This is a genomic window from Pontibacterium granulatum, from assembly GCF_029961155.1.
GTDB classification, from domain to species: Bacteria; Pseudomonadota; Gammaproteobacteria; order Pseudomonadales; family Balneatricaceae; genus Pontibacterium; species Pontibacterium granulatum.
In genome coordinates this window covers 173,014-230,684 of sequence record NZ_JASBRH010000006.1, presented here as the reverse complement: position 1 = coordinate 230,684, position 57,671 = coordinate 173,014, and the positions used below count along the sequence as shown (strand labels likewise).

Here is a 57,671-nt window from a genome sequence, read left to right as displayed (position 1 = left end):
TACCCGCCTCTCGTAATGAGACTTCTGCTCCAGCCGGAACCTTCTGATCATAAAGAAATCCTTTGCTTCATTACACCGACATACCAACCAGTTCCAATGGCTGTCTGTTGCATTACGAGATTAAAACCTAGCTAGCAGTAATAGACGATTACTACATGAACTCAACCCTGAAGGTCATCATCGACCAGCGGTGATTTAAATAAATAAGTGCGACTGCTGATTAGTGGTACGCTTCCGCTCGCCAAAGTAAAAGACGTGTCACCATAAGTTATCAGCAGTTGACCGAGGGGAAACGATACCAGATATCGGCTTTCCTTGCGCAGGGAGGTTCGGCGACAGCGATTGCCAGAGCAGCTGAGGTTCTTCGTTCGACAATCTACCGGGAGTTGAAATGCAACAGTAGCCAAGGAGCGTACGATCCCGGACAAGGATGTTCGCCAGGCAGAAAAACAGTTAAATCTGAAGCCTCGCAAATGCCTCGGGTTCAGGCAGCCCGAAATCGTGTTGAAAGAACAGATTCAGGCTGCATAGGCAGATGTATCACTTCGGAGTTGAATTCGCGTTACGGTAAATGCTCGTCACCGTGTTCGCAGTAGTGATTCATGAGCAACCACTTTACAGTACCTAAAACCCAACTTTGGATACTCATTACGGCCCGTAAATACAAAACAGTTGGTTTTGACCAGTTACAGGCACTGATCTATGCCAGCTACATCATCAAGGGGGTTATCCTGGAGAATCCAGAAATCGGGGGCAGAGTAACAATTCACTGGCGCTAGATTCGTGCTTTTGCTGAAAGCAACGATAATGTCCACTCTGTGCCGATAAGCGACCGTCCTGGTCGCTTATCGTTAACGGACATCAGTTTGTCCACTAACTTAACAACTATATTGTTTACTTAACTACTTTATTGTCTGCTTAAAGACTTTATTGTTTTGTTAACAACTTTATTGTTTGAGCACAGCCTGCTTGATAGCAGGCCTTTGAAAAGAGTTTATGCAGTGCGTTCGAACATCAGGTCCCAGACCCCATGCCCCAGACGCTCGCCGCGTTTCTGGAACTTGGTCACCGGGCGCCATTCCGGCTGCGGTGAGTACTGACCGTCACCGGCCACGTTCTGGTAGCCTTCTGCCGCGCTCATCACTTCCATCATGTGCTCGGCGTAGTTTTCCCAGTCAGTTGCCATGTGGAACACACCGCCTACTTTCAGCTTCTTACGCAGCGCCTGAGCGAATTCAGGCTGCACGATACGGCGTTTGTGGTGCTTTTTCTTGTGCCATGGATCCGGGAAGAACAGCTGCAGCGTGTCGAGGCTGCCATCCGGGATACACTGCGCCAATACTTCTACGGCATCGTCACAGTACACACGGATGTTCTCCAGACCTTCCAGCTTGGCGTTGTTGAGCAAACGGCCTACACCCGGACGGTGTACTTCGATACCGATGTAGTTCTTCTCTGGCTGATCCTTGGCCATGGAGATCAGGGAATCGCCCATACCAAAACCGATCTCCAGCACCACCGGTGCTTCACGACCAAAGACTTCGGCGGTATCGATCATGCCGTTTTCCAGCTCCAGGCCCATCAGCGGCCAGGCTTCATCGAAGCCGCGCTGCTGACCTTCGGTCATTCGACCGGCACGCAGCACAAAGCTACGTACCTTACGCATGTATTTCTTCTCTTCGCCTGCTTCAGATTCAGGCTGCTGTGGGATCTGTTCTTCGCTCATAGCTCTCGCTGCAGAAACGCAAAACCCGGTGACCAGCACCGGGCTCAGGCGTGTAACTCAGTTAATTACTTGATCAGGCCGTCCATCGGGGAGGAGGCACTGGCGTATTTCTTACGTGGCATGCGGCCAGCCAGGTAAGCTTCACGGCCCGCTTCGATCGCTTTACGCATCGCGGATGCCATCATGATCGGGTCTTTCGCCGCTGCGATTGCGGTGTTCATTAGTACACCTTCACAGCCCATCTCCATGGCGATGGCAGCATCAGACGCTGTACCTACACCCGCATCGACCAGTACCGGCACCTTGGCGCTTTCCATAATGATGTTGATATTGTGTGGGTTCAGGATGCCCAGACCGGAACCGATCAGGGAGCCCAGTGGCATCACCGCCACACAGCCCATGTCTTCCAGCTGTGCTGCGACAATCGGGTCGTCGTTGCAGTACACCATCACGTCAAAGCCGTCCTTCACCAGGGTTTCGGTCGCTTTGATGGTTTCCACCATGTTCGGGTACAGGGTCTTCTGGTCACCCAGTACTTCCAGCTTCACCAGGTTGTGACCGTCCAGCAGTTCACGCGCCAGGCGGCAGGTACGTACCGCGTCATCTGCGGTGTAGCAGCCAGCGGTGTTTGGCAGGATGGTGTATTTGTCCGGGGAAATGACGTCCAGCAGGTTAGGCTCGTCCGCATTCTGACCGATGTTGGTACGGCGTACCGCCACGGTTACGATCTCAGCGCCGCTGGCTGCGATTGCATCACGGGTTTCATCCAGGTCTTTGTACTTACCGGTACCGACCAGCAGACGGGAGTTGTAGCGCTTACCGGCAATTACCAAGGCGTCGTTTGCTTGCTCAGACATTCTTTTGTTCCCAGGTTTATCGTTATCGTATGGCTGATGAATCTACGGATGGTGGGTATGGCAGGCTCAACCACCACCAATCGCGTTGACGATTTCCACCGTGTCATTTTCCGCCAGCTGTGTGGTCGGATGCTCACTGCGAGGGATGATCTCCATGTTCAGCTCGATGGCGATACGCTTGCCGCTCAGGCCCAGCTGCTCCACCAAATCGGTCAGGGATGCGCCGTCGCGCACATCCAGAGAGTCACCGTTCAGATTAATCTGCATCGTTCAGTTTCCCGCTCAGTTGTATGGCTGAATAGGCCAGTGCGGCCCAGCCAACCAGAAATGCCAAGCCACCTATCGGCGTAACAGCACCCAACCAATGGGTACCGCTCAGTGCCAACAAATACAGGCTGCCAGAGAAGAGCACAATACCGAGGGCAAAACACCAGCCCGCCACATTTAGCGCACGGACAGGTTCACGCAACCCCAAGACCGCCACCACCAGCAACGCCAAGGTATGGTAGAACTGGTACTGCACGCCGGTTTGGTACACATCCATCAGGTAGGGTGCCAGGTAACCTTTCAGGCCGTGGGTACCAAATGCCCCAAGTGCTACGGCGATCAAACCGCTCAGGGCGGCCATCAGCAGAAAGATGGATGCGGGCATGGTCTGTCTCTGATACTCGTGAAGCGGGATTATAGCGTAAAGGGCAGCCGGTCGTCTTGACCTGCACACGTTCCACAGCCCGTATCGCAGACAAAAAAGAGCCGCAGTTTAGCGGCTCTTATGTGGTCGGTTGATGGTCACGGCAGCCCTTAGGCTTCCAGTGCCAATCGAATCTTCTTCATGGCGTTTTTCTCAAGCTGACGGATACGTTCCGCCGAGACCTGATACTTCGCGGCCAGTTCGTGCAGGGTGGCTTTCTCTTCGCGCAACCAACGCTGGATCAGGATGTCCTGGCTGCGCTCGTCCAGCTGCTGCATGGCGGTCATCAGCTGTTGTTCGGTTTCCTGCTTCCAGTTGGCATCTTCAACCTGGCTGGCCGGATCGGCACTCATATCTTCCAGGTAGTTCGCAGGGGCGTAGAAAGGGGTCTCGTCGTCATCCGCCACCGGCGCATCAAATGCGGTGTCGTTGGCAGCCAGACGGCCTTCCATTTCACGAACGGTTTTGGCTTCCACACCCAGATCATCCGCGACGGCTTTAACCTCGTCGTTGGTCATCCAGGTCAGGCCCTTTTTCATGGAACGCAGGTTGAAGAACAACTTACGTTGAGCCTTGGTGGTGGCTACTTTTACGATACGCCAGTTACGCAGGATAAACTCGTGCATTTCGGCCTTGATCCAATGCACTGCAAAGGAAACCAGACGTACACCCATGGTCGGATCGAAGCGACGGACCGCTTTCATCAGACCCACGTTACCCTCCTGGATCAGGTCACCCAACGGCAGACCGTAACCGGAATAGGACTTTGCTACGTGAACCACAAATCGCAGATGTGACATAACGAGCTGACGTGCAGATGCGACATCTTCCTCGTAGTAGAGACGCTCTGCCAGCTTACGCTCCTCATCTGCACTCAGTACAGGGATTGCACTTACGGATTGCACGTAGGCATCCAGATTGCGACCCGGAGAGAGGTTTTCAACGATTTGTAAGCTTGTGCCCAACTTTTTGACCTCGTATCTAATGACGAAAAAAGTGAATCCGTCACTGTGACCTGCTTGGCAGGATTTAGTTCCAACTCCGCTGAGGTTGGCACCTCAGTGAACAGTGTAAATTAGCGGGGAAAGATGAAGATTTCAAGACAGGAACGGCATCCTTTCGCCCGATTTGCGTCGTTTTCAGGGAAATCAGCGTTCAAATGGTGCAACAATGGCCCGAAACTAAAGGTTGGGGCCATAGACATATAAGCTTTGCGTGTTTAGCGGGGCTCTACTTCACGCAGGTGACGACCGACCGCCAGCCAGGCACCGGCCAGCCCCAACAGAGTACTGACCAGAATCAGCAGCAACGAGCCCAACCAACCCAGCCCCTGAATCTCAAACTGGCTTTCGTACAACTCAGCCAACTGCTCCACCGGTGGTTCCAGCAACATCAGGCTCACCTGCACCAAGACCCAGGCGATTACTCCACCCAGCAAACCAAACCAGGCACCGGTGTAGAGGAACGGACGACGCACCCACGCATTGGTTGCGCCCACCAACTTAGCCACGATGATCTCGTCACGGCGGTTTTCGATCAGTAGGCGGATGGTGTTACCTACCACCATCAACACGGCCAGGGCCAGCAAGACCCCAAACACGATCACACCACGCTCGGACACGGCGACAATCGCCGTCAGGCGCTGTACCCAGGCCATATCCAGCACCGCCTCTTCCACCTCCGGCAGCTCAGCGAGTTGCTCCCGCAGCAACGGCAAGGTGGTGGCATCTTTGCCTCTTGGCAGCACCACAATCACGCTGGGTAGCGGGTTATCCGACAGGTACTGTAGCACATCATCCAGGCCGGTGGTGCGACGAAACTCCAGCAGGCCTTGCTCTTTACTGATCAGCTCTACGGCGGAGAGATCATCGCGCAGCAACAGTTGCCGACTGACCTGTTCGGCCTTGGCTTCGGTGACGCTGGTATGCAGGTAAAGAGAGATACGCGGCTCAGTGCCCCAGCCTTCGCTCAAGCCATGCAGGTTTTTCAGTCCCGCCAGCAACGCCCCCGGCAACGCCAGTGCTATCGCCAGTACGGCGAGGGTCATCAGGGTCGATAGCGGGGACGCCCAAAGGCGGTGATAGGCATTGGCCGCTACATCCGCATGGTTGCGAATCCAGCTGCGGCGCGCATCGGCAAACTTGATCCGATGGCGCTCCGCCCCCTTCTGAGGAGCGGCCGTCTGGGGTGCAGCCTTCGGCTGCGACTGAGCTTGTTTACCCTGACGGGTTGGCTTGGTCGTTGGCTGCTGACGCACCGCGCCACGACGACGCTCTTCCACTCGATTAGGCACCGGCCACCAGCCTCCCACGTTTCAGGGTCAGGATACGGTTGCGCATGCGCGAGATCAGGTTGAGATCGTGACTCGCGATCAGCACGGTGGTGCCGTGACGGTTGAATTCCATGAACAGGCGCATGATCTCTTCCGACAATGCCGGGTCGAGGTTACCGGTCGGCTCGTCCGCCAGCAGCAGTTGCGGCTTATTGACGATTGCACGGGCGATCCCCACACGCTGCTGTTCACCGGTGGACAGCATGACCGGATTCATCTTCTCTTTGGAGAGCAATCCCACCTTGTCCAGCGCCGCGCGCACACGACGGGCCGCATCTTCCGGCGAGTAACCGGAGATATCCAACGGCAGGGCGATATTGTCAAACACGGTGCGATCAAAGAGCAACTGGTGATTCTGGAACACCACGCCGATCTTACGGCGCAGGTACGGGATCTCACCGCCTTTCATCCGGGACAGATCCTGATCACCCACAAACACGTTGCCCTGGGTCGGGCGCTCCATCAGCATGATCAGCTTCAACAGGGTACTTTTCCCCGCACCCGAGTGGCCGGTCAGAAACGCCATCTCCCCGCGCGTGAGGTCGAAACTGATATCACTCAGGGCATCTTGCCCGGTGGCAAAGCGTTTACTGACTCGATCGAAGCGGATCATCCGTTGTCTACTCTTTGTTACTCTTCGAAGAGGGCGTCGACAAACTCGTCGGAGTTAAATGGACGCAGATCGTCGATCTGCTCGCCCACGCCGATAAAGCGGATCGGCAACTCCATCTGCTTGGCGATCGCGAAGATCACACCGCCTTTGGCGGTACCGTCCAATTTGGTGAGGGTGATACCGGATACGCCCACGGCTTCTTTAAAGGTTTTCGCCTGGCTCAGTGCGTTCTGACCGGTACCCGCATCCAGTACCAGCATCACTTCGTGTGGGGCGTCTGGCGATAGTTTCTTCATCACACGCACGACTTTTGCCAGCTCGTCCATCAGGTGGTCTTTGTTCTGCAGACGACCGGCGGTATCGGCGATCAGGACATCAACGTTTTTCGCCTGTGCAGACTGCACCGCATCGTAGATCACGGATGCGGAATCGGCACCGGTGTGCTGTGCGACAACCGGCACGTCGTTACGCTCACCCCAGACCTGCAACTGCTCAACCGCTGCCGCACGGAAGGTATCACCCGCTGCCAGCATGACAGACTTACCTTCTGCCTGGAATTTCTTCGCCAGCTTACCGATGGTGGTGGTTTTACCTACACCGTTCACACCCACCATCAGGATCACGTACGGCCCCTCTTTGGCTTCTACCTTCAGCGGCTCATCTACTTCGTGCAGCAGCGCAGCCAGCTCCTCTTTCAGGGCAACCTGCAGCGCCTGGGCATCACCCAACTGCTTACGCTCAACCTTGTCGGTCAGGCGTTCGATAATCTCGGTGGTCGCTTCCACACCCACGTCGGCCATCAGCAACAGCGTTTCGATCTCTTCCAGCAGATCGTCGTCAATCTCTTTAGCACCCAGGAACAGGTTACCCAGCTGCTTGGTCAGGTTCGCCTTGGTGCGGGTCAGTCCCGCCTTGATGCGGGCGAAGAAACGGCCTTTTTTCTCAGGTTCCGGCTCAGCTGCCAAAATGAGCGCTGGCGCTGCGACAACCGGCTCTGGCTGTGGCTCAGGTTCCGGCTCTCGTACGGGCTCAACCGGCTCGACGACAACGTCAGGTTCTACAACCGCTTCCGGCTGTTCGCGGGTAGGTTCTTCGGCAACCACCTCTTCTACCGGCGCTTCTTCAGCGGGTTCAGGTACGGTTTCTGCTGCAGGCTCTGGTTCTGCTGCTGGCCCTTGTTCTGCTGAAGGCTCTTTTTCTGCTAGAGGCTCTTCTTTCGCGACCGGTTCTTCTACCGACGGTTTCGCTTCAACCTCGGCTTCAGCAACCGCCGTTTCTTCGGTCGATACAACCTTTTCTTTCGCTTCGTCGCCGCCGCCAAACAGCGATTTCAGTTTCTTAAACATCAGTATTCCTCAATACAGCACGCACCCCGCTTGGGATTTCCCAACCGGCAGTACCCTGCTGCAAAACAAGCGCATAAATAAAAAATCAGTTTCCGGCGTCTGACGAGGGTCTGAGATGCTAGAATCCGGCGCATACGCCCGGCGTGCTTCGATCAGACCAGCTCACTATAACGCTGACTCGTTGCAGATCATGAGTCATTTTGAATTACCGCCCGGTATCTTATCATAGAGCGCCAATATCCATACAAAGGAAAGGACTGTCGCGACTTATGTCTGAACCCTACAAGCCGCTGTTTAATCGTACCTACCTGAAAATCATCATGTGGGTATCGGCGATCACCATCCTGTACCTGGCTACGCTGGATTCTCGGGAGCCGGATTATCTGGAGCTGAACCGTGCAGAGAACCTGCCGGTGTACTGGGTTGAGCACAACGCCGACACCACCAACCTGAGCGTACTGCTCCCCACCGGCAGCGCGATCAGCAACAGCGAAAAACAACTGCAGACGCTGCTGGCCCAGATACTTGAAAGCCAGCTTGGGGCCCAAGTCCTGCCCAATTCCGTGCGTTACAGCCTGCGTCAGGCACAGGACCACCTGAACCTCGAGTTCAACCTCACAGCCGTGGATCAGCAGCCTGACTGGCAGTCATTGTTCGCCAATCTGCAGCAACCGATCGAACCGGTATTGTGGCAACCGGTGCTGGAAAAGCTGAAAGCCCGCGACTATCTGCAATCCCATAAAACCGATCAGCAGCTGCTGAACAGTTTTTTCAGCCGCCTGACCGGTGGCGACCAGCAAGACCCGCTGATGCAATTGAATAACCGCTATCAGGGAATGCTCAACAACGCCCGTTTCTTTGTATCCGGGAACGAAGCTGAAGAGTTGGCAGAACAGCTCGCTGAACATCCACCGCGCCTGGTACCGTCATCACTGAGTGCACGTCAGCTAAGTAGCCACCCTCAAGTACAGATCCTGCCTGCCACCAACGACAGTCGCTTCCACCTTTTACTGGGTTCTGCCATCCCACCGCGCACCAGCGATCAGTTTGCCGTACATAAGCTGGCCGCTCACCTGTTGCAGGATGCGCTGGCACAAACTAACGAGCGCCTGAGCTTCGATTACCGTCAGCTTTGGTCATCCCTGCAGGATGGTGGTTACAGTGCGCTGCTTCTGCATTCAGATCAGCCCCTGGATAACCTACTGACTGCGCTGCGCAACCGCCTCACACCTGAACTGGCCGAGAGAAGCCGCAATCAGGTAATTGAAAACTGGCAGGAGCGTATGACTGACGAACAAAACCAGCTGACAGCCCTGCAACAGGTGGCACTCTATCAGCTGCCGCTCGATACGCTGGCCAACTACAGTGAACAGCTGCGTGTTGTCAGCAGCGATCAGATTGTGATGCTGGCCAGTGCGAGCCTGGACCGGGATAATCAGATCCTGATCACCATCGACAACCGACCATCCGCTAACTAAGCAGAGATTCAGAACTTCAATGGGAAGACGCAATCCACCCCGCAGAAACCAATCCCCTACCGAAAAACCATCACAGTTGCGCATCATCGGCGGTGAGTGGCGCGGTCGTAAGATCCCGTTCACCCCGCTACCGGGGCTGCGTCCAACGCCTGACCGGGTACGCGAAACCCTGTTCAACTGGTTGCAGCCGTATCTTGCTGGCGCCCATTGCCTGGACCTGTTTAGTGGTAGCGGCGCATTGGGTTTTGAAGCACTGTCACGGGGTGCTGAAACGGTTACCTTTATCGACCAGGAACCATCAGTAGTGCGTCAGTTGCGCGACAACCTGCAGTTGCTGCGCTGTAACCGTGCCGAGGTGATTCAGGATTCGGTGCTGAGCTGGTTGGAACGCCGTATCGCCGATGAAGAGCAGCGCTACGACATCATCTTTATGGACCCGCCGTTCCGCAAAGACCTGGCGGCACCGTGCTGTGAACTGCTGGAGCAACGCGGCATGCTTGCCGCAGAAGCGGTGATCTATGTAGAAACCGAATCCGACCTGACCGGCTCAGTAGTCCCTGCCAACTGGCAGCAACACCGCCAGAAGGAAGCAGGGCAGGTACGTTATCAGCTGTTTATTCGTGAAGCGTTGCTGTGACACTATTCTACGTTCTTCAATTAGAAGAGAGCATGGGTATGAGAGTCAGACTCTCATACCCTGAAGGTAGGTATCGATCACCTGCTCCGCCTGTTTTTTGCCCTTGCACAGCGCAGGCGTCGTCAGTGAAGTATTGATCAGGCTAAAGATCAGGATCAGCAGGTTATCGACAACCAGATCCTGCTTGCCCGTTTTGGTTGGAATCAGCTTTTGCTTACGGGCTTTCTTGATGAGTTTGCCCAGGGAATCACGCCAGCGGTTTCGCTCCTCGCTCAGCTGCGGAGCGATATGTTCCAGTTCAGGGCATGCACCGCCCATCTGCATATAAAACACCTGCCAACGTTGGGTATAAGTTGCCTTACCCACCACCAGCTTGAACCACTCAAGCAAAAAGTCCCTCAGCGCAACCAAAGCATCCTGTCGTGCGGCCTGCAATTGATCGAGAAAGATCCCTTCCAGCGGCAAAGCGCGCTCCTCGTAGAGTGTTTCCACCAGATCGGTGCGGTTCTTAAAATGCCAGTACAACGCGCCATGGGTTACCTCGGCACCTGCAGCGATCGACTTCAAGCTGGTCTGACTAATCCCCTGCCGGCTGAACATCTCAAGCGCCGTATCCAATAAGGCTTGTTTCGTTTGTTCCGCTTGCTCTTTGGTGCGTCTGGCCACGTTACCTCCTGTCTGTGTTGCCGCCATTATGCTAACGCAAAATGACGACATTCCCTGTTACAAACAGATTAAGGTTAACATTTTGTGACTCATTTGTTACTGCACGGGCAGCGCATCATCCAGATAGAAACGCCCCTCCAGGGATTTAAGCTCTTGTGCCGTGATGCCTTCAGGTAAGGTAAAGCGCGCCTGGAATCGACTGCCCGCACGCACCTCTCCGTCCACATGGGCAACCGCTCGCAGTACTTTTTCGCCTTTTTGGATCAGCAAGCCGATGACCACCTGCGTCAAACGCGGACCGTCGCTGTAGCGCCACTGGGTATCCAGTGTTTTGGCGTCCGGTGCGCTGCTTTGTTCCAGCTTCAGGCGCGTCTCAATCGCTTTTACAAAGTTTGCGTGAGCCTGCTGCCGGCGCGCTTCCTGCTTGGCTTGTTCATGCTGAACATAGGCACCAAACGCAGTACCCAACAACGCCTGTAGACCTCCACCCTCACCTGCCTGGGCGGATTCGCCCTGCTGCCAGAGCACGTTGTTTTTGAGAAGACTGGCGTACTGTGGGTTGCGCTCGCCCGGCGCATAATACGGTTTCACCGCCTGACCTACTTTTGCAGTTTCTGCCTGACGTTCAGCGTTTACCGGGTGGTCATGCGCAAACAACGCACGAGCATTGCCCTGCAGTGTGTACTGCCGCGCCCAGATGCGGCTGGCAGCCAGGGGATCAAATCCTGCCAGCGCACTGTACAGAATGCCGATACGGTCCGCTTCACGCTCGCTTTCATGGGTAAACGCCGCCTGATACGCCCCTTTGCGCGCGGACTTCGAGCCAGCAATTGCACTTACCTGCGCATGGCTCTGTCGTTCAAAGACATGGTTGGCCACTGTATGCGCGATCTCATGACCGATGACCGCAGCCAGTTCGTCATCGTTTTTCAGCTGCTCCATGAGCCCCAGATGTACCACGATATACGTACCGCCGGTGGTAAAGGCGTTAAAGCTGTCACGGTCGATCAGCACCGGCTGCCAGCGCTCATTGCTCAGGTGACTGACTGTATGGATGCGGTCGAACACACGCACCAGGCGGTAGTACTGCGGCCTGTTCAGCGCAGCATCAACTTTGCGCCCCTCTTTTTTCTCTTTTGCCAGTATCTGCTCAACGTACTGATTGCCCTTGGCAATCTGCTCGGCACGTCCTGCAAAGCTGAGGCTGCGCTGGCCAGTCACGCGGTCCTCCTCGCTGACCACATCTGCCACCTGGTATAAACCTTTGTCTATCTGCTGCAAGGTCTGACAGCCACTCAGCGCCCACAGCGCTGCTAAAGCCAGCAGAAACCTTTTCATCCATTGCATCTGAATACCCCTACGTTATATATACAAATTGCATAAAAAACGATTTTTTTATTCCTGATTCAAATCAAATCATTCCATTATAGTATTTGTACGCCACTTGCAATTCCGCTACTATGCCGCGAATGCAATATTGCTAATATTTGATCGGAAGCTTACCCCTGCGGGTCCAGTATGAATATCGCCGTATATCCAGGAACCTTTGATCCTATCACTAACGGTCATTCCGACCTGGTGGAGCGCGCCGCCAAGCTTTTTGACAAGGTCGTCGTAGCCATCGCGGAAAGCCCTAAAAAGCAGCCTATGCTGCCGTTGGAGCTACGTATTTCACTGGTCCATGATGTAGTGGGTCACCTGGACAATGTCGAGGTTGCGGGTTTTGACTGTCTGCTCGCAGATCTTGTCAAAGACCACAATGCAAACATTATACTGCGTGGCTTGCGGGCGGTATCCGATTTCGAATACGAGTTCCAGCTGGCCAATATGAACCGACAGCTGGCACCTCAGGCAGAGAGTATTTTTCTGACTCCCGCGGAGCACTTGTCGTTCATTTCATCGACCCTGATCCGTGAAATAGCCTCGTTGGGCGGCGATGTTAACAAATTCGTCCATCCTTCGGTGGCTTTAGCCCTGAAAGAGCATCTGGGCAATAAATAATATATTTTATTCAGTGAGGTAGCCGTCATGGCATTGATCATTACCGATGAATGCATCAACTGTGATGTATGCGAACCGGAGTGCCCGAATGAGGCGATCACTCCTGGGGATGAGATTTACGAGATTGACCCTGCAAAATGTACTGAGTGTGTAGGTCACTACGATACTCCGCAGTGTGTAGAGGTTTGCCCGGTTGACTGTATTCCTAAAGATCCGGATCACGAAGAGACCCAGGATCAGCTGATGGAAAAATACAAGCAGCTGACTGGCGCCTAAGCTTCTGATTTCTATAAAAAAGCAGGCTATATGCCTGCTTTTTTATTGTCTAGAATACGATACCCTGATCAACTGTAAGGTTGAAAATTTGCTATAGCTCAGCAAAATGTTTTGTTTTAGGATTCTAAGACGTTTTTCTTAGAGAAAACTCCCCGCTGTCGCTCAAATTATCCTAGACTATCAGGAGTTTTTTGGTTCATCGGTTATGGAAAGAAACATGTCAGAAGTGGCTGTCGCCCCTGCGACGTCTGAAGCGCAGAAAGCAATACTGATTTCAGACACAGAGACACTTGCCCAGCAGTTAGCTGCACTGCTGCCTGACGCCAGTGAAATGGATACCCATGCGTTCTCTGATGGCGCGCCATCAGCCGAGACGATCAAGAACAACCTGGTTCTGGTCGACTGCAGTGCGGCAGACTGGGCAAACACCCTGAAACTCTTAGAAGAGCTGCAGTCCGCAGCTGAAGACACAACCGTAGCGTTACTGAATGTCGCTGAAGAGCAAGACCTGCAGGACGCGCTCAAATGGCCTGTGCTGAGCGGTGTCTTTACCGAAGATATGGGTGAAGAACTGTTGGAAAAAGGCCTGAGCGAACTGCTGGAAGGCCGTTACTGGTTCTCTCGCAGCCAAATGAACGAGATGGCCAGTTTCCGTAAAGCGCCGCGCTCCGCCTCCAAGCTGACCGAAGCGCTCAGCCCCCGCGAGCTGGAAGTACTGGACCTGACGTCCCAGGGTAAGAGCAACGCCGACATCGCTAAGACGCTGTTCCTGAGCCAGCACACGGTAAAAACCCACCTGTACAACCTGTACAAAAAGATCGGTGTGGTTAACCGAACCCAGGCGGTTCACTGGTACCAGGAAAACAACTAAGTTTTCTCCGAACATAAGAAAAGCCCGCAACAGATGACTGCCGCGGGCTTTTTTGTGTCTTTAGGTTCGGCGATTGGCTGGACTTACTGTTCCAGCCAGTAGATCACCCGGTCATTACCGCGGTAGCGACCAAAGATCGCGGTGGCGGATGGATTATCGTCGTGGGAGCCATCACCGTCCCAGTCAAACCGTAACCAATCGGGTACCGCATAGATATTGGTTATAGTTCCGGTATTACCCGCACCCGGTGCACTGTAAGTGAGATTAGCTTCACCTGAGGCGAGCGCGCTACCGATGGCCAGGTTGGTAGTACCGGAACCGATATCCACGTTTGTCACCACACCTTGTGCCAGCGCTGACTCGCCTTCCACCTGCAATACGATATTGCTTGTTGCAAACGGTGTGCAGCTATCATCAGCACTGGTCACGAAGTTGCTGCCATCAAAGTACTGAACAAATACCGGCTGATTCAGGGATGCGGTTTCAGGGCCGTAGGTATTCTGGATCTGCATACGACCGAAGCGGATCTCAGTATCACCCGCATCCGCATGGTCATTGCTTCCATCACCTGAATAGTCGATATTGAAGCTGTTCAGCTGAGCATCGCCGTCGTCTGGCGCAATGGCCACAATTACATTACTGTACGGGCCGTCCACCCCAGCACCACGCCCAAGCGATAAGTTAAGCGTTACTGTCCCCTGCCCCAAATCGGTTTCCCCCACGGCAGGCCAACTGAATGTAGTACTATCGACATTTTGTTGGCTACTCAGATCAGACAGAGTACCGCCAGATGGGTTATCCACAAGCACTAGTCCTAGTTCTGACTGCTGATCCAGCTTGGCAAATCCACCCGTATAGTTTTTGGTTTGCCCACCCGCGCTATTCTGTGCAGTAAGCTTGAATGTCGTCTGGAAATTTTCCCCCATATAGGAGAAATCCGACGCTGAACAACTGAGATCCGCTCGATTTGTGAGAACCACGTCGCTCAATACAAATCGGTCCGGATAGAAACGCCCGATTGCAGCACTGGTCGCATCAGGAATGGTATCAGCACCGAAATACGCGGGAGGCTGTGCCGTTATCGTAAACACCCCCACTTCGCTGACCGTCTGGGTATTGATCGTTGCTTCACCGTTCGAGGTGATACTGACGACAGGCACACCAAGATCACCCGTTTCACCTCCAGAAGGCGCAACAACACTGTGGGACAGTGGAATATCCTCTAACTTAAAGTTTGGTGTGGTGCCGTTATCGCAGTAATCCGCCGGACTGCTTTCTCCCGCCTGCCATTGGCGACCCGAAACTTTCAGTGCAAAATTTGCTCCTGCTGCAACAAACGCACTGCACGTGCTGTCTCCAGTTGCACAGGCCGCATTGGCATCCGTCGCTTCCACGCAGAGTCCTGCTGGTGCAACCGTAAATGCATTGCTACTGCCGGCAATACTTGCTTTAGTCGTTGCCCCTGTTACCGCTAATTCAGCTGCGGCGTGCACTTTGATCTGGCCCGCATCACTGTAATTCAGGTTCAACGTCGCCTGGCCACTTGAGTTAAACGATACAGGTACAGTTGTATAACCTTCTGCGGTGCTATCCACTGCTACACCGGCAACGGTCAGCGCATCCTGTGCCCGCGCACATGACGACGGGTCTTCACAACTGTATGCAAAAGTGACATCGACGTTGGCTGCAGGATTCGGCTGCAGTACAACACAACGACCGGTATCAGCATCGGTCTGGATCGCGCTTAAGGTGACGGCCACCCCGTCTTGACCTGAAATTTGTGCTGCGATGGTACTGAAACGAAACGCTGCATCAACGAATACGACAGATGGGTCTAACGACGCAGATTCCGATACGGGACCATCCGTCACATTGATATTGATGGTTTCCGGATTTGTATTCATCAATCCAAGAACCACCGAAGTTTCTGAGCCATCAAAGGTGTAGCGGCTTTCAGACAGCGAGCCATTGCCGGTTTTTAGCGACCAGCCATCCACAGGATTATCTGTTGAAAGCGTAATGGCAGTGCCGCTATCTGGCGTGACAGTATTGCCGGATGAGTCATACGCTGTGATCGTTACCTCAGCAGCTTCACAGGTCAGTGCCGGTGTTGTCACCGAGATTCCGTAGTGATCCACCGTGGAACCCACAGCACATTCACGATCGGAACCGTCCCAGTTTTTCTCATTGTTCTGGTTGCTGTAGATCGAGGCGATTCGGGCATCCGACAGGGTTTTGTCAAAGATCAGCAGCTCATCAAAATCACCGTTTGCTGAACGACCTGTGCCGGAGCCTGAGGTATAGGAGCTGCGGTTGTCACCGAGGTAAAAACTGAAGATATCGCCCAAGGTACCGGAAGTACTGCGCTCCACCACTTTTGAGCCATTCACGTAGGCCTTCATGACGTTGGTGGTATTGTCCATGCTCGCCGCAATATGCACCCAAGTCCCTGCTACAAACCCGAAAGAGGATGAACTTTTCTGGCGATAATCGCTGTCAGAGGTATTCTCAAAGCCAAACTCAACCTTACTGTCGCTCTCTTTAGCCAGGTAGTAGAAAATTTGGGAATCGGTTGCAGACGCGTCCATCAAAAGGCGAGTCAGGCCATCGTTCCAGGCATCGGTTGGCCGATACCAGAAGCTGACCGTGTGCTGACTTCCCAGGTCATTCAGGTCGACACCACTGTCGATCGCAAAAATATCGCTACTACTATTGTTATCACCTATATGACCTGCACGGCAGATCTTGCCATCCGCGATATTGGTTACGTTGCCTGAGGAGTTACTGCCGTTGACGATATCAACAATAGAGCCATGATTACCATTGCCACTGGTGTCCTTAATCTCGCCTTCTGCGCCACTCCAGTTGGTTTCATCGAAACGCAGGTCGACCCAAGGCTCAAGTGTTTCCGGCTCACAGACCTGCGCTTCTCGGCTACTGCCATCCGAGTTATTCCCAGCCTGTTCATTGCTATAGATTGCACTGATATCACTCGCACTCAGCGTACGATTATAGATTTTCAGCTCATCCATCAGGCCTTCAAAGGATTGTGAAGAGGAAAAACCACCACCATACGCATCCTGTTCCTGCCCCAGGACAAAAGCACTCTGGGGCACTGACAACGCACCACTTCCCAGATCGTCATCACACTCCTGCAGGGAGCCGTCCAGATAGAGGCAACCACGGGCTCCCTGACGGGTAAGCACCACGTGATGCCAAGTGCCATCGGTCATGCTACTGCTGCTATCCAGATTGACATCGTCGTCCTTAACCTGAAAGCGGATACGATGTTTGTTGACTAGGTAAATCTCCAACTCATCGTCGTCGGTATTGGACCCCAATGCTTGCAGGATCTCCTGCTGGCCTTTATTAACAGATGTTTTTATCCACAAGGCGACAGAAAAGTCGTTAAGCCCATCGGCAAGATTACGCGGCAAGCTTACCCAATCACCGGTTCCGTCTGCACTCAGATCCAGGGCCTTACCGATCACGCCATTGTCTGCAGTAGCTACCCCCATTGCAGCAGCGTTATAGCTTCCCGTTTCGTCCCTGAGCGTTGACTCAACGGTACACTCATCAAAGCGATATTCCGCAATGGGTTCCGCTACAACCACCATGTCTCCGCTGCAGATCTCGCCAAAGGCCGTGTTTGCCACCCCTGTTACGCTGTAGGTCACCGTTGATCCAGAGGATTTCAGTTTGACATCTTTGCCGCTCACTGCACCGACAACATCGCTTCCATGGCCGAGTTCGACATCTTTCAGGCTGTAGACAAAAGCCTTTACGTCATCGGTGTTCTTAAATTTGATGTCTCCTCTGGCAAGAATTAGCAGTTGCTCGGGATTACCATTGCTGTTTATCGTGCCTCGTCCTTCGGACTCAAATTTGTCATCGATAAACATACGTACTACGCCTGAAGCTGGCAGCTGTATATCGGAGTCCCACTGTATCTTCACATCATCGGTAACGTAGTAATCACCTGCTTCCATGATCAGTGTTGCCTGACCTTTCAGCTCAATATCCTTGTAGGTGCCCGGTGAAATCGTGCGGGTTTGCTTGTAATCAACATCAAAATCACTGCCGCCGCTGGAAATAAAACCACTAAAATCGATTTCCGGAGATGGACTGAAACTTGCGGTACACGTGGTGTCCACACAACTCACACCACCGGACTCATCCTTGATTTTGGCAGCATCAATTACGTTATCCGGGCTGTTGATAACCCTAGAGTTCCATTCAAACTTTACTTCTCCGCTATTACTGTGGCTTTGCACGCCATCCGGCCAGATTGCGGCACAACCCGTGGCGGCCGGTGGAGGAGGGGGAGGAGTGACAGGGCCTCCTCCGCAGAGGTCGCCAAAAGAGGCACTGGATAAAGCGGATGGCAAATAGGTTACTTTGGAGGACGAACTTTTTAATTCGACATTTTTACCGCTGACAGCACCGTTAACCTCGGCACGGTTGTGCAGACGTACGGTGTTTTTTGCATACACAAATCCAGTAACCGTCGTATTGCTGTGCAGCTCTATTTCATTGCGGCTGTAGATAATGATCCGGGAGGCATCCCCACCTGGATTAATATCGGCACCTGATTCCAACCGCCCTTTACCCTTCATAAGAATACGCACCACACCACTACCATTGATACGCAGTTGCGAATCGCTTCTCAGGTAAAGCGCCCCCCTTAAGCGGTAATCACCCGGCGTAAACGTTGCTACAGCACCGGAATCGAGACGAATATCGTCATAATTGCCTGGCAGTAAGGTACGGGATTGATTGTAACCAATAACAACATCGTTGTTATTGTTGGGAAAGGTGTTGTAATCCATCGACTCTGCGGCAGAGCCGGTATATCCACACGAAGTAGTGTTACAGCTGGAACCACCGGAACTATCATCCAACCGTTTGGTTTCGATGATATTATCGGGGCTGTCAATGACCTTGGCACCCCATTCAAAGAGTACCCGACCACTGTTGCTGTTGGTCTGAACGCCGTCAGGAAAAACCGCGCTACACGTTGGCGTGGCAGCATAGACTCCGTTGAGGCTGAACACCCAAAGCAAAAAGATCCAAACAGCTTGCTGAGACCTACACATCAGTTACCGATACTCCATAAATCCTATACAACGGAAAGCAATGTCAGCGCACAACCGCAAACAGTCAGCATAGACCTCATTGCGGGCTTTTTCAGCCGTAAAACATTAAACATTCCGTTGCTTGAGTTACATCAGGATATCGGCGGATTTGATCAGATATTGATGGTCAGTTTGTTGAGACCAAACTCTTCATCCAAACGGGCACCAATAACGTTCCCGGCCGCGAGATGGTGGGCATATTGCATGTGCAGGCAACGGACTTTATCCCAGTGGCGGATTCCGCCGATGCCGTACTGATTGAACAGGTCGGTAAAGCCCAATGCCTCGATACGCAGACGGTCTTCGTCGCGCATCAGTTTCCAGCGCAGATCCACATAGTCCTGCTGGTTGGCCAGAAAGGCTTCGCGCAACTCGGTGTTGGTTTCCAGCTCGGCTTCGATCTGTTTAACCCAACCGGAGGTTTCGATCTCGGCGATCGCCTGATAGAGGTCTTTGGAGGAGAGCCAGAACAGCGTTGGAAAGGGTTGGTCCTCCACCAGCGACTGCATCTGCAGCACCAGTGGCACACCGGAATCAGTTGCGACCGCCACACCGGCCAGACCACGCGGTTTACGGCCCAGTTGTTGTTCGATCAGTTCAAGTTGCTGTGCGGTTGGTTGAGACATGTGGATTCCGGTAATACTTCAGAGAAACAAGAGCGCTAGTATACCGCTAAACGTTGCCGTACTCCTCACCGGCACCCAACCAGCGCCGGATCATTGGCTCCACGTGCTGTGGATAACCCTGCATCTGACCTGCCACCTGTTTCACACGGGTAAGCAGGTCCCCGTCCCGTTGCAGGTCGGCGATCTTAAACTGCATCATGCCGGTCTGGCGCGTCCCCAGCACCTCACCCGGGCCACGCAGTTCCAAGTCTTTTTCGGCAATCCTGAAACCATCGGTGGTTTCACGCATCACCTTGAGACGTTCGCGCCCCTGCTTGGAGAGCGGCGCGTGATACATCAGCACACAGAAGCTTTCCACCGAACCACGACCGACACGGCCCCGCAGCTGGTGCAGCTGAGCCAGGCCCAACCGTTCCGGGTTCTCGATAATCATCACGCTGGCGTTAGGCACATCCACGCCCACCTCAATCACTGTGGTCGCCACCAGCAGATCCAGCTCTGCGGCTTTGAAACGTCCCATGACCTCGGCTTTTTCTGCCGGTTTCATGCGGCCGTGAACCAAGCCGATGCGCAGCTCCGGCAACGCTGCGACCAATTGTTCCGCTGTCACCTCAGCAGCCTGGCACTGCAGCGCCTCGGATTCCTCGATCAAGGTACACACCCAGTACACCTGGCGGCCTTCGCTACAGGCGGAACGTACCCGTTCGATCACCTGATTACGGCGCTCATCGCCGATTACCACGGTAGCGACCGGTGTTCGGCCTGGTGGTAGTTCGTCGATAATGGAGCAGTCCAGATCCGCATAGGCGCTCATGGTCAGCGTTCGTGGGATGGGGGTTGCTGTCATGATCAGTTGATGGGGGGACAGTTCGCCGTTACGGCCCTTTTCACGCAGGCTCAGGCGCTGGTGCACGCCAAAGCGGTGCTGTTCGTCCACCACCACCAATCCCAGATCATGAAAGACGACCTCGTCCTGGAACAGCGCATGGGTGCCGACAACAACACGAGCTTCCCCATTGCGGATCGCCTCTAGCTGGGCCTGGCGCTGCTTGCCCTTGAGCTTACCCGCCAGCCAAGCCACCTGGATACCCAGCGGCTCCAGCCAGGCGGTGAAGTTATTGAAGTGCTGTTCGGCAAGGATCTCGGTTGGCGCCATCACCGCCGCCTGGAAACCACTCTCCACCGCCTGCAATGCCGCCAGAGCTGCCACTACCGTTTTACCCGACCCCACGTCGCCCTGAACCAGACGCAACATCGGGTAGGGCTGGACAAGATCATGCCCCACCTCGGCACTGACACGCTGCTGCGCACCGGTCAACGGAAATGGCAGACCGTTGAGAAACGGCTGGACCAGTTCCCCTGTGAATCGCATCACCGGCGCACCTTGCTCACGGGTCTTGGCTCGCAGTTTTAGCAAAGAGAAGTGGTGAGCCAGCAGCTCTTCGAACGCCAGCCGACGCTGGGAAGGATGTTTGCCGTCCAGCAACAGGTGCTGATCCACCTCCGCAGGTGGATGATGCAGATAACGGATCGCATCGTTCAGTTCGGGCAAACGCCACTGTTGGCGGATGTTGTCAGGCAACAGCTCCTGCAGGCCCTGTTTGTCCAGATAGGTCAGCGCCTGACTGACCAGAGAGCGCAGGCGAGGCTGATGCAGGCCTTCGGTGGTTGGATACACCGGTGTCAGTGTCTCAGCCACCGGCACTAACGCATCGGAATCCACCTTGGTGTATTCGGGGTGCACCATCTCCAGCCCGGCCGCGCCGGTGCGTGCTTCGGAAAAGCAGCGCACACGGATACCCGGCCTCAGGCTGTTTTTCTGGGCTGCGTTGAAGTGAAAAAAGCGCAGGGTCAGGGTACCAGTACCATCCTGGATTCGACACAACAGGCTTCTACGTCGCCCCTGCACCACATCAGAGACTTTGATCTCACCCTCAACCACGCACTCATCACCCGGGCGCAACGAGCCGATTGGCACGATACGGGTGCGGTCCTGATAGCGCAACGGCAAGTGGAATAGCAGGTCTTGCAGGGTATGAATTGCCAGGCGCTCCAGTTTCAGCGCCAATGCTGTACCGACCCCTTTCAGGTCGGTTACAGGTATCTCGGCCAATGGCAGGGACATCAGTTGTCGTTAACTCCCAGCAGGTGACAACGGCCGATCGCCTGAACCAGTACATCGATGGCCTGTGGACGCGGGAAGCTGGCGCGCCAGGCAACCGCCACGGTACGGCGTGGTCCCGGTGCCTTGAACGGACGGGTCACCACCATCTCAGATTTGTAGTGGGTGTTTTTCACCGCAGACGACGGCAACACGCTGGCACCCAGGCCGGATGCCACCATCATGCGGATGGTTTCCAGCGAGCTGCCTTCCATGACGGTGTGCTGCTCGTGCATCGACTGGTTGAGGGTCGGACAGGCTTCCAAAACCTGATCACGGAAGCAGTGACCTTCGCCCAGCAACAACAACTGGGTCTCAGAAAGAGACTGGCTATCGATCTCTTTGGTGGACGCCCATGGGTGTTCCGCTGGCAGCAACATCTCGAAGCTTTCGTCGTACAGCTCGCGCGTCAGTACATCGGGTTCATGAAACGGCATGGCAATAATGATCGCATCCAGCTCGCCGTTACGGATCTTCAGGCGCAGATTCTCAGTAAAGTTCTCTTCGATGTAGAGCGGCATCTGCGGCGCCAGCGACTGCACCTCCGGCACCAGATGCGGAAACAGGTACGGGCCGATGGTGTAGATCGCACCGACACGCAGCGGGCTCTTGAGCTGGTCTTTGCCTTCGTGGGCCAAGTCCTTGATCGCTTCCGCCTGCTCCAGTACACGCTGCGCCTGCTGCACGATCTTATCCCCCACCGGGGTGACCTTTACAGAGTTTTTACTACGCTCAAACAGGGGAATGCCCAGCTCTTCTTCCAGCTTTTTCACCGCAATCGACAGGGTGGGCTGGCTGACAAAACAACGTTCAGCGGCGCGGCCGAAGTGTTGCTCTCTGGCAAGGGTCACGATATAACGCAATTCAGTGAGGGTCATTCCTGAGACTTCCTTTCATAATCACCAGACGGAGAGAGTGATGCCGAAGCAATCAGTTCTGATCGCCGGATGTGGCGATGTTGGTTGTCAGCTAGGACTTAACTTACTAGATCAAGGTCTGGAGGTATACGGTCTTCGCCGTAATATAAACCAGCTCCCCGACGGCATCCAAGGGATCCAGGCTGATTTGGGCGACCCTGACAGTCTAAAAGGCCTGCCCGCAGTTACTATTGTAGTGTATGCCGTTGCCGCATCGCGCCATGATGAGTCCGGCTACCGGGCCGCCTACTGCGATGGTCTGACACACCTGCTCAAAGCCCTTCCGGAGCCTCCCAAACATCTTTTCTTCACCTCCAGCACCTCGGTGTATCACCAGAACGACAGCGGCTGGGTGGATGAAACCAGCCCGACCGAACCAACCGGCTTTTCCGGTCAGGTGATGCTGGAAGCGGAACATATTGCCCTGCATGCCCGTGTACCAGCCACCGTGGTGCGTTTTAGCGGTATCTACGGACCGGGGCGAAACCACTTACTGAATCAGGTCAGAAGCGGCCGTAGCGCGCCCGAGCAACCACCTCTTTTCAGCAACCGTATCCACCGTGACGACTGTGCCGATGTGCTGACCCATCTGATCAACCGTTCTCTGACCGGCCATCCCCTCGCACGGATCTATCTGGCCAGCGACGACGAGCCGGCACCCATGCATGAGGTATCGGCCTGGTTAGCGGCGCAAATGGGTGTGGAAATCACAGATCGTAGTGCAACACGGCGGGCGGGGAGTAAGCGTTGCAGTAACCGGCTGCTGCGGGCAACCGGTTACAACTTCCGCTATCCCAGCTATCGGGATGGGTATGCAGCGATATTGAGCAATGACAAGGGAACCTGCGAATAAGTCCGAGACTTTCTCTGCGGGCGATAAAACGGCTTTATGCGCGAAAGGAAGTGCAGTGGAATGACCGGTCCTTTCCAAGCTTCCTGACAAAGCAGAAAGCTGTTTTAGCGCCCGCCCTCAGGGGCATTCAGAGGCGTTTCGAGCTTGTTCGCAGGTTCCTCAGTCGTCGATGTGCTCGTCACGCAGCTGTGGGTCGATGTTGGCCGGCAGCGGGGTGTGTTTGTAGTACTGGTAGCGGTTAAAGCGGTACTCGATCAGGCGGAAGATGCCGATCATCGCAGCCCCGATCACCAGGTAAACCAGACCGGCCGCCATAAACATCTCCAGCGGCGTATAGGTACGGGCGATAATCGTACGTGCCATACCGGTCAGATCCAGCAGTGTGATGGTAGACGCCAGTGCACTGCCTTTCAGCATCAGTACCATCTCGTTTCCGTACGCCGGCAGTGCGATACCAAAGGCACGCGGCAGTACGATTCGACGGATCATCAGCGGTGGGCTCATACCCATCGCTTTCGCGGCTTCAATTTCGCCTTTCGGAATCGCCTGGATCGCACCACGGAACAGCTCGGCGCTGTAGGCTGCTGTATTCAGGGTGAAGGCGATAATCGCACACCAGTACGGCTCTTTCAGCACAACCCAAAGTGCCGACTCTTTTACCGCATCAAACTGGGACGCACCGTAGTAGATCAGGAAGATCTGCACCAGCAACGGCGTACCACGGAAGAAAAAGATGTAGGCAAACGGCAGAGCACGCACCCAGAAGTTATCGGATGAACGCGCCAGCGAAATCGGCACGGCCAGTGCCAGCCCCATCAGCCCGGAAACCAGTACCAGCTCAAGCGTCAGCCAGGCACCGTCCAGCAGACGGGGTAGATATTCGATAATGATGCCCCATTCCCAACTCATGCGCGTGCTCCTTTGCCTGCCGGATCAGCACGGCGTTCCAGAAATTGAGTGGTCAACGTGGCCAGTACGGTCAGTCCCAGGTAGATCAGGGCCGCCGCCATGTAGAAGGTAAACGGCTCTTTGGTGGAGCCGGATGCAACATAGGCCTGTCGCATCAGGTCGTTCAGGCCAACAACAGACACCAGCGCGGTATCTTTCAGCAGGACCTGGAACAAGTTACCCAGCCCTGGAATCGCCAGACGCCAGAGCTGCGGCAGGATAATCCGGAAGAAGGTCTGCACGGGGCTCATGCCAAAGGCATAGGCCGATTCCCATTGTCCTTTCGGGATGGCCAGCATCGCCATACGAAACACTTCGGTGGCATAGGCACCAAAGGCGACCGACAGCGCACCCACACCTGCGATGAAGGGACTGATTTCGATATATTCGTCGTAGCCGAAGAAGCCCATAAACCACATCAGCAGCTGCGAGCCACCGAAGTAGAGCGTCAGTACCAGCAGCAGCTCTGGGATACCACGTACCAGCGTGGTGTAGAGCGTGGCCATGTAACGCAGGACACGAAACGGGGAAAGTTTAGCGGCAGCGCCCATCAAACCGAACATCAGGCCGAATACGAGACTGGCCAGAGCCAGCTGTACCGTCACCCATGTGCCGGAGACGAGGAGGTGCCCAAATCCTTGCAGATCCATGTAATTAACCGGATTGTGGCAGGGACAGCCATTCAGCCATCCCCGCGGTCAGATCAGTAGATGGAGAACGGGAAGTACTTCGCGTTGATCTCCGCGTAAGTACCGTTTTCAACGATCGCTTTCAGCGCGTCGTTGAAACGTGCGCGCCATTTGTCGCCTTTGCGCAGCGCGATACCGATCTTGTCGTTGATGTCGATGTCAGCGCCTTTGAATTCAAAGCCGGTGCCCGCATCGGTCTGCAGCCAGTCGTATGCCGGGAATTTGTCAGACAGCAGTACGTCCAGACGACCGGCGTTCAGGTCCAGGTACGCATTGTCCTGAGTGTCGTACAACTTAACGCTGGCAATGTCGCCCAGGTTGTCTTCCAGGTACTGACCGGCGATGGTTGCACGCTGTGCACCGATGGTCAGGCCTTTCAGACCGTCTTTGCTGGTGTCTACAGAGTTGCCTTTAGCCGCTACGAATGCCAGTACGTTGGAGTAGTAAGGATCGGAGAAGTCAACCACGCGCTGACGCTCTTCCGTGATGGACATAGAAGCGATGATCGCATCGTATTTGCGCGCACGCAGACCCGGGATGATACCGTCCCAGTCCTGAGCTACGATTTCGCAATCCGCTTTCATCTCTGCACACAGTGCACGTGCGATATCAACGTCGAAACCTTCCAGCTCGCCCTGCGCGTTCACCATGTTGAATGGCGCGTACGCACCTTCAGTTGCAATACGCAGCTTGTCGCCAGCAATTGCCTGGGATCCCATCATCAGGGAGCCTGCCATAAGCGCTACCGCGCCGATCAGCTTCTGCAGTTTCATCTCTACTATCTCTCTTTTGAGTTTATTGTTGTTTGTTTTGTTACTGATGACTGGACATAAAGTCCTGCACACGCTGGGACTTAGGCGCTTCGAAGACCTGTTCGGCCGTTCCGCACTCTTCCACCTGTCCCTGATGCAGGAAAATTACTTGTGAAGACACATCGCGAGCAAATCGCATCTCGTGCGTTACGATCAGCATTGTGCGGCCTTCATCAGCCAGATCACGCATAACACTCAGCACTTCGTTCACCAGTTCCGGGTCGAGTGCTGAAGTGGGTTCATCAAACAGCAGCAGTTGTGGATCCATCGCCAGTGTCCGGGCGATCGCAATACGCTGTTGCTGACCACCGGACAGGTTGCCCGGATAGACATCCTGCTTCTCGTACAGACCGACCTTGCGTAGCAGTTCCTGCGCACGGACCACAGCCTGATCTTTTGGCTGCTTCAGTACGTGAATCGGGGATTCGATGATGTTCTGTAGGATTGTTTTGTGCGGCCACAGATTGAACTGCTGGAACACAAACCCGATGCGCGAGCGCATCTTTTCGAGTTGTTTGCGGTCAGCAGCCACCAGCGCGCCGTCTTTGGCAGGCTTTAGGGCCAGCTCTTCTCCGCCAACGCGGATCTGTCCCTGATTTGGACGCTCAAGTAAGTTGATACAGCGCAGCAGCGTACTCTTGCCGGAGCCACTGGAGCCCAGGATGGAGACTACGTCGCCTTCGTTGGCGGTCAGGGAGACCCCTTTCAGGACCTCAATCGCACCGTACGATTTGTGGATATCAACAAGCTCAAGTGCCGGTTGCTGGTTGATCATAATCTGATTCCTAAGCCATGTCTGACGCGCTTGTTAACACGTTCCTGGCGGTCAACTGCCGGGGGTCACCCACGCAGGATTAGAAACACTTATTTCCCATAAGAAATAAAAGAGGTCAATTCTGACGGATATTTATTAAAAGCGCAATTGGCGACCATAGAGTCATATGCCTGCAACAATAGTGCGATATGCGTCACGTTATAAACAGTTATACGTCAGATAGAGGGTAGCTGGAAAATACAAAAAACAGTAAATTCCGCTGAATGTGGGTGTGTTTACGCACGATTGTGAGGGGCAGACGGAAGACAACAGCCCTGATTGAGGCTGCTGTCGGTCAGATCGCTATCAGCGGGCGAAATCGTCCAGCAGGGCTTGTTGGGCGGAGAACGGTTCTTCACCTTCCGCCGGATGCGCCTGTGTATAACTACCGTCGGCGTGCAGGTCCCATGCCTGGGTATTATCCATCATGTAGTAATCCAGCTCTTTCTTCATACGCTCCGCGTTTTTGCCAAACAGCTGGAAGCCGGTTTCTACACGGTTGAGCATGTTACGTTCCATCCAGTCGGCACTCGCCGCAAATACTTCCGGCTTGCCGTTGTTGGCGAAGTAGCATACGCGGGTATGCTCCAGGAAACGGCCGATAATGGAGCGGACACGGATATTCTCTGACAGATCCGGGATACCCGGACGCAGCCGACACATGCCGCGGATTATCAGATCGATTTTCACACCTGCACGGGATGCTTCGTACAGCGCACGAATCAGCTTCGGCTCGGTCAGGCCATTGACCTTCACCATGATATGCGCGTCTTTACCTGACTTGGCCAGACGCGTCTCACGCTGGATCAGTTCGATCATTTTGGCGTGCAGGGTGAACGGTGCGTTGTACAACTTCTTCAGCTTCTGGATCTTGCCCATACCGGTCAGCTGCTGGAACACCTTGTGTACGTCTTCACCCACTTCCTGATCGGCGGTGAGGAAACTGTAGTCGGTGTACAGACGTGCAGTACCGGAGTGGTAGTTACCGGTGCCCAGATGAGAGTACCGCACCAGCGTGTTTCCTTCCTGGCGAACAATCAGCATCGCCTTGGCGTGACACTTATACCCCACCACACCGTATACAACCAGACAGCCGGCTTCCTGCAGGCGGCTGGCCAGGTGCAGGTTACTTTCTTCATCGAAGCGGGCACGCAGCTCGATCACCACGGTGACCTCTTTTCCGCTACGGGCTGCTTCCACCAGCGCGTTAACAATGTCGGACTTCACACCGGTACGGTACAGCGTCTGCTTGATCGCCACTACATTAGGGTCTTTGGCAGACTGACGCAGCAGATCAACTACAGGTGTGAAGGACTGAAACGGGTGCAGCAACAGTTGGTCACTCTGATTCAGTGCCGTGAAAATATCCTTCTGGTCCTTCAGTTTGCCCGGAATACCCGGTGAGAAAGGGTTGTAGCGCAGGTCGTTGCGCTCCACCAGATCACGTACCGCCATCATGCGGGTCAGGTTCACCGGACCATTGACACGGTAGGTCTGGCTTTCATCCAGCGTGTATTCGCGTTGCAGGAAGCTGATCAACTCTTCCGGTGTGCGACTGTCCACCTCAAGGCGAACCGCATCGCCGTATTTACGCGAGTGCAGCTCACCACGCAGGGTGTTGGCCAGATCTTCAATCTCTTCAAAGTCGAAGGTCAGGTCGGCATTTCGGGTGATACGGAACTGGAAGCATCCCTTCACCTTCATACCCGGGAACAGGTCATCGGCAAATTCGTGGATAAGGGAGGAAAGGAAGATCAGGTGATCCCCTTCCCCTTCACAGATCTCATCCGGCAGGCGCACCAAACGCGGCAATGAGCGCGGCGCCGGGATGATCGCCATACCGGTCTGACGCCCAAAGGCGTCTTTACCATCCAACTCCACGATAAAGTTGAGGCTTTTGTTGACCAAACGTGGGAACGGGTGTGACGGATCCAAACCAACCGGGCTGATTACCGGTACCACGTTGTTCTCGAAGTACTGACGGATCCACTCACGCTGTTCGTCGGTCCACAGACGGCGGCGCAGGAAATGGATACCTTCCGCTTCCATCTCAGGGAACAGGATCTCGTTGAGGATCTGGTACTGGCGTTCGATCTGGGCGTGGCAAATCTCGGAGATGCGGCTGATGATTTTTTCCGGGTGCATCGCATCCGGGCCCACCGCTTCACGGCCATACTTCAACTGATGCAGTTGTTCGGCCACACGAATCTCAAAGAACTCGTCCAGGTTGCTGGAGAAGATCAGCAGAAACATCAGCCGCTCCAGCAGCGGGTGCTTCTCATCCAATGCCTGTTCCAGCACACGGATGTTGAACTGCAGGTGGCTCAATTCACGGTTGATATATAGCTCGGGGGCCTTGAGGTCAACCGGTGTCTCTTCCACCGGTTCGGTGGTAGGTACACTCTCACGGCTTTCCAGCAGGGCTGCTGCCGCATCGTTGCACTGTACGGTGGTCTCTTCAACCATTACTCAAACTCCTTTCTGATCAGCAGCCCTATTGGATTTTAGCTACTGATTACTCATTCATCAGCTGCGCGGCGCGTTTCGCAAAGTAGGTCAGTACACCGTCGGCACCCGCGCGCTTGAAGGCAATCAACGATTCCATCATCACGGACTTCTCATCCAGCCAGCCGTTCTGGAACGCGGCCATATGCATCGCGTATTCACCGCTGACCTGGTACACAAAGGTCGGCGCTGACAGCTCCTCCTTCACCCGGCGTACGATATCAAGATACGGCATACCCGGTTTAACCATCACCATATCAGCCCCCTCAGCCAGATCCATCGCCACTTCATGCAGGGCTTCGTCACTGTTGGCCGGGTCCATCTGGTAGTTGAATTTATTGCCCTTACCCAGATTACCTGCGGAGCCCACTGCATCACGGAACGGGCCGTAGTAAGCACTTGCGTACTTAGCAGCATACGACATGATGCGGGTATTCACGTGACCGTTGCTTTCCAGCTCGTCACGGATGGAGCCGATACGGCCGTCCATCATGTCACTGGGCGCAACGATGTCCGCACCGGCTTCCGCATGGGACAATGCCTGTTGTACCAGCGTATCCACGGTGCGGTCGTTCAGCACGTAACCGTTCTCATCGATGATGCCGTCCTGGCCGTGGGTGGTAAACGGATCCAGCGCCACATCGGTGATCACGCCCAGTTCAGGACAGGCATCTTTCAGCGCTTTAACCGTACGCTGTGCCAGACCATCCGGGTTGTAAGCTTCTTCGGCAAATTCAGATTTAACATTCAGCGGGGTCACCGGGAACAACGCCACCGCTGGTACGCCCAGGGAAACCAGCTCTTTGGCTTCCTTCACCAGTAGATCGATACTCATGCGCTCTACGCCTGGCATAGACGGTACGATCTCGGTTTCGTTCTGGCCCTCAATCACAAACACCGGGTAGATCAGATCATCCGGGGTCAGAGTATTTTCCCGCATCAGACGGCGGGAGAAATCATCAGCACGCATACGGCGCATGCGGGTCTCAGGGTAGAAACGCTGGCTATTGTTAAAGGCCACGGGCAACATCCTTCTTTCGCACGAGATTGGACTCGAAAAACATGACAGAAATATGACTCCACTGCCTTACTTGACGGTTGTTCATTCGATAACCTGATCGGTGGCAATGAAAATCAGCGCGGCGCCCCTTACGATACGCAACCCGACAGAACCTGCCGGACCAGAGGGCGCGTGGTGTTAATCCAAATCTTAACGTAATCTGGTGTTAAGTAGTTAGCGTATTGTCCTATCGGCCCGGTCATACCTGTGGCGTAATGACGGTTGTCATAATTACAGGTCATGCTATCTGATCAGGCTATACACGTTTCAGTTCAAGAGAGGATCTCAGCATGAAAAAAGTTGCGGTAATTCTGGCAGGATGCGGTGTTTTTGATGGATCAGAGATCTACGAATCGGTCCTGACCCTGCTACGCATCGAGCAGAACGGCGCACGTTATCAGTGCATGGCACCCAACATTGAGCAGCTGCACGTTATCGATCACCTCAAAGGTGAAGAAGCGAATGAGAGTCGCAATGTGTTGGTAGAAGCTGCCCGTCTGGCGCGTGGCGATATTCTTGATCTGGCCGAGGCGAATCCGGACGACTACGATGCGCTGATTATTCCGGGCGGATTTGGCGCCGCAAAAAACCTCAGTAATTTCGCAGTGGAAGGCGCCAACTGCAGCGTGAACGAGGATGTTGCCCGCTTCAGCAAGGCGATACATGGAGCCGGTAAGCCGGTGGGCCTGATCTGTATTGCTCCCGCCATGACTCCGTTGTTGTTTGGCGAAGGCACCACCTGCACTATCGGCACTGATGCTGACACCGCAGCCGCGATCGAAGCGATGGGTGGCAAGCACCAGGCCTGCCCTGTGGACGAGATGGTGATAGATCAAGACAAGAAAGTCGTGACCACCCCGGCTTATATGCTGGCCGGTTCGATCTCTGAAGCAGCCTCCGGCATTAACAAGTTGGTTGATGCTGTTGTGGGGATGGCCTGATAGAATCCCCATCCTCACCCGGGGCACGGAAACAACCGTGCTCCGATACAGGAAGTAGTTATGTTGTATCGCCGTCGTATGCGCAACCTGATCAGGATGATCTGCCTGTCCACACTCCTAGTCACCGCGCATGCAGCTGCCGAAACCTTAGTGCTCGCCCAGCTCAGCGATCGCCCCAAGAAAGACTTCAAACAACTGCGCCCAATGGCAAAGTACGTCGCCCAACACCTGGGTCACGTGGGCATCACCCGCGCGGAAGTGCGCCTGTTTTCAGAACTGGACGAACTGATTGAAGCAGTCAAGAAAGGCGAAGTTCACTGGGTGACAGAAACCCCGTACAGCGCCGCAGTTCTGGTGCATGAAGCAGATGCGATCCCCCTGCTGATGAAGTGGAAGTCCCGCCAGCAGCGCTATCAGACCCTGATCTACACCCACAAGGACTCTGGCCTGCGAAACCTGGCCGATCTTACCGGCAAGCGGATTGCATTTGAGCATAACAACTCTTTCAGCAGCTATTACCTTCCGCGCATGATCCTCGAGAAACACGGCCAGAGCCTGAACTTTATTCACAGTCTGCATGCCGCGCGGGACAGCAACAAGGTCAACCACCTGTTCAGCCGCAACGAGAAGAACAACCTGCTCTGGGTGCACAAGCGCCTGGTGGAGGCCGGTGCCCTTAACGATGGCGACTGGCAAAATCCTGACCGGGTGCCAGACGCGCTGAAATCGGAGTTGCGCATTATCTACCGCTCCGAACCTTATCCCCGGGCGCTGGAGCTGGTCAGCAGCAAGCTCAGTGCGGAACGGGCCGCAGCCTTGAAAGCCCTGTTGCTTGGCATGACCTCTGACAGCCACGGTAAGTTGCTGTCGCGGTACGAACAAACCAGCGGATTTGAAACACTGAACGAAGACGTCCCCAAACTGCTGGCTGAGATCTACAACAACAGCCGAAACTGGTCAGAATGAAGCACTCCATCGCAACCCGTTACGGCATTCTGCTGGCTGTCATGACCGCACTGGTAGGCTGTTGTGTGCTGTTGGTAAATATCTTCTATCTGGAGCGTTATGCTCACGCAGCTATCGACGAGGGGCAACAGCACCTGACAGAAGCGGTGGAAAAGCAACTGATCCGCGATGCACAATTGGTGGCGGAATCCCTCGCCAGCAACCTGGATGCGGCGGTTTACAGCTCCGACTTCAGCGCTATTCAGGAGCAGCTGGAAGCACTGTCACACAATACCAATGTAGCCTACACCTACATTCACGACGCAAGCGGCAGGGTTATTCACGACGGTAGTGCCGAGCTACACAACTTCGGCCGTCATATCAGCGAGCTTTTGCCGCCCGGCCTGCCGGTCATGCTGGACGCAGATACCCGAAAGATCGGCCAGTACATCCATGTCGCCCAACCGATCCGATCCGGTGAAACCACCTTCGCAGTGTTGCGTATCGCCATCACCTACACCGAGGCCGAAACAGATATCCGCGAGATGAGCGCCGACCTGGCTTTGCAGAGTCGGGAGCTGCGCAACAATATTATTGTCACTTCACTCTCTATCATCATCCTGCTGCTCGCCTCAGCGATGGCTCTGGTGTTCTTCCTCTCCCAGCACCTGTTATCCCCTATCCGCAGACTCGTAGACCATTGTCGCCGCTATACCGCTGGCGAAAACCAAATCCGCTTCAAGCTGGAGCGGGCAGATGAGTTTGGTCTTCTGGGCGATGCCCTGGAGGAGATGAAAGACTCCATCAACCTCTCGCGTAGCCAGGTGGAGCGCCTCGCTTATCACGACGCCCTGACCCAACTGCCCAACCGGCGTATGTTCAACGAAGAACTCAACAAGATGCTGAGCTGGGCCGACCGCCACAACAACCAGGTTGCCGTACTGTTTATCGATCTGGATCACTTCAAGCGGGTAAACGACGTTGCCGGGCACGAGGTTGGGGATAAGTTGCTGATCCAGGCAGCCAACCGTTTGACCAATCTACTGGTCACCGAAGCCGAAAGCATTGACTTCCCGGTACCGGAAAGCCTGTTGCTGGCCCGCCTGGGCGGCGATGAATTTGTAATGATGTTGCCCAATTGCAAAGACCGTTCGCAGATCAGTCGGATCGCCACGCGTATTGCCGATGTGCTCGACCACAGCTTCACCATTGAAGACCGACGCTACACCGTCTCAGCCAGCGTCGGCATAACCCTGTTCCCGGAACACGGCCGCAGCGTAACCGAACTGCTAAAACAAGCCGACATCGCCATGTATGCCGCAAAGCATTCCGGCCGCAAACGCCACCGCTTCTTTGAGCCGCAGATGAACAATGAAGTAATCAGCAAGATGCTTATCCAGCAGGATGTGCGTGATGCGATGCAAAGAGGCGAACTGAAGCTGGCCTACCAACCGATTGTGGACATAGTGAGTAACGAGATCATCGGCGCCGAAGCGCTGCTGCGCTGGGAACATCCCGAGCAGGGCCCAATCGCCCCAGATACCTTTATCCCACTGATCGAAAAAACCGACCAGATCATGCCGCTGACCCTGTGGACTCTCGAGCACGCCTGCCACGACCTGATCCAGCAGATCATACCCCGTCGCAGCCACTTTAAGCTGTCGGTCAACATCTCCGGTGCCGTGCTACGCGAACCTGCAATCCAGGACGCCATACACAACATCATTCAACGCGCTCAGCTGCCCGCGCACACCCTGCATCTGGAGCTGACCGAAACCAGTATGATGGAAAACATCCAATCCTGCGCCGATACCCTGCAAGCCTGGAAGCAGATGGGCGCCGCTATCTGGATCGACGACTTCGGCACCGGCTACTCCTCCCTCAGCTACCTGCACTCGTTGCCGATCGACGGTCTGAAGATCGATCGCAGCTTTATCGCCGAGTTGGACCAGGGCCAAGGCGATCAGGTGATCGAAACCATTATCACCATGGCTAATGCCATGGGACTCAAAACCGTCTGTGAAGGGATCGAGACCGAATCCCAACAGCACTTTGTGCACAACCGCGGCGGTGACTACGCCCAGGGTTACCTGTACGCCAAACCAGCACCACTCAAACAGCTGCTGAAGCTCTTGGACAAGGAAACACTCTATGAACCGCTCTAACGCACTGCTGCTGTTAGGCAGTGCCTGCCTGTTCGCCTCGACCGCGGTCGACGCAGGATGGGAGATCAAAACCGATCTGAAATACACCGATGGAGCTACCTCCGACGTCACAACCTACGACGGCGGCTCTTTCGACAAACGTAAGATCAAGCAGAAGCGCAAAGCCGAAGTCGATACCCAGGTCACCTACACCGCCGAGAGCCGCGTACCCGAACTGGAATATATCGGTCGCGTTGGCCACCTGTTCAAGCGGAACAAGGACCGTAACCTGCAGCTGAAAGAGGACGGTAGCCTCAAGAAAGACAAGACCCGCACGGAGTTCGACCGCATCACCTATGCTGGCCTTGGCCTGCGTTACGACACCGGTCGCTTTCTGGGTGCCGATCGCTGGCTGCTGAAGGCACGATACGACCGTTACCTGCATGTATCCTACGGCGCCTATATGCTGCACGAAGATGCCAAAGCCCGTAGCGGCGACCTGAAGGGCTACGAGTGGGCGGTCAAAGCAACCGGCGAATACTCAACCCCGTCACCCGCCCTCTATCTGCATCCGTTTATTGAGTACAAGCAGGAGCGTCTGAGCCTGTGGCACGATGACAAGCGCAATAAGATGCAGGATGCGGAGATGGAACAGCAATACGAAGCAGGCCTATTCCTTAGCTGGATTACACCTGTAGACGGTTGGGAACTGACAGCCGGTCCATTCTGGCAGCGAGAACTGGACGCCGAGCGCGCCGAAGACGCTATCGACTGGACATGGGACGATGACGAGCGCTGGATCGCCCACCTAAAGCTGGAATACGAAGCGCCGATCAGCGGTTTCGAGATGGAGATTGCCGTAGAGCAGCACCTGAACGGCGGGGACGATGGCGAGCGCCGCTACAACCTGGAGCTCAGCTACGAGTTCTGAACACTGCCGAAGAGCACGACATACAGGGGCTGACTCGCCTCTGTTTCACCTCAACTGTCTTTCACATCCAGATACCCCCGCTGGATCACCGTTTCCAGTGCATTGGCGGCGGCCACCAGCTCGTCGTAGGTTTCCCGACACACCTTAAGCTGACGGATCTGCTCGGGCGTCGGCAGGCTGTTGCCTGAGAGCTTTGCCACCTCCAGCAGCTCAGACACATACTGCGCCCGCGCTTCAGCAACCATGCCCAGCATCGGTTTAAGGTCTTCCAACGCCAACTCGGGAATTGCCGGGTTCAACACCGCACGATTTACTTCGCGGCGGTATTTGTCCAGTTGCATCAACAGGCGGTTGTTTTCCATACCCATAAAACGTCTCCTTAAGATGGGGTCATCGCAATGCGAGGGGGCTGCGTTCGCAAATAAGCTTTATGCCAGCGTAGACCAGATTTCTGCGTGCGTTGCATTTACCAAAAGAATATTTATACGGGTTTGATTCAACTCAGGTGACGCGCCTGTTTAGCGCGTGCCGCCCGCCCCATACTCAGCCGGTAAAGTACCGGTACCACAATCAGCGTCAGGATGGTTGAAAACACCAAGCCACTGACGATCGCCGTTGCCACCGGTCCCCAGATGAGCGAGTGACCGCCCAACCCGGTCGCCAGCGAGAACAGCCCCGCAATGGTGGTCAGTGAGGTGATCAGGATAGGAATCACCCGTCGGCGTGCGGCATAGAGAGTGGAGTGCAGTAAGCTCATGCCCGAGTCCAAACGGGCATTGGCCGCCGAGATCAGTACAATCGCCGCGTTGACCGCGATCCCCGCCAGCGCCACGATGCCATAGAGGGTAAACAGGCTAAGCGGGTTGTTGGTCAGCAGCAGCCCCACCAGCACGCCTGTAAAGGCCATGGGGACCGTCACCAAAATCATAAGAGGCTGCCAATAGCTGCTGAACTGGGTTCCCAAGATCAGGTACATCAAGCCCAGGCCAAACAGAAACAGCACCTGAATCGAATCGAGACTTTCCTGGATGTCGTCCAGCTCGCCACTCATATCCAGGTCGATATTGGGGAAACGCTGGCGGTACACCGCATCCCATTCATCCAGCAGCAGTTGGTTGGCCGTAACCGTATCCAGGCCACCTTCAACGATATCCGCCTCCACAGTGATCGCACGACGGAAGTTATAGTGGCGGATATTGCCCAAACTTTCTTCGCGGCTGTAATGCACCAGCTCCGCCAGCGGTATCAGCCCGCCGCCCGGTATTGGCAGTTGCGCCTGCAGCAGTTGATCAATCTCAGCCAGTGGCGTTGGCAGCGCCCGCACCCGCACCTCGACTTTTTCGCCGTCATGCTGCATATCCGCAACCACCTCACCATCCACCAGCAGCTGCACGGCCCGCATCACATCCAGAGGATTTAACCCGGCCCGGGTGATCGCATCGTAGTCAGGCGTCATATTGAGGGTCATGCGGCCACCACCAGCATCATCGCTGATATCGATGATATCCGGCTGGCTATTCAGAAAAGTTTTCAGTGCGTTCGCCGCCGCACGTATCTCGGCATAGTCATCCCCTCGCACCTTCACACTGATTGGCTTGGAGGTGGGAGGCCCGCCCGCCAATCGCAGAAAGGATATATTCATCGGCCCCGGCACCGCCGTTACATCACTGCGCATGGCTGCGATCAACGCATCCACCGAACGGTTCTCTTCGGTTTTTGGCTTCAGGCCCACCAATACCTGCGCATAGTGATCACCAAAGAACGGTTCGGTCTCGGTAAACATCTGCCCGGCATAGACGGTGATCGCGCGTACATCTTCGCCGTTAAGGTACTTGCGTACCCGCTGCTCAATCTCCTCGCCTTTCGCCAGACTGTGCTGCAACGGCGTACCCGGTGGCATCTCGATATTCACATAAAAGATACGCAGTGGGTCAGATGCAAAGTAATCCATCTTGATCTTCCCCAGCGCCAGCAGGCTGAAAGCAGAACCGCAAAACAGCATCACCATTACCAGGGTGATCAGCGGACGGCGGATCGCCCGGATCAGGAAGCGGATATAGAAGATCTGTACCTTGCGGGTCAGGTTTTCACGCAGACGCTGGGAACGGGTTGGCTTCTCAAAGCTGATCTTTGCCACGACCACATGTGCAGGCAGCATCCAGAACGCTTCGATCAGGCTAATCGCCAGGGCGATGGTCACCACCATCGGGATCACACGCATAAAGTCGCCCAAGATACCCGGCAGCAGCATCAACGGAAGGAAGGCGGCCATGGTGGTCAGTACCGCCGTGCTAACCGGTCGCCCAACCTCACGCAACGCCGCAATAGCCGCATGGATCGGCTGCTCACCCTGCTGCAGGCGGTAGTAGATCGCCTCTACAATCACCACCGCATCGTCCACCAGCATCCCCAGTACGATCACCACCCCCAGCAGAACAGTCACATTGAGGGTTTCGCCGATACTCCACAGCACCCAGAAGGTACCCGCCAGAATAAACGGGATGCCGATGGCTGTGAGCAATGCGATGCGCGCGCCCAGAAACAGCCATGCCACAGCCATCACCAGCAGCAGACCGATCAGGGCGTTGTTCTGCATCAGACCAATCGCTTCCTGGGTCATGATGGTCTGGTCGTCGATCAGCACCAGTTCGACGCCCGTTGCTCCCTTCAGTTGATTGCGCTGTTCCATGTAAAGCTTGATACGCTCCACCAACTCCAGGGTGTTGGCATCGTCCTTTTTCATGATTGGCATCACGATCGCAGGACGCCCATCCACACTGGCATCCTGCCGTGCCTTTTCACGCCCCCAGGTCACCTGGGCGACACGCTGCAGTTCAACTTCACCACCGAGCCCCACCAAGGGTAGCTTTTTGACCACATCCGGGTCAGCATCCCGCCCCGCCAGGCGCACCAACCAGGACTGCTGCCCCACATTGACGCTACCGGCGCTGATATCACGGAACCACTGGCGCACTGTATCGGCGAGCTGCACCGGGCTGATACCCAGCGTCTGGATCAGTTGCGGATCAAAGTTCACCTGGATCTCGGGGTCGTCCAACCCAACGGGGTCAACCCGATCGACGCCCTTCAACTTCTCCAGGTCCTTTTCGATGTTGCGGGCCTGCACACGCAAATTTTCATCGTCCTGCCCGGCTACAACCGCCAGGGTGGCACTGGGGAAGGAGCTGGAGCTGGTCAGCTCCAGCACATAGGGATCGGTCGCCGCTTCCGGCAGGTCACTTTCGGCGTTCTGTATTTCGCGCCGCAGGTCGGTGAGGTGTTTATCGAAGGTGTCTTCATCGATGTCTTCAAACCGAACGAGCAGGCTGGAGACGTTCTCGCGGGAGTTCGACGAGACAAAGCGCATATCGGGAATGTTGCGGATCGCATCTTCCAGCGGCAGCGTCACCCGCTGCTCCACATCCTGCGCCGATGCCCCAGGCAGCACCGTGGTGATCGCAATCCAGTTGAAGTTGATGGTCGGATCCTGCTGGCGCGGCAGCATGTTGTAGGCGATAAACCCGATCACCAATACCAACACAAAAGTCAGGTTGGCGAGCACATGGTTATTCAGCAGGCGCTGCAACATCAGCCGACTCCAATCGCTCTATCGCCTCACCATCTTGCACGCTGTGCTGCCCCTCAATGATCAACTCGGTATCGGCGGGCAACTCTACCCGCAACGCCTGACCTTCCAACGCATCCGGCAGGGCAAGAAATTTCGCCTTGCCCTGATGCCACATCATCACTCCCATCACACCTTCACGTTTCACCGCATACTGGGCAGGGATCTGTTGCTGATGGTTGCGCCAGACCAGGCGGCCACTGGCACCGGTCAGCGCGGGTTTTGCCGTAAAGCGCATCCGCACCTCGCGGGTACGGGTCTGCGTGTTGATCAGCGGTAGCTCAACGCGCAGCGTTACCGGATAACGCGTCTTCTCACTCAGAAAGTAGGGCTCTTCGGCATTTTTTAGGGAAGCCAATAGTTTAGGTGGGATCTGTACGGAGAGCTCCGGCAGCGCATCGCTCAACACCTTCACCAGTGGTGTGCCGATCGATGCCAGACTGCCCAGCATCGCAGGGCGTTCGGTTACCATCCCGGAAAACGGCGCATGGATATCACAACGGGACACCCGCAGTTTGGCGTTATCCACAGCCGCAACCGCCGACCGGCGTTCCGCCTGCAACGCCCTCAGCTCGGCCCGGCGCTGATCACGCAGTTCTTCTGATGCATTACGCTGCTTAACCAGTTTCTCCGCCCGTTGCAGCTGCTGACGCGCCAATACCAGACGCGCATCCAAGGCTGAGAGCGCCGACGAGGCCTGGGATTGAGCCAACTGGTAATCACTGCACTCCAGCTTTACCAGAGTCTGCCCTTGAGCAACCTTGTCCCCCACCCTCACCGGCACCTCCTGCACCCGTCCTTCGATCTGGGCGCTCAGCAGGCTGTGGTCGTAGCTCACTACCGTCGCGGGGGCACTCTCTTCAACCACAAACGCAAGCTCAGCCACGGTCGCTGTGCGCACTGAAGCGGCCTGTACGGGAAATGTTGTCAGGAGGAAGAAAAGGGATGAGGCGATCACGGCACCGGGGTTCATAACTGTTCCTTCAGTAAAGATGCCTTTGACTGTACTACAAAGGCCAGGCACAAAAAAACCGCGGCCGGTTTCCCGACAGCGGTTTTAATCAGAACTTAAAAGTACGGCTTACAGGCGCACTTCAATCCCTTTGTCACGCATGTACTGCTTAGCTTCAGGGACAGTGTATTCATTGAAGTGGAAGATAGACGCTGCCAGTACCGCATCCGCCTTGCCTTCGATACAGCCTTCCACCAAGTGGTCCAGGTTACCCACACCACCGGAGGCAATCACCGGTACGTTAACCGCTTCGCTGATCGCGCGGGTTACGCCAATATCGTAGCCGTTCTTCACGCCGTCCTGATCCATGGACGTCAGTAGGATTTCACCGGCACCCAGTGCAACCATCTTCTTCGCCCACTCAACCGCGTCCAGACCGGTTGGCTTGCGGCCGCCGTGGGTAAAGATCTCCCACTTGTCCTCTTCGCCCGGCTGGCTAACTTTCTTGGCGTCGATCGCCACTACGATGCACTGGGATCCGAAACGCTCCGCGGCTTCACGTACGAAGTCCGGATTCTTCACCGCTGCACTGTTGATGGAGACCTTATCGGCACCGGCGTTCAGCATGGTGCGGATATCGTCACAGGTACGGATGCCACCGCCGACGGTCAGTGGGATAAAAACCTGGGACGCCATTTTTTCCACGGTGTGGACCATGGTGTCACGGCCTTCGTGGGTTGCGGTGATGTCCAGGAAGGTGATCTCGTCCGCGCCCTGTTCATCGTAGCGCTTGGCTACCTCAACCGGATCACCGGCGTCGCGGATATCTACAAACTGTACACCCTTCACGACGCGACCGTTTTCCACGTCCAGACACGGGATAATACGTTTTGCCAGAGCCATGTTAATACCTATTCTCTGTTGCCGGACCGACCTAAAAAGATATTCGATCCGACGCAATCATTTAGAACACGATAAACCGCTTTGGTTTAGCGTTTGCCGTCCCAGTTGAGGAAGTTTTGCAGCAGCTGCAGACCCACCTTGGAGCTTTTTTCCGGGTGGAACTGCACCGCAAAAACGTTATCGCGGGAAATCGCCACATCGAACTCCAGACCGTAGGTGCAGGTCGCGGAAACCAGATCACGCTGATCCGCTTTTACGTAGTAGCTGTGCACAAAGTAAAAACGGCTGCCGTCTTCGATCCCGTCCCACAACGGGTGGTCGTCGTGGTAAACCTCGTTCCAGCCCATGTGTGGCACTTTCAGACGCTCACCGTTCTCGGTCAGGTTTTCGCCGAAGTACTTCACGTGACCGTCGAAGTGCGCCAGGCAGTTCACACCGTTGTTCTCTTCAGAGTCCTGCATCAGGGCCTGATAACCCACGCAGATCCCCAGGAACGGCTTACCGGACATGATCGCTTCAGCGACCTCTTTATCCACACCCAGACGGCGGATTTCGGCCATGCAGTCTCGGATCGCGCCAACACCCGGCAGGATCACACGATCGGCATTACGTACTTTTTCAGGGTCGGCAGTGACAATCACGTCGGTCTCAGGCGACACGTGCTCGAGCGCCTTGGACACGGAGTGCAGATTGCCCATGCCATAATCAATTACTGCAACAGTTGCCATCGCTTACAGAGTTCCTTTGGTAGAAGGCATCATGTTTGCGGCGCGGCTATCGATCTCCAGCGCCATGCGCAGGGCACGACCAAACGCTTTAAAGATGGTTTCCGCCTGGTGGTGCGCGTTAAAACCTTTGATGTTGTCGATGTGCAGGGTCACGCCAGCGTGGTTTACAAAACCCTGGAAGAATTCCCAGAACAGCTGGGTATCCAGTTTACCGATGCTGGCGCGGGTGAAATCGCATTTGAAATCCAACCCCGGACGACCGGAGAAATCGATCACAACACGGGACAGTGCTTCATCCAGCGGCACGTAGGCGTGGCCGTAACGCACAATGCCTTTTTTATCGCCGACTGCCTGCTTAAACGCCTGACCCAGTGTGATACCGATATCTTCAACGGTGTGATGGTCATCGATATGGGTGTCACCCTTGGCGTTGATCTCCAGATCGATCAGACCATGACGGGCGATCTGGTCCATCATATGCTCCAGAAACGGGACGCCGGTCTCGGCTTTGAATTCGCCGGTTCCGTCCAGGTTGATGGATACGGTGATCTGGGTTTCCAGCGTGTCACGGGATACCGTGGCGCGACGCTCAGCCATTTTGCTGCTCTCCAAGGATGTTCAAAGAAAGTGTATTCGTGAAAAACGGACATTATACAACCAATCCCCGCCAATGCCGATCCTCTGCATCTATGCTGAAACCTAAGTACGATATAAAACCCCTCTCCTCAATGCATGACAGCTTCCGAGCTTCTGTTTAACATGCGCCTTATAAGACTGTGCCAAGGAGGCATCCATGAAAACGCTGATGAAGATTGTAGGCGGCCTCGTCGCGCTGGTGATCCTGTTGATCGTCGCGGGCGGAGCTATTCTGGGAATGTTCTTCGATCCGAACGAGTACAAGGGCGAGATCGAAAAAATCGCTCTGGACAAAGGCGGTGTCGAGCTGAAGATCGGGGGCGATATCGGCTGGTCCGTATTCCCATGGCTTGGCCTTGAGCTGGGCGACATCAGCGTTAAGTACCCGAACAAGCCACAGCTGGCAACGCTCAGCAAGGCTCAGGTCTCCGTACGCATCCCAGCCCTGTTGAGTGGTCAGGTGCAGATGAGCAGTGTAGTGGTGGATGGACTCAACCTGAACCTGGTACAGGACGGTAGCAGCAATAACTGGGCGCCAGCCACCAGCGGTGAAAAAGCCGCAGAGACCAAAAAACCAAGTGCAGCAGAAAGTGCCGGTGGCACCGCCATCGCACTGGATATCGACAGCATCGCCGTGACCAACGGCAACCTCGCGTTTGAAGACAAACAAGCGGGCACCAAGGCACTGGTGAAAAACCTCAATCTGACCACCGGCAAGGTGCAGGACGACGTGGCCTTCCCACTGACTTTGAGCTTTGAGGCGGAACAGTACGCTGCTGGTTCGAGCGCACCGGCAATGACCGTTGGCTCCAAACTGGATGGCAACGTGCGCTTTAACCTAGGCAAACAGCAGTACTGGGTGAAAAAACTGAACAGCTCCATCACTGTGCAGGGCGAAGCCACCGGCGGCAAACCGCTGACACTGACCGTGGCTGCGGATGTGACCGCCGATGCAGCGAAACAGGCGGTTGCGCTGGAAAACCTGAAGGTCGCCATTGCCAACCTGGCCCTGAGCGGCAAGCTGGCCGTCAACGACTTTGCCAAGCCTGCGATCAGTGGTGCATTGGATGTGGCACCGTTTGACCTCAACAAGCTGCTAAGCACGTTGGGCCAGCCTGCCGTTGAGACTGCCGATCCAAACGTACTGAAGGCAATCAGCCTCTCCACCCAACTGGATGGACCGGCCAACACCGTCACCGCCAAGGGCATGACCCTGAAGCTGGATGACACCACCTTCAAAGGTGGCGCGGCCTTTGATCTGGCCAGCGGTGGTATCAAGCTGAACCTGAAAGGTGACAGCCTCAATGCAGATCGCTACATGCCACCGGCAAAAGAGCAACCGGCACAGTCACAACAGTCACAACAGAAAACGGCCAGTTCCGGCGAACGTTACTCCAAAGAGCCAATCATCCCGGTTGAACCGCTGCAAGGCCTGAACATCGATGCCACTCTGGGCCTCGACAAGCTACACGTGACCAAGCTGGATATCCAGAATATCGCACTGGTTGTCAGTGCACACAACGGGCTGATCAACGCCTCCAAGATCAATGCCGACATGTACCAGGGTACCCTGCGCAACAGCGCCACCCTGGATGTGCGAAAGTCCCCGGTTCGTCTCGCGGTGAAAAAGGATATTCGCGGTATCCAGCTGGGCGACGTACTGAAAGCCGCAGCAGATACCGATGTGATCAGCGGTGCACTGACCTCCAAGGCAGACATCACGGCCAGCGGGCGTTCCGTGTATGACATCGTACACAGCCTAAACGGCACCACCAGCATCAGTATGAAGGACGGTGAAATCCAGGGGATCGACATGGCCCAGACGGTTTGTCAGGGTCTGAACACCGTTAAATCTCTCGGCATCAACACCCAGGAAGTGGATAAGTCCACCCCGTTCGCCAACCTGAGTGCCAGCACCAAGATCGTAAACGGTGTGGTCAACAACCCGGATCTGAAAGCAGCCCTGGATGCGATGGCTCTGAGTGGTAAAGGTAAAGTTGACCTGCCGAGGGAAAGCCTGGATTACCGTGTGGGCCTGACCATCGAAGAGAACCTGTTCAAAAAAACCTGCTCCATCCCAGATAGCCTGGAAGGCGTCGAATTCCCGGTCGACTGTAAAGGGGGCTTCGACGACAACCCCGCCGACCTGTGCAAACCGGACCTGGCCGTATTCGAGAACATCTTCAAAGCCAAGGCAAAAGCCAAAGTGAAAGCGAAGGTGGATGCCAAGAAGGAAGAGCTGAAAGAGAAGTTGGGCGGCTCTCTGCAGGAAAAACTGGGTGGCGAGGAAGGTGCCAAGAAATTGTTGAAAGGGCTCTTTAATTAATGACACCCGAGCAGTTTGCCAACGCCGTGCTGGACTGGTTTGACCTGCACGGCCGTCACGACCTGCCCTGGCAGGCCAACAAAACCGCGTATCACACCTGGATCTCCGAGATCATGTTGCAACAGACCCAGGTTGCCACCGTGATCCCCTACTTCCAGCGGTTTATCGAACGTTTCCCGGACGTATATTCGCTGGCTGAAGCCGAGCAGGACGAGGTACTGCACCTCTGGACCGGCCTCGGTTACTACGCCCGCGCCCGCAACCTGCACAAAGCCGCCAAGACGGTGGTGAGTGACTACGATGGTGAGTTCCCGCAATCGGTGGAGGAGCTGGAAACCCTGCCGGGTATCGGTCGTTCCACCGCCGGTGCGGTACTCTCCATCTCCACCGGTAAGCGTGCCGCGATCCTCGACGGCAATGTTAAGCGTGTGCTAGCCCGTTTCTACGCCGTAGAAGGCTGGCCTGGTACCACTGCCGTGCAAAAAGAACTGTGGGCCTGCGCCGAGCAGAACACCCCCTATGAGCGGGTTGGCGACTACACCCAGGCGATGATGGACCTGGGCGCGACCCTCTGCACCCGCAGCAAACCCAGTTGTTTGCTCTGTCCGCTGCAGCAACATTGTGGCGCCTTTGCTAAAGGCATGACCGACAAGCTGCCAGCGCCACGGCCGAAGAAAACCCTGCCGGAGAAGCAGACCCTGATGCTGATCATCCGCAACGAGGATGGTGAGGTGCTGCTGTACCAACGTCCGCCGAGCGGGCTCTGGGGCGGACTGTGGAGCTTTCCGCAGGTGCAGGACCTACGCGACAGCCACCGTGAAACCGGTCTGGAGATCGATACCGACAGCGCCGAAGCCCTGACGCCGCTGCGCCACACCTTCAGCCACTTCCATCTGGACATCACCCCGGTCCTGGCACGCCTGAAAAGCCCTACAGATTGTGTCATGGAAGGCGCGCCGCTGCTCTGGTATAACTTAGAGCAACCGCAAAGCGTGGGACTGGCAGCACCCGTGAAGAAACTGCTGCAGAAGCTCCCCACCCCGGCCCAAACACCGGCCGGCTAAGCTATAAACAGTACCGAATTTTTTGGAGATCTCTGATGAGCCGCACCGTATTCTGTCGTAAATACAAAGAAGAACTGGAAGGATTGGATCGCGCACCGTACCCAGGCCCGAAAGGTCAGGATATTTACGATAACGTATCCAAGAAAGCTTGGCAGGAGTGGACCGCCCATCAGACACTGCTGATCAACGAAAAACACCTAAGCATGATGGACCCAAAAACCCGCGTATTCCTGCAAGAGGAGATGGAGAAATTCATGTCCGGCGACGACTACGAAAAAGTGGAAGGTTACGTACCACCATCCAAGTAATTCGTGCTTAACCGGCTGTTTGGACAGCACCTCACAGAAAACAGATAAATTTTTGAAAAATATCTATTTTTTGTGTTGACATACGCTGGCTAAATCCGTTTAATACGCATCCACGTTACGACGTTGCCCAGATAGCTCAGTCGGTAGAGCAGGGGATTGAAAATCCCCGTGTCGGTGGTTCGATTCCGCCTCTGGGCACCACTACTTTAAAGGCTTGCACTCAAATGCAGGCCTTTTTTGTTTCTATTACTCCTCCAATCTGTCCTTCCGTTCTGCTTTATTCCAGCATCCGCTACAAGCCTCAGTTCAAGATTCACCATGTATGCACCCCACACGTCCACCGCCCAAACTTGCGCGCATTCTGCAGCTAAGGTATATGGTGTTCTAGTGGTCATTTCACATCCAAGGGATGCTGTACAGAAGGATCGTCGTCGGATTTCCCTCCTCTGTCCATCACAACCATTACATACTCAAAAATGTTCAGAGGTACAGGATGTTATTTCTGTCACAGCACACATCGCAGATCTTGAACTCGACCATTTGCCGCTCCCGTCGCTGGTTACGCCAGGGCGCACTGAGCGCAGCCTTGCTGATCGGTAGTGTACCGGCAGTCTTCGCCGATCCCCTTACTGACTATATCAACGCTTCCGATCTGGCGGGTGTGGAAGCCCAGCTGCAGAAGAGCCCAACAGCGCTCAACCAGCGGGATGATCACGGCACCACGCCGCTGATCTACGCTATCCATAACCGCAATAAAGCGATGGTGGAGTTACTTGTTCGTCAGGGCGCCGACATCAATCTCAGTAGCCTGGAGCATGGCACCCCCCTGCAGTTCAGCTTTATGAGCAATCAACCACAGCTCGCCGCATGGCTGATTGGACAGGGAGCGGATGTCAATGCGGTGGCCGCGAATGGCTGGACCATTCTGCAGGCTATCACCCAGGAGGAGGTCTACAACTCTGCCGCCGATAATCTTCAGCTATTGCTCGACAAGGGCTTGGCGCTGAATACGCGGGATGAAAGCGAAAACACCCTGCTGCACTACGCCGTAGGCTTGGATTCCAGAGCGTTGGTCGAACGATTACTCGCTAAAGACGCTGATCCACTGACGGTCAATGCAGACGGATCGTCAGCTCTGGACTGGGCGCTGGAGCGCGAAGACCACAGCCTGTTTCCGCTGCTGTATAACAGCGTGACCAAACCACTCAACGATGAGCAGCAGTTTTCATTGCTGACCAGTGCTCTGGAATACGGCCGCAAAGACGCCCTGATTCAGCTCCTGGACGCCGGTTGGCCGGTGAATAAAACCCTACCGGAAAGGCCGTCCTTACTGCAGATTGCGTTGGCAGCCGAAAATTCCGAACTCGCTCAGCTACTATTGGCGCGTGGAGCAACCCTTCTCGCTTCCGTTGAAGCGCCGTATTACGAGCATCCGCTGACCTATGCCGGTTGGTTGGGAAGTCCTTCCTTGTTACAAGCGATGGCGCCGCAGGTATTGGCGAGCGAAAATCCACTGTTGGTAACCCAACTGTTCAGTCACGCCCTCTATCTTGGCGATCTGAAAACGGTGCAACTTTTGCAGCCAAAACTGGACCGTAAAGTCGCGGATGAAGCACTCGACACCGATCTGCTGGATGCATGGGAGGATGGTACGTTCCTGACTGAATTGATTGCCTGGGCACACATAGAACAACTGGAAGCTATGTATCCCGGTTTGCTGCGGTTAGCCCTGGCCGCCGATGCAGACGAACTACTCCAGCCTTTGCTGGATTGGCAACGCCAGCAAGAAGGTCCTGATCGTATTGCCTTGATGTTTGATCTGATCGAGAACCGACAGGATGAGGCCCTGCCTTATCTGCGCCAGTTGGGGGTAGGCAACGCCGATCTAAATCAATCTGACGATAACGCCAACACGCTGCTGCAAACCGCCATCTACAACGAAGCGCCAAACACCGCACTTTGGTTGCTGAAAGAAGGTGCAAACCCGTTGTTGCGAGGTGAGGTACACGAGGCCAGTGATGGATTTGGCCTCTACGGGGGCCTCTATGATTATCCTCTGGCGATGGTTGTTGATGAGCTGGACCAATTGGAAGAGGAAACTGACACCCAATCAACATGGTGGACACTGCTGGATCAACTTCTATCGGATCCAAATCAGTTGGCGTTAAAAGACCTTGAAGATGAGCCGATTCTTTTTAAAGGTCTAAAGAGCAAACAAACCAAATTAACCAATCGCCTCATCAACGCAGCCACCACCTCGCAGTTGAATCAACGAGATACCGAAGGCAACACCCCACTGCACCTGCTGGTGGGCAAGGGCGACATGGAACTGCTGCGGCAACTGCTCGCAAAAGGCATCGATCTTAACCCTGCGGCAACCAGCGACCGGCACAGCCCTCTGTATCTTGCGATCAAAGGCGAGGCCTTTGAGGTTGCCGACCTGCTGCTCACCGCCGGCGCCACGCCCGATCCACAGCTCTACCACCACCTGTACGATCTTGGCCATCAGGAGATGCTCAAACGCTGGATCGCTGAACACAAGCAGATTGATGTTGCAGATACGCACGGCAACAGCCTGTTGATCCGTAGCCTGCATGATGATGACTGGCCATTTGGCTTCTGGTTGCTGAGCAATGGCGCCAACCCGAATGTCCGCGATAATCACGATCGCCCGGCACTGTGGCTGGCCACCAATAATCCCTATGCGTTTACCAGCCTGCTCAAGCAGGGTGCCAAGCTACATGAAAAGGATAACCAGGGGCGCACCCTGCTCCATCTTGTAGCCGAACAGGGAAACTTGCGTCTCGTAGATGGCTTGCTGGAAAAAGGCTTTAAGGTCACCGAACAGGACCACGAGGGCCGTACACCGATTGAACTGGCGATCAATCAGGGGCATTTCAAGATGGTGCAGACCCTTGCCGATGCGATGCCTGAACCAGACCGCACAGGGCCGGATAGCGAAGACCGCCGCCTGCGCTTCTGGAGTGCCCTCTATTGGGCTGATCGTAAGGATAAAATGCTAACCTCGATTGAGAAGGATCTGGCATCCAGCAACCCTCACCCACACGCGGCTTATATCTGGAGTTCAACCCATCTGCGTCTGGACCAGCTCGAAAACGCCTACGCCGATGCAAGTGCAGAATTGAAACAACTGCTGGGCCTCTCGCCTCAAATGTTGATCGCATTAAATACGCGACCGGAGCAAATACTGACTCTGTATCCACCTGATGGGCACTACAGTCCAAAAGAGATCTTCGCGCTGGTCGAGCTCGCCAATGAGGTTGAGAAACAACAGCACTTCAGTGCGATGTTCGCATACCTGAACCGGGTCATCGAGATGGCTCCGGGCATGTGGCAACCGGCGTGGATGTACGAAGAGATGGCGTTACTGGAACGTGATACCTTACGCAAGCAAGCATACGATTTTGCCAACCTGCCATCGATTCGTGATTCGCTCAACGGGCGCTATATCCGTGCATTGCTGCAACAGCACCGCTGGCTGTACACGGACCGTTTGCCTTACATCGAACAGTTCCTGCAAGAAAACCCGCGTGACAGTCGCGCCTGGGTGGCTAAGTCATACGCTCTGGCCGGAGGAAATTACTTTGCAGAAGCGCTTGAAGCGGCCCTCAACGGTACCGCGATTTTCCCGTTCTACGCCAACCGCGACAAGCCGGTTGAACTGCTGGTAAAACTGCGCAAACCTGAACAGGCCCGCCGTTATGCAGCGCAGGTTGCACGTTGGTACGGTGATACCGATCTCATCGCCCGCCAGTCCCGTTATTTTATCGACGGCCTGATCGCCACCGGTGATAAGGGACAAGCCCGAGAAGAGCTGAAGAAAGCGCTGGAGACCTCACCACAAAACGCACGCCTGATGTTCCAGATCGCCAATCTGGAGCTGAAAGACAAACGCCCGAACGAAGCGGTCTTTTGGATGACCAAAGGCGCCACACTGAAACCGGACCTGAGCACAACCCACCTAAGCCGCTTCATGCGCGCCTATCGGGAATCCGGTGAAGTCGCTCAGGCCTACACCGTGTTTGAGCAGTATCGCAAACCACGTCCTGCTGTCGATACATACGACGAAGCGCTGGGGCTGCTGCAAACCCTGAAACGCGACAGCACTTACCAAATCCTGTTACAGGAAGCGTTGGAACATTACCCGGCGCATCTGGCATTGAATAAACGGGCCCTGCGCTTGCAATGGCAGCAGGGTAAGAAAGAAGCAGCCCTGTCAGCCGCTGTGGCGCTGCTTGAGCAGTATCCATCCGACAGTGGTCTGCAAGACCTGATCTACGAGTACAAGTCCGAGCAGCAAAGCCCGACCCAGGCACAGCAGTTTGCCGAGCAAGCCGCACAGACCCGTCCCTGGGACAAAAACCTCTGGCAGCTTGCCAAGCGCTCGCTACCGGCGAATAGCAGTAATGCAGATAAAATCGCCTTTTGGAAACGCGCCCAGAAAGCCGCCCCGTACGAGTCTTTCCCGTGCGAAAAGGTGGTCGATATCCATGTTGATGCCAAAGCATGGACAGCGGCTCATCTGGAGGTCCAGCAGTGCCTGGGGCGCTTTGCACAAAATCCGGAGAACGTCCGTATCAGCAGCCGTTTGCGTACCTTGCTGTTTGACGCCTGGGTTTACGAAAACCAGACCAAGCGCCAACGTCTGCCACACGAAACGATACGTATGGCTGAACAAGCCTGGCAGGAATATGCACAGCTGTACGGCAACCACAGTAATTATCTCCGCTACCGGGAAGGTTTTTGTCGCGCGCGCCAGGATCTAAAGTGTGCGGCCAACGCCCTGGCTGATCGCAGCTACTTCGACCGGGACAGCACCGACCACTTCCACGAGCTGGTCGCCGAGTACTCACAGCAACTCGGTGCTGCCAAAACTCGCGGTTACGGCGCACAGATGATCGCCCGCAATCCGTACGATGAGACTAAACTGCGCTCCTTCCTGCATAAAAACCTACTCTGGAGCGGCAGCCCGATTGTTGCCCTGAAGGCAATCCAGGACGCCAAAGCGCGTGGCCTGCATGTCGATAAGGACTGGGAACGCAAAGCACTCGGGCAGCTGGGTGATTCCCTGTCTGAGTTTGAGCAGTACGCCACCGGCAACACCGGACCTGGCGTATCGTTGCGCTACATCCGCTGGTACGATCGCGCACGCCGCGAAGCATTGACGGCCGATGGCACCAAAATTTTCTACCAGTTTGACGCCGAGGAGCCGACGGTTGAAATTCTGTTGCCCAACGGCGAAATGATTACCCGCAGTGACCACCCGTTGTTTGGCAAACCGACCTACTTTGCAAAGGGCGCCGGTTTTATGCGCCTGACTTATACCGAAAGCGGCCAGCTGGCACACATTGTTGATTCCAGTGGCAAGCAGATCCGTTTGGAGTACAACGCGGATGACCAGATCGTATTGTTGCAAACCAGCAAGGGCGAAGAGCTGAGCTTTGAATACGGCCTCTTGGGTAAACCAACGCGGATCACGCTGAAAGACGTGGGCGAGATACGCGTCCGCTACGACGGCAACGGCGAGATTGAGAAGGTGAGTTCCGATGCAGGGCACCGCATGGCACTGCGCGTGACCCAGGCATTTCAGTCCCTGCTTGGCATGGTGAAGAAAGTGCAACAGGTACACGATTTGAAAACCCTGCCGCACCTCGACCATCAGGACACAGAGAAAGAGCGCCTGCAGGCAGCGCTGGATGATGCGGCTTACGAGAGTACTGAAGAACAGCAGGCTAAACTCGCGCTGGCGACCTATCTGGTCGATAACGTACGCAACAGTTCCGACTACTTTTCTCAGGCGGAACACCTGCTCTACGCACTGCTGGATACCTACAAAACCCAGCAGGGTGTGCGTAATCAACTTGATGCGGCCACCACAGTGCGCAAACTGCATCAACTGTACAATACCGTAAAGCCCCACGGACTGCCGCGGGACGAATTTTCCCGTTGGAATGATGCCCAGAATTGGCTGCGCGGCGCGGCTCTCCGCCAGCAACAGCCCGAGCTGAAACAGATCCTGGCAGAGATCGATCAGCAACCGCTGGTATTGCTGCGTGATGCACACTGGTTGCAGCGCTCCGATTTCAGCAACAGCGCCTACTGGAAACGTTATGGCAATACGGAGTTATTCGCCAAGTCCCAGGCGTCCAGTGACAAGCACCAGGTACTGATCCGCCAGAACGGCGATCTGGTTGTCGCCAGCGACAACGGTTTGTCCGTGCTGCGTAACGGTTTCTGGCAATGGTACAGCTACGACAATGCGTTGGGACGGTTCTCCGCCAACCTGTCGCCTTACAACCTAGATGGCCGCTCGCAGATTCTGGCACTGGCGGAAACCAATGACGGCACCCTTTGGCTAGGCAGCAGCAAAGGCCTGATGGCCCTCACTGGCGATTACCAGGAAGCACTTAGCTTCTGGGGCCCGGCACAAGGACTCACGACACCTCGCATCAACAGTCTCGCAAGCCTGGATAATCAGGTGTACGCAGCCACGGCAAACGGTGTTTTCACACTGAATCGCGAAACCCAAACAGCAGTTTCAATTGAATCCGTGCAGGTATCCAATGCGGAACAGATCGCGGTACTCAGCAGCGATGGCAACAGCTTGCTCCTTCGCAGTGAAAACCAGCTGTGGTTGTACAGCAACGGATCCAGCCAGTCTCTGGGACAAGCGCAGGACTTCGCCTGGCATGCTGATCAGGGGTTGCTTTACTGGCTGCAAAACGGGCTGGTCTACCGCCTGGCATTGACCGAACTGAACAATCAGTGGCAAGTAGCGGGTCAGTCGCCTCAGATTATCGCCCGTCAGCAGGACCTACTGCTCTCCAAACAGATACACGAACTGGCGATCTGGCGTTTACCGGAGGTAGGTGACACGCTGGTCGTAAACACCGACCTCGCCATCAACGTACTGAAGGACAACTACTTCGAAGCCATGCCGTTGCCGTATGAAACCCGCCGCGGTGGTCTGCAGGTGGGTCCTCAGCATTCCTACAGCGGCCCGAACGGCCTGGCGATTCTCAGTCAGGACGGTGTCTACACCCGCTTCGAGGGTAAAGCACAGCAGCTCAGCGCTGGGCCGGTATACGACCTGTTGAGTGATAACGAGCTGGGTCTGACCTTTATGGCGACCGGACGGCAGATCTTGTATGTGGAACAGGGCAAAACCGTATCAGATGCCGATCAGTTTTCCGGTGCCAACGCACGGGTGTTGACACAGGACCGCGCGGGCAACCTGATCACCCATGACGGCAATACGATCATCCGTTTCCAGCGTGGCTCGGACCAGGCTCAGGAACTGTTCCGCGCAGAGCCGTCGGTGGACGAGGATGGCTGGGGAGGTCGTGTCGTAGATATCTATGTGGATAGCAAGGATGTTATCTGGGTGACCGCAGGCTCCTCTCTGTTCCGTTATGCAAATGACCAAGTCGAGGAGTTCAACTACATCCTGGATGCGAAGAAGTTCCCGTCCCGCAGCCCGATGCTGAGCGAGATCTACCAAGACCTGAACGGCGACCTCTATGTTGTAGCGTCCAATGAAGGACATCTGGACTATCAGGGTGTCACTCTTTCCGGCGGATTATTGAAATGGAACGGCAGTCGCTTTGAAAACCTTGGCCATCCCGATCACTGGTTCGCCACCGGCTATACCCGAATCGATGCCAATACGGCCATCGTATCCACCAACCAGAGCTTTGTCCGTGAGAAGGCCGGGCCTGATGCGCATAAGCAACGCCGCTCTTTCCGTGCCCTTAATGACCCGACATACGCTGCTGTCACGGAGAAAACCGAGATGTTGTGGCTGGGAAGACAGGGTGCGCGGTTCCACGACGACAACAGCTGGCTGTTTCCATCTGCCGGTGGCGTGGTGCTTTATCACAACGGTAAATGGTTCTATCCCGACCGTTTAAATCAACTTTTGCCGGAGGACCAGCGCCTGGGGCAGTACGGTGGCCGCACAGTGCATGCCGTTTCCATTGATGGAGACGGCCGTATCTATGCCGCTACCGATTTGGGTGTTCTTGTTTACGAGAGCGAAGGCATCGCATCCCTGCTGACCGACAACCAGCTTGGTCAGATCGCCTTTGCCGATAGCGAACACCAGCAGCAACAAGACCTCAGCGAGATCTTCCTGGCCCGGATAGACCCGGCAACCAAGCAGGGTCGGCTGTTGGCAAGGTACCGCAAGATGCAAGAAAACATCGGCGAGCTGGAACAGCAGTTACTGCGCTCAACCACTACACCAGATGCCTCTCAAGACAACGAGGGTGCCAGTGCCAATACAGCTCAGGCAGCACAACCGGAGGATGGTGAAGCCCTGAAAAAGCGCCTCAAAGCCAAGAACCGTGTGCGTGAAAAACTGCTGGCGCGCATCGAAAGTGAACACTACGGGCTTTATCAGATGTTGAAGCTGGACCCGCGTGAAGTCGCCGCCATGCACAAACAGCTCAGCCCCGAACAAGCATTGGTGCAGTATCTGCCGACACCCGACAAGCTGCTGATTCAGGTGGTCACGCAGGAAGGCGCCCAGATCCGTGAAGTCAGCGTCAGTCGCCGTGACCTGTATGACACCAGTACCGCGGTTGTGGGTGCGTTGCGCTATCAGGCGGCCCACCTGTTACCACAAAAGAGTGCGCGAGGGCTCTCCAATAAACCCACGACAGCCATCCACGATCAACGGCAACACGCCGATGAGCAACTGCAGCGCCTTAACTGGCTCTATGAACAACTGCTACGCCCGGTAGAGCGAGAGCTGGAAGGCAAATCGCAGGTATTTATCACGCCGGTGGGCGCACTCACCTACCTGCCGTTCCCGGCGCTCGTGCGTCAGATAAAACCGCAGGTGCAGTACGCGGTACAACACTTCAATCTGGGTGTGATTCCATCGATGTATCACCTGAATCTGGTGCTGCAACATGACGACTCTTACAGCAATGCCCTGTTGATGGTAGCCGATCCGGATGGCAGCCTGCCCGGTGCCCGTAAAGAGGTTGCAAAGATAGCCGCTGATAGCAGTCAGGAACCCATCATTCTTGAGGGTGAAGAGGCCACATACGACAACCTGACCGCCGCAACGGCAGAAGCACGTGTCATGCACCTGGCCACCCACGGCAGTCTGAACCAGAGCACACCGGCCGACAGCTACCTGTTACTCGCCAACAGTTATCGCCTCAACGTCATCGATATCGCCACCCTTGACCTGGACCAGACCGACCTGGTGGTACTGTCTGCCTGTGAAACCGGTATTGGCAAGCCAGGCTTGGAGTACGCGACGCTGGCCCGTGCGTTTGCTCACGCGCATGTGCCAACCGTGGTTGCGTCCTATTGGAAGGTAGATGACAGTGCAACCTCCAGTTTGATGCAACACTTCTACCGCACATTGGAGGAAGAACCAGAGAAAGATTACTTCAGCGCCCTGGCACATGCGCAACGCCAAATGCTGGATGCCGGAACCCCGAATCAACATCCTGCAGCCTGGGCTGGATTTACCGTGTTCGGTAAGCCCTGAGGTGAGGATTCTATTCAGGACTGAGCAGACTAAGAAAGGTTAAGGGCGGCCCCGTGCCGCGTTTTTTATTTAAAACAGATTTTTAACATATGGTCTGTTCAACTGTCAGGCGTTGTCCATCCCATCCTGATAAGTCGGAACAGGCACGGCAACATACGAATTAAGAGACACGAGAAACGGAGCGACCATGCAGACGCTGGGCATCTCAAACCGAATTTCCTCACTGTTGCTTGTGGGAACACTGGCCATGGCCTGCCTGTTTTCGGGTAACGCGCTGGCGGTGAAGCGCGCCCTACTCGTGGGTGTATCCGACTATCCTAACCTGCCCGATAACCTGCAGCTGACAGGCCCGGTCAACGACGCAGAGATCGTTCATGCGACGCTGCGTCAGCGCGGTTTTGCCGAAGATCAGATCCAGCTATTAGTGACCAAAGAGGGTTATCCGTCACCCACCCGCGCCAATATCCTGACCGCCTTGGGGATGCTTGCAGAAGAGGCTGGGCCTGATGACTTTATCTACCTGCACTTTGCTGGTCACGGTAGCCGTCAGCCCGCCAAACAGGTAAGTAACGACGAAGCTGACGGCCTCGATGAGATCTTCCTACCCAGCGATGCCAAGCGTTGGAACAGTGCGATAGGTTCGGTAGAAAATGCCATCATTGATGACGAAATCGCTTTATATGTGGATAAACTGCGCAACCGGGGCGCTGACGTATGGGTGGTGTTTGATAGCTGCCATTCCGGCACGATGACCCGCAGCGCTGCCATACCAGAGCTGCGTTATCGACAGGCACCAAGCGACGCACTGGGCATTCCGACCCAGCCCCAGACGCACACAGCAGGTTTGCAGGACCAACAGGATTTCGAGCGCTGGAATGCAACGGGCTATAAACGAGACCAGAGCTTGCAGGCAGCCTTTTTCAAATCCGGCAACGCGGCCCCTCCGACCAGCCGCGGAGACCTGATCGCATTCTCCGCTGCACAAAGTACCCAAATCACACCTGAGATGCGGCTACCGCGGGGTAACCCCAACCGCCGTTATCATGGTCTCTTTACCTACAGCCTGATGGATGTACTCGGCTCCAACACACAGCTCAGCTATCAACAGCTGGCGCAGAAAGTCCTGGCGCGCTACGAAAGCATACCATGGCGCAACAGCCAACCACTGTTCAGCGCATCCAACATGAACGCGACGGTATTCGGTACTGTAGGAAACGTTGCGCAGCAGTTCAGCGCACAACTCAGGGGGAACAAGGTTCATATTCGCGGAGGCCACCTCGCGATGCTGAGTGAAGGTGCAGAAGTGGCTCTGTTTGGCGACGCCACAGCCACGGAAGAGCAGCGACTGGCAACCCTTATCATCGACCAGGCGGATGCGGTCAGCAGTTCCGCATCCGCAACCGGTTCACAATCCACCCACTGGCCGAAAACGTTGTATGCTCGCCTGCGTAAACCCGCTCTGAAAGCCTCCCTTAAGATCGCGCCTTTAGCTTCGCGTGATATGGACAAGGCGGCACAGGCAACACTGCAGAAGCAGCTTGCTGCTGTCAGCCAAAAGCATGGGCTGATCGAACTGACGCCCCCCACAGAAGCGGATATTCTGGTGAGCCAGTTTGCCGGCCGGTTCTGGTTTCTACGTGCAGATCAGACGCTGCCTTGTGAGCAGCAACAGATCTCACCCGATGCAGAAAAACGCTGCGTGAAAGATCGGGAACCTCAGCCTCTACTGCAAACCACTGTCCCTCGGGCAGCGCAGGATGTACCTTCAACTCTGGGCAACAGTCTGTTGCGAATTGCCAGGGCCGAGCACTTGCTCAACAGCACATCACACCTGTCCGGTACGCAGCAGCATCTCAGCATTAACTTTCGTGTAAAGCGCCTGGACAATGTGCAAAACCTGCCGGTGAATATCCGCCCCAAACTACAACATAACGATGAGATTCTGCTCGATGTAAAGAACAGTGGCCGTGAACCTCAGGATGTGAGTATCCTGTTTATCGATAGTCAGTACGGCATCACCCTGCTGTATCCCAGAAAGGGAGACGCTAACCGATTGCAACCAGGCGATTCGCTGTCATTTAATTGGCACGTCAATGTGGATACAGTGGGCATTGAACACCTGGTACTCAGCAGCCAACCGGGTACAGGGGTAAGCCGTGACCTTTCTGAACTGGAACAGCCGCCTCTGCAAGCTGCCACACGCGGTGCCCATCGCTCAAAGCCACCGCATCGAGGTGGATTGGAAATATACAGCTGGCAGGTTGTTCGCTAACGGAAGCAAATAACACGCATCATGCCGATATACCGATGTTCACGTGCAATGCACGTTAGCGTCGATTTTTTAACAGAGCACGTTGAAGTAGTCATAACTTGAGAGGGAAGAAAAACATGAAAAAACTAATGTGTGCAGCACTACTTGGATTCGGAATGGTTTCCGCACCGGCAATGGCTTGGGAGTGTACCGCCGCAAGTCCATCCGCATGGGGAGTTGGCTACTCTGCATATCGAGGCACCGCTGCACGTATCGCGCTGAACGAATGTGCGATCCGTACACCGTGGGGACAGGCATGCTATATCCAGCAGTGCTACAACTACCGCTCTGCAGAAACCGAACAAAAACAGCCA

Annotated in this window: 43 protein-coding genes, 1 tRNA gene and 2 pseudogenes (2 of these 46 only partly in view); 19 read left to right on the top strand and 27 right to left on the bottom strand. The window is 55.2% G+C overall.

All coding sequences use genetic code 11. The features are described from left to right. Positions 1–51 carry the 5' end (the start) of an ABC-three component system protein gene (locus QKW35_RS08145; protein WP_282352186.1) on the bottom strand. It extends 1,857 nt beyond the left edge of the window, so only the first 51 of its 1,908 coding nucleotides appear in the window; its start codon is at positions 49–51; the stop codon falls past the left edge of the window. A 212-nt stretch (positions 52–263) separates the two neighbouring features. Between QKW35_RS08145 and QKW35_RS08140 the strand changes: the two are divergent. Together QKW35_RS08140 and QKW35_RS21315 are read left to right on the top strand one after the other, a co-directional pair. Continuing rightward, positions 264–410 (top strand): annotated as a pseudogene (locus tag QKW35_RS08140) (helix-turn-helix domain-containing protein); the annotation flags it as partial. A 1-nt stretch (position 411) separates the two neighbouring features. Then, positions 412–531, top strand: a pseudogene (locus QKW35_RS21315) (IS30 family transposase); the annotation flags it as partial. A gap of 463 nt (positions 532–994) precedes the next feature. Here QKW35_RS21315 and trmB read toward each other — a convergent pair. From trmB to ftsY, 8 genes are all read right to left on the bottom strand, one after another. Then, positions 995–1,726 (bottom strand): tRNA (guanosine(46)-N7)-methyltransferase TrmB, encoded by a 732-nt coding sequence (gene trmB / locus QKW35_RS08135; RefSeq protein ID WP_282352183.1) that lies wholly within the window; start codon positions 1,724–1,726, stop codon positions 995–997. A 65-nt stretch (positions 1,727–1,791) separates the two neighbouring features. Further along, on the bottom strand, positions 1,792–2,583 hold the full coding sequence (locus QKW35_RS08130; protein WP_282352180.1) for a thiazole synthase: 792 nt from the start codon (positions 2,581–2,583) through the stop codon (positions 1,792–1,794). A 66-nt stretch (positions 2,584–2,649) separates the two neighbouring features. Then, positions 2,650–2,850, bottom strand: coding sequence for a sulfur carrier protein ThiS (gene thiS, locus QKW35_RS08125; protein WP_282352178.1), 201 nt, complete (start codon positions 2,848–2,850; stop codon positions 2,650–2,652). Next, positions 2,840–3,235 (bottom strand): DUF423 domain-containing protein, encoded by a 396-nt coding sequence (locus tag QKW35_RS08120; RefSeq protein ID WP_282352175.1) that lies wholly within the window; start codon positions 3,233–3,235, stop codon positions 2,840–2,842. The genes thiS and QKW35_RS08120 overlap by 11 nt, the downstream gene beginning before the upstream one ends. Before the next feature lie 149 nt (positions 3,236–3,384). Next, complete coding sequence (gene rpoH / locus QKW35_RS08115; protein WP_282352174.1) at positions 3,385–4,239, bottom strand: RNA polymerase sigma factor RpoH; 855 nt, start codon at positions 4,237–4,239, stop codon at positions 3,385–3,387. Between the two features lie 254 nt (positions 4,240–4,493). After that, positions 4,494–5,567, bottom strand: a complete 1,074-nt coding sequence (ftsX, locus tag QKW35_RS08110; RefSeq protein ID WP_282352172.1) for a permease-like cell division protein FtsX — start codon at positions 5,565–5,567, stop codon at positions 4,494–4,496. Continuing rightward, on the bottom strand, positions 5,560–6,219 hold the full coding sequence (ftsE, locus tag QKW35_RS08105; RefSeq protein ID WP_282352170.1) for a cell division ATP-binding protein FtsE: 660 nt from the start codon (positions 6,217–6,219) through the stop codon (positions 5,560–5,562). The genes ftsX and ftsE overlap by 8 nt, the downstream gene beginning before the upstream one ends. A gap of 17 nt (positions 6,220–6,236) precedes the next feature. Further along, positions 6,237–7,565, bottom strand: a complete 1,329-nt coding sequence (gene ftsY / locus QKW35_RS08100) for a signal recognition particle-docking protein FtsY (RefSeq protein ID WP_282352169.1) — start codon at positions 7,563–7,565, stop codon at positions 6,237–6,239. 269 nt (positions 7,566–7,834) lie between these two features. Here ftsY and QKW35_RS08095 point away from each other — a divergent pair, with 269 nt between their 5' ends. Beyond that, positions 7,835–9,043: a peptidase M16 family protein gene (locus tag QKW35_RS08095; RefSeq protein WP_282352168.1), complete on the top strand. Its 1,209-nt coding sequence runs from the start codon at positions 7,835–7,837 to the stop codon at positions 9,041–9,043. A 19-nt stretch (positions 9,044–9,062) separates the two neighbouring features. Then, entirely contained in the window at positions 9,063–9,680 is a 618-nt protein-coding gene (rsmD, locus tag QKW35_RS08090; protein WP_282352167.1) for a 16S rRNA (guanine(966)-N(2))-methyltransferase RsmD, read from the top strand. A 45-nt stretch (positions 9,681–9,725) separates the two neighbouring features. Here the strand turns inward: rsmD and QKW35_RS08085 are convergent, their stop codons facing one another. Both QKW35_RS08085 and QKW35_RS08080 read right to left on the bottom strand, forming a co-directional pair. Continuing rightward, entirely contained in the window at positions 9,726–10,346 is a 621-nt protein-coding gene (locus tag QKW35_RS08085) for a TetR family transcriptional regulator (protein ID WP_282352165.1), read from the bottom strand. 96 nt (positions 10,347–10,442) lie between these two features. Further along, a complete protein-coding gene (locus tag QKW35_RS08080) occupies positions 10,443–11,684 on the bottom strand; it encodes a M48 family metallopeptidase (protein ID WP_282352164.1) in 1,242 nt (413 codons plus the stop codon). A 180-nt stretch (positions 11,685–11,864) separates the two neighbouring features. Here QKW35_RS08080 and coaD point away from each other — a divergent pair, with 180 nt between their 5' ends. The 3 genes from coaD to QKW35_RS08065 all read left to right on the top strand — a co-directional run bounded on the left by coaD (position 11,865) and on the right by QKW35_RS08065 (position 13,494). Then, positions 11,865–12,347 carry a pantetheine-phosphate adenylyltransferase gene (gene coaD, locus QKW35_RS08075; protein ID WP_282352163.1) on the top strand — a complete coding sequence of 161 codons (483 nt, stop codon included), beginning with the start codon at positions 11,865–11,867 and terminating at the stop codon, positions 12,345–12,347. Positions 12,348–12,374: 27 nt separating this feature from the next. Continuing rightward, the gene (locus QKW35_RS08070) at positions 12,375–12,623 is read left to right on the top strand and encodes a YfhL family 4Fe-4S dicluster ferredoxin (RefSeq protein WP_282352162.1); all 249 of its coding nucleotides are present in this window, start codon (positions 12,375–12,377) and stop codon (positions 12,621–12,623) included. Positions 12,624–12,840: 217 nt separating this feature from the next. Continuing rightward, positions 12,841–13,494 (top strand): LuxR C-terminal-related transcriptional regulator, encoded by a 654-nt coding sequence (locus tag QKW35_RS08065; RefSeq protein ID WP_282352161.1) that lies wholly within the window; start codon positions 12,841–12,843, stop codon positions 13,492–13,494. An 83-nt stretch (positions 13,495–13,577) separates the two neighbouring features. On the opposite strand, the gene QKW35_RS08060 is transcribed toward QKW35_RS08065, so the two are convergent. From QKW35_RS08060 to QKW35_RS08045, 4 genes are all read right to left on the bottom strand, one after another. Further along, a complete protein-coding gene (locus QKW35_RS08060) occupies positions 13,578–18,590 on the bottom strand; it encodes a LamG domain-containing protein (protein WP_282352160.1) in 5,013 nt (1,670 codons plus the stop codon). A 152-nt stretch (positions 18,591–18,742) separates the two neighbouring features. Continuing rightward, positions 18,743–19,255, bottom strand: a complete 513-nt coding sequence (locus QKW35_RS08055) for a DUF501 domain-containing protein (protein ID WP_282352158.1) — start codon at positions 19,253–19,255, stop codon at positions 18,743–18,745. A 46-nt stretch (positions 19,256–19,301) separates the two neighbouring features. Further along, positions 19,302–21,380, bottom strand: coding sequence for an ATP-dependent DNA helicase RecG (gene recG, locus QKW35_RS08050; protein WP_282352156.1), 2,079 nt, complete (start codon positions 21,378–21,380; stop codon positions 19,302–19,304). After that, positions 21,380–22,294 (bottom strand): hydrogen peroxide-inducible genes activator, encoded by a 915-nt coding sequence (locus tag QKW35_RS08045; protein ID WP_282352155.1) that lies wholly within the window; start codon positions 22,292–22,294, stop codon positions 21,380–21,382. Before QKW35_RS08045 ends, recG begins: the two co-directional genes overlap by 1 nt. A 40-nt stretch (positions 22,295–22,334) precedes the next feature. On the opposite strand from QKW35_RS08045, the gene QKW35_RS08040 reads away from it, so the two are divergent. Further along, a complete protein-coding gene (locus QKW35_RS08040) occupies positions 22,335–23,186 on the top strand; it encodes an SDR family oxidoreductase (protein WP_282352154.1) in 852 nt (283 codons plus the stop codon). Positions 23,187–23,345: 159 nt separating this feature from the next. Here QKW35_RS08040 and QKW35_RS08035 read toward each other — a convergent pair whose 3' ends face one another. The 6 genes from QKW35_RS08035 to hemB all read right to left on the bottom strand — a co-directional run bounded on the left by QKW35_RS08035 (position 23,346) and on the right by hemB (position 29,975). Continuing rightward, positions 23,346–24,095: an ABC transporter permease gene (locus QKW35_RS08035; protein ID WP_282352153.1), complete on the bottom strand. Its 750-nt coding sequence runs from the start codon at positions 24,093–24,095 to the stop codon at positions 23,346–23,348. After that, positions 24,092–24,784 (bottom strand): ABC transporter permease, encoded by a 693-nt coding sequence (locus QKW35_RS08030; RefSeq protein ID WP_282352151.1) that lies wholly within the window; start codon positions 24,782–24,784, stop codon positions 24,092–24,094. Before QKW35_RS08030 ends, QKW35_RS08035 begins: the two co-directional genes overlap by 4 nt. A gap of 53 nt (positions 24,785–24,837) precedes the next feature. After that, positions 24,838–25,596: an ABC transporter substrate-binding protein gene (locus QKW35_RS08025; RefSeq protein WP_282352150.1), complete on the bottom strand. Its 759-nt coding sequence runs from the start codon at positions 25,594–25,596 to the stop codon at positions 24,838–24,840. A gap of 40 nt (positions 25,597–25,636) precedes the next feature. Next, a complete protein-coding gene (locus QKW35_RS08020) occupies positions 25,637–26,410 on the bottom strand; it encodes an ABC transporter ATP-binding protein (protein ID WP_282352149.1) in 774 nt (257 codons plus the stop codon). A gap of 345 nt (positions 26,411–26,755) precedes the next feature. Next, the gene (ppk1, locus tag QKW35_RS08015) at positions 26,756–28,915 is read right to left on the bottom strand and encodes a polyphosphate kinase 1 (protein ID WP_282352147.1); all 2,160 of its coding nucleotides are present in this window, start codon (positions 28,913–28,915) and stop codon (positions 26,756–26,758) included. Between the two features lie 49 nt (positions 28,916–28,964). Continuing rightward, the gene (hemB, locus tag QKW35_RS08010; protein ID WP_282352146.1) at positions 28,965–29,975 is read right to left on the bottom strand and encodes a porphobilinogen synthase; all 1,011 of its coding nucleotides are present in this window, start codon (positions 29,973–29,975) and stop codon (positions 28,965–28,967) included. A gap of 329 nt (positions 29,976–30,304) precedes the next feature. Here hemB and elbB point away from each other — a divergent pair, with 329 nt between their 5' ends. From elbB to QKW35_RS07990, 4 genes are read left to right on the top strand one after another with little or no spacing between them, the layout of a single operon-like run. Further along, the gene (gene elbB, locus QKW35_RS08005; protein ID WP_282352144.1) at positions 30,305–30,955 is read left to right on the top strand and encodes an isoprenoid biosynthesis glyoxalase ElbB; all 651 of its coding nucleotides are present in this window, start codon (positions 30,305–30,307) and stop codon (positions 30,953–30,955) included. Between the two features lie 60 nt (positions 30,956–31,015). Then, on the top strand, positions 31,016–31,921 hold the full coding sequence (locus tag QKW35_RS08000; protein ID WP_282352142.1) for a phosphate/phosphite/phosphonate ABC transporter substrate-binding protein: 906 nt from the start codon (positions 31,016–31,018) through the stop codon (positions 31,919–31,921). Then, positions 31,918–34,065, top strand: coding sequence for a putative bifunctional diguanylate cyclase/phosphodiesterase (locus tag QKW35_RS07995; protein WP_282352140.1), 2,148 nt, complete (start codon positions 31,918–31,920; stop codon positions 34,063–34,065). The genes QKW35_RS08000 and QKW35_RS07995 overlap by 4 nt, the downstream gene beginning before the upstream one ends. Further along, a complete protein-coding gene (locus tag QKW35_RS07990) occupies positions 34,052–34,975 on the top strand; it encodes a hypothetical protein (protein WP_282352138.1) in 924 nt (307 codons plus the stop codon). Before QKW35_RS07995 ends, QKW35_RS07990 begins: the two co-directional genes overlap by 14 nt. A gap of 50 nt (positions 34,976–35,025) precedes the next feature. Here QKW35_RS07990 and QKW35_RS07985 read toward each other — a convergent pair whose 3' ends face one another. From QKW35_RS07985 to hisB, 6 genes are all read right to left on the bottom strand, one after another. Continuing rightward, positions 35,026–35,343 (bottom strand): hypothetical protein, encoded by a 318-nt coding sequence (locus QKW35_RS07985; RefSeq protein ID WP_282352137.1) that lies wholly within the window; start codon positions 35,341–35,343, stop codon positions 35,026–35,028. Positions 35,344–35,471: 128 nt separating this feature from the next. Further along, the gene (locus tag QKW35_RS07980; RefSeq protein WP_282352136.1) at positions 35,472–38,564 is read right to left on the bottom strand and encodes an efflux RND transporter permease subunit; all 3,093 of its coding nucleotides are present in this window, start codon (positions 38,562–38,564) and stop codon (positions 35,472–35,474) included. Continuing rightward, positions 38,542–39,573 carry an efflux RND transporter periplasmic adaptor subunit gene (locus QKW35_RS07975; protein WP_282352134.1) on the bottom strand — a complete coding sequence of 344 codons (1,032 nt, stop codon included), beginning with the start codon at positions 39,571–39,573 and terminating at the stop codon, positions 38,542–38,544. The genes QKW35_RS07980 and QKW35_RS07975 overlap by 23 nt, the downstream gene beginning before the upstream one ends. Positions 39,574–39,681: 108 nt before the next feature. Then, on the bottom strand, positions 39,682–40,455 hold the full coding sequence (gene hisF / locus QKW35_RS07970; RefSeq protein ID WP_282352132.1) for an imidazole glycerol phosphate synthase subunit HisF: 774 nt from the start codon (positions 40,453–40,455) through the stop codon (positions 39,682–39,684). Between the two features lie 86 nt (positions 40,456–40,541). Further along, complete coding sequence (gene hisH / locus QKW35_RS07965; protein WP_282352130.1) at positions 40,542–41,183, bottom strand: imidazole glycerol phosphate synthase subunit HisH; 642 nt, start codon at positions 41,181–41,183, stop codon at positions 40,542–40,544. 3 nt (positions 41,184–41,186) lie between these two features. Further along, a complete protein-coding gene (hisB, locus tag QKW35_RS07960) occupies positions 41,187–41,780 on the bottom strand; it encodes an imidazoleglycerol-phosphate dehydratase HisB (RefSeq protein WP_282352129.1) in 594 nt (197 codons plus the stop codon). A gap of 196 nt (positions 41,781–41,976) precedes the next feature. On the opposite strand from hisB, the gene QKW35_RS07955 reads away from it, so the two are divergent. The 7 genes from QKW35_RS07955 to QKW35_RS07925 all read left to right on the top strand — a co-directional run. Then, positions 41,977–44,145 carry an AsmA family protein gene (locus tag QKW35_RS07955; RefSeq protein WP_282352128.1) on the top strand — a complete coding sequence of 723 codons (2,169 nt, stop codon included), beginning with the start codon at positions 41,977–41,979 and terminating at the stop codon, positions 44,143–44,145. Then, positions 44,145–45,209 carry an A/G-specific adenine glycosylase gene (mutY, locus tag QKW35_RS07950; RefSeq protein ID WP_282352127.1) on the top strand — a complete coding sequence of 355 codons (1,065 nt, stop codon included), beginning with the start codon at positions 44,145–44,147 and terminating at the stop codon, positions 45,207–45,209. The genes QKW35_RS07955 and mutY overlap by 1 nt, the downstream gene beginning before the upstream one ends. A gap of 35 nt (positions 45,210–45,244) precedes the next feature. Beyond that, entirely contained in the window at positions 45,245–45,517 is a 273-nt protein-coding gene (locus tag QKW35_RS07945) for an oxidative damage protection protein (protein ID WP_282352125.1), read from the top strand. 125 nt (positions 45,518–45,642) lie between these two features. Beyond that, positions 45,643–45,718 (top strand) — tRNA-Phe (locus QKW35_RS07940). A gap of 292 nt (positions 45,719–46,010) precedes the next feature. Continuing rightward, positions 46,011–55,046: a CHAT domain-containing protein gene (locus tag QKW35_RS07935; RefSeq protein WP_282352124.1), complete on the top strand. Its 9,036-nt coding sequence runs from the start codon at positions 46,011–46,013 to the stop codon at positions 55,044–55,046. A 187-nt stretch (positions 55,047–55,233) separates the two neighbouring features. Continuing rightward, a complete protein-coding gene (locus tag QKW35_RS07930; protein WP_282352123.1) occupies positions 55,234–57,318 on the top strand; it encodes a caspase family protein in 2,085 nt (694 codons plus the stop codon). Positions 57,319–57,434: 116 nt separating this feature from the next. After that, positions 57,435–57,671 carry the 5' portion of a hypothetical protein gene (locus tag QKW35_RS07925; RefSeq protein WP_282352122.1) on the top strand. Its footprint extends 105 nt past the window's final position, so the window shows 237 of its 342 coding nt (coding positions 1–237); it begins with the start codon at positions 57,435–57,437; its stop codon lies beyond the right edge, outside the window.

Bases quoted from the DNA above. Each gene is read 5' to 3' on its own strand.
- trmB (WP_282352183.1), bottom strand. From the start codon at position 1,726: ATGAGCGAAGAACAGATCCCACAGCAGCCTGAATCTGAAGCAGGCGAA.
- QKW35_RS08130 (WP_282352180.1), bottom strand. From the start codon at position 2,583: ATGTCTGAGCAAGCAAACGACGCCTTGGTAATTGCCGGTAAGCGCTAC.
- thiS (WP_282352178.1), bottom strand. From the start codon at position 2,850: ATGCAGATTAATCTGAACGGTGACTCTCTGGATGTGCGCGACGGCGCA.
- QKW35_RS08120 (WP_282352175.1), bottom strand. From the start codon at position 3,235: ATGCCCGCATCCATCTTTCTGCTGATGGCCGCCCTGAGCGGTTTGATC.
- ftsE (WP_282352170.1), bottom strand. From the start codon at position 6,219: ATGATCCGCTTCGATCGAGTCAGTAAACGCTTTGCCACCGGGCAAGAT.
- ftsY (WP_282352169.1), bottom strand. From the start codon at position 7,565: ATGTTTAAGAAACTGAAATCGCTGTTTGGCGGCGGCGACGAAGCGAAA.
- QKW35_RS08095 (WP_282352168.1), top strand. From the start codon at position 7,835: ATGTCTGAACCCTACAAGCCGCTGTTTAATCGTACCTACCTGAAAATC.
- rsmD (WP_282352167.1), top strand. From the start codon at position 9,063: ATGGGAAGACGCAATCCACCCCGCAGAAACCAATCCCCTACCGAAAAA.
- QKW35_RS08080 (WP_282352164.1), bottom strand. From the start codon at position 11,684: ATGAAAAGGTTTCTGCTGGCTTTAGCAGCGCTGTGGGCGCTGAGTGGC.
- coaD (WP_282352163.1), top strand. From the start codon at position 11,865: ATGAATATCGCCGTATATCCAGGAACCTTTGATCCTATCACTAACGGT.
- QKW35_RS08070 (WP_282352162.1), top strand. From the start codon at position 12,375: ATGGCATTGATCATTACCGATGAATGCATCAACTGTGATGTATGCGAA.
- QKW35_RS08065 (WP_282352161.1), top strand. From the start codon at position 12,841: ATGTCAGAAGTGGCTGTCGCCCCTGCGACGTCTGAAGCGCAGAAAGCA.
- QKW35_RS08060 (WP_282352160.1), bottom strand. From the start codon at position 18,590: ATGTGTAGGTCTCAGCAAGCTGTTTGGATCTTTTTGCTTTGGGTGTTC.
- QKW35_RS08055 (WP_282352158.1), bottom strand. From the start codon at position 19,255: ATGTCTCAACCAACCGCACAGCAACTTGAACTGATCGAACAACAACTG.
- recG (WP_282352156.1), bottom strand. From the start codon at position 21,380: ATGTCCCTGCCATTGGCCGAGATACCTGTAACCGACCTGAAAGGGGTC.
- QKW35_RS08045 (WP_282352155.1), bottom strand. From the start codon at position 22,294: ATGACCCTCACTGAATTGCGTTATATCGTGACCCTTGCCAGAGAGCAA.
- QKW35_RS08040 (WP_282352154.1), top strand. From the start codon at position 22,335: ATGCCGAAGCAATCAGTTCTGATCGCCGGATGTGGCGATGTTGGTTGT.
- QKW35_RS08035 (WP_282352153.1), bottom strand. From the start codon at position 24,095: ATGAGTTGGGAATGGGGCATCATTATCGAATATCTACCCCGTCTGCTG.
- QKW35_RS08030 (WP_282352151.1), bottom strand. From the start codon at position 24,784: ATGGATCTGCAAGGATTTGGGCACCTCCTCGTCTCCGGCACATGGGTG.
- QKW35_RS08025 (WP_282352150.1), bottom strand. From the start codon at position 25,596: ATGAAACTGCAGAAGCTGATCGGCGCGGTAGCGCTTATGGCAGGCTCC.
- QKW35_RS08020 (WP_282352149.1), bottom strand. From the start codon at position 26,410: ATGATCAACCAGCAACCGGCACTTGAGCTTGTTGATATCCACAAATCG.
- ppk1 (WP_282352147.1), bottom strand. From the start codon at position 28,915: ATGGTTGAAGAGACCACCGTACAGTGCAACGATGCGGCAGCAGCCCTG.
- elbB (WP_282352144.1), top strand. From the start codon at position 30,305: ATGAAAAAAGTTGCGGTAATTCTGGCAGGATGCGGTGTTTTTGATGGA.
- QKW35_RS08000 (WP_282352142.1), top strand. From the start codon at position 31,016: ATGTTGTATCGCCGTCGTATGCGCAACCTGATCAGGATGATCTGCCTG.
- QKW35_RS07995 (WP_282352140.1), top strand. From the start codon at position 31,918: ATGAAGCACTCCATCGCAACCCGTTACGGCATTCTGCTGGCTGTCATG.
- QKW35_RS07990 (WP_282352138.1), top strand. From the start codon at position 34,052: ATGAACCGCTCTAACGCACTGCTGCTGTTAGGCAGTGCCTGCCTGTTC.
- QKW35_RS07985 (WP_282352137.1), bottom strand. From the start codon at position 35,343: ATGGGTATGGAAAACAACCGCCTGTTGATGCAACTGGACAAATACCGC.
- QKW35_RS07980 (WP_282352136.1), bottom strand. From the start codon at position 38,564: ATGTTGCAGCGCCTGCTGAATAACCATGTGCTCGCCAACCTGACTTTT.
- QKW35_RS07975 (WP_282352134.1), bottom strand. From the start codon at position 39,573: ATGAACCCCGGTGCCGTGATCGCCTCATCCCTTTTCTTCCTCCTGACA.
- hisF (WP_282352132.1), bottom strand. From the start codon at position 40,455: ATGGCTCTGGCAAAACGTATTATCCCGTGTCTGGACGTGGAAAACGGT.
- hisH (WP_282352130.1), bottom strand. From the start codon at position 41,183: ATGGCAACTGTTGCAGTAATTGATTATGGCATGGGCAATCTGCACTCC.
- hisB (WP_282352129.1), bottom strand. From the start codon at position 41,780: ATGGCTGAGCGTCGCGCCACGGTATCCCGTGACACGCTGGAAACCCAG.
- QKW35_RS07955 (WP_282352128.1), top strand. From the start codon at position 41,977: ATGAAAACGCTGATGAAGATTGTAGGCGGCCTCGTCGCGCTGGTGATC.
- mutY (WP_282352127.1), top strand. From the start codon at position 44,145: ATGACACCCGAGCAGTTTGCCAACGCCGTGCTGGACTGGTTTGACCTG.
- QKW35_RS07945 (WP_282352125.1), top strand. From the start codon at position 45,245: ATGAGCCGCACCGTATTCTGTCGTAAATACAAAGAAGAACTGGAAGGA.
- QKW35_RS07935 (WP_282352124.1), top strand. From the start codon at position 46,011: ATGTTATTTCTGTCACAGCACACATCGCAGATCTTGAACTCGACCATT.
- QKW35_RS07930 (WP_282352123.1), top strand. From the start codon at position 55,234: ATGCAGACGCTGGGCATCTCAAACCGAATTTCCTCACTGTTGCTTGTG.